This window comes from Clostridium sp. CM038 (assembly GCF_055081105.1).
Genome location: NZ_CM143651.1, coordinates 235,687 through 293,357 on the forward strand (window position 1 = coordinate 235,687; position 57,671 = coordinate 293,357).

General features: G+C 31.7%; 49 protein-coding genes, 2 tRNA genes, 3 pseudogenes and 1 riboswitch (2 of these 55 only partly in view). Of the genes and pseudogenes, 34 read left to right on the forward strand and 20 right to left on the reverse strand.

The features are described from left to right. Both ACWJKS_RS01050 and aroD read left to right on the forward strand, forming a co-directional pair. Positions 1-1,179 carry the 3' portion of a YjiH family protein gene (locus tag ACWJKS_RS01050; RefSeq protein WP_462960266.1) on the forward strand. Its footprint begins 138 nt before the window's first position, so the window shows 1,179 of its 1,317 coding nt (coding positions 139-1,317); the start codon falls outside the window, past its left edge; it ends in the stop codon at positions 1,177-1,179. A gap of 166 nt (positions 1,180-1,345) precedes the next feature. Further along, positions 1,346-2,110: a type I 3-dehydroquinate dehydratase gene (gene aroD / locus ACWJKS_RS01055; protein WP_216303962.1), complete on the forward strand. Its 765-nt coding sequence runs from the start codon at positions 1,346-1,348 to the stop codon at positions 2,108-2,110. Positions 2,111-2,260: 150 nt separating this feature from the next. Here aroD and proS read toward each other — a convergent pair whose 3' ends face one another. Then, positions 2,261-3,697 (reverse strand): proline--tRNA ligase, encoded by a 1,437-nt coding sequence (gene proS, locus ACWJKS_RS01060; RefSeq protein ID WP_462960267.1) that lies wholly within the window; start codon positions 3,695-3,697, stop codon positions 2,261-2,263. Positions 3,698-4,144: 447 nt separating this feature from the next. On the opposite strand from proS, the gene ACWJKS_RS01065 reads away from it, so the two are divergent. Both ACWJKS_RS01065 and ACWJKS_RS01070 read left to right on the forward strand, forming a co-directional pair. Beyond that, positions 4,145-6,313, forward strand: coding sequence for a Tex family protein (locus ACWJKS_RS01065; protein WP_220320445.1), 2,169 nt, complete (start codon positions 4,145-4,147; stop codon positions 6,311-6,313). Between the two features lie 57 nt (positions 6,314-6,370). Then, positions 6,371-6,549, forward strand: a riboswitch (FMN riboswitch). Between the two features lie 93 nt (positions 6,550-6,642). Then, positions 6,643-7,272 (forward strand): ECF transporter S component, encoded by a 630-nt coding sequence (locus tag ACWJKS_RS01070; RefSeq protein ID WP_462960268.1) that lies wholly within the window; start codon positions 6,643-6,645, stop codon positions 7,270-7,272. A gap of 111 nt (positions 7,273-7,383) precedes the next feature. On the opposite strand, the pseudogene ACWJKS_RS01075 reads toward ACWJKS_RS01070, so the two are convergent. From ACWJKS_RS01075 to tsaE, 4 genes and pseudogenes are all read right to left on the reverse strand, one after another. Continuing rightward, positions 7,384-8,301 (reverse strand): annotated as a pseudogene (locus ACWJKS_RS01075) (polysaccharide deacetylase family protein). Positions 8,302-8,432: 131 nt separating this feature from the next. Continuing rightward, complete coding sequence (gene rimI, locus ACWJKS_RS01080; RefSeq protein WP_216303957.1) at positions 8,433-8,882, reverse strand: ribosomal protein S18-alanine N-acetyltransferase; 450 nt, start codon at positions 8,880-8,882, stop codon at positions 8,433-8,435. Next, positions 8,875-9,588, reverse strand: a complete 714-nt coding sequence (gene tsaB, locus ACWJKS_RS01085) for a tRNA (adenosine(37)-N6)-threonylcarbamoyltransferase complex dimerization subunit type 1 TsaB (protein WP_216303956.1) — start codon at positions 9,586-9,588, stop codon at positions 8,875-8,877. The genes rimI and tsaB overlap by 8 nt, the downstream gene beginning before the upstream one ends. Beyond that, entirely contained in the window at positions 9,585-10,043 is a 459-nt protein-coding gene (gene tsaE / locus ACWJKS_RS01090) for a tRNA (adenosine(37)-N6)-threonylcarbamoyltransferase complex ATPase subunit type 1 TsaE (protein WP_216303955.1), read from the reverse strand. The genes tsaB and tsaE overlap by 4 nt, the downstream gene beginning before the upstream one ends. Positions 10,044-10,173: 130 nt before the next feature. Between tsaE and ACWJKS_RS01095 the strand changes: the two genes are divergently transcribed. The 11 genes from ACWJKS_RS01095 (at position 10,174) to nth (ending at position 20,011) form a co-directional block, all read left to right on the forward strand. Further along, positions 10,174-10,249, forward strand: a tRNA-Trp gene (locus ACWJKS_RS01095). 64 nt (positions 10,250-10,313) lie between these two features. Beyond that, positions 10,314-10,389, forward strand: a tRNA-Trp gene (locus ACWJKS_RS01100). Positions 10,390-10,503: 114 nt separating this feature from the next. Further along, positions 10,504-11,484, forward strand: coding sequence for an NAD(P)/FAD-dependent oxidoreductase (locus ACWJKS_RS01105; RefSeq protein ID WP_216303954.1), 981 nt, complete (start codon positions 10,504-10,506; stop codon positions 11,482-11,484). Between the two features lie 222 nt (positions 11,485-11,706). Further along, complete coding sequence (locus tag ACWJKS_RS01110) at positions 11,707-12,768, forward strand: IS30 family transposase (protein ID WP_462959495.1); 1,062 nt, start codon at positions 11,707-11,709, stop codon at positions 12,766-12,768. A 547-nt stretch (positions 12,769-13,315) separates the two neighbouring features. Next, entirely contained in the window at positions 13,316-14,227 is a 912-nt protein-coding gene (cysK, locus tag ACWJKS_RS01115; RefSeq protein WP_216303953.1) for a cysteine synthase A, read from the forward strand. Between the two features lie 283 nt (positions 14,228-14,510). After that, positions 14,511-15,104, forward strand: a complete 594-nt coding sequence (epsC, locus tag ACWJKS_RS01120; protein WP_187351438.1) for a serine O-acetyltransferase EpsC — start codon at positions 14,511-14,513, stop codon at positions 15,102-15,104. 14 nt (positions 15,105-15,118) lie between these two features. Then, a complete protein-coding gene (queG, locus tag ACWJKS_RS01125; protein WP_216303952.1) occupies positions 15,119-16,111 on the forward strand; it encodes a tRNA epoxyqueuosine(34) reductase QueG in 993 nt (330 codons plus the stop codon). Between the two features lie 38 nt (positions 16,112-16,149). Beyond that, complete coding sequence (locus ACWJKS_RS01130) at positions 16,150-16,857, forward strand: lysophospholipid acyltransferase family protein (protein ID WP_165413622.1); 708 nt, start codon at positions 16,150-16,152, stop codon at positions 16,855-16,857. Positions 16,858-17,080: 223 nt separating this feature from the next. Next, positions 17,081-18,274 (forward strand): glycine C-acetyltransferase, encoded by a 1,194-nt coding sequence (locus ACWJKS_RS01135; protein ID WP_165413623.1) that lies wholly within the window; start codon positions 17,081-17,083, stop codon positions 18,272-18,274. 122 nt (positions 18,275-18,396) lie between these two features. Further along, entirely contained in the window at positions 18,397-19,356 is a 960-nt protein-coding gene (locus tag ACWJKS_RS01140) for an L-threonine 3-dehydrogenase (RefSeq protein ID WP_462960269.1), read from the forward strand. Between the two features lie 19 nt (positions 19,357-19,375). Beyond that, positions 19,376-20,011, forward strand: coding sequence for an endonuclease III (nth, locus tag ACWJKS_RS01145; RefSeq protein WP_216303950.1), 636 nt, complete (start codon positions 19,376-19,378; stop codon positions 20,009-20,011). A gap of 126 nt (positions 20,012-20,137) precedes the next feature. On the opposite strand, the gene trhA is transcribed toward nth, so the two are convergent. Further along, complete coding sequence (trhA, locus tag ACWJKS_RS01150) at positions 20,138-20,791, reverse strand: PAQR family membrane homeostasis protein TrhA (protein ID WP_216303949.1); 654 nt, start codon at positions 20,789-20,791, stop codon at positions 20,138-20,140. A 351-nt stretch (positions 20,792-21,142) separates the two neighbouring features. On the opposite strand from trhA, the gene ACWJKS_RS01155 reads away from it, so the two are divergent. The 4 genes from ACWJKS_RS01155 (at position 21,143) to ACWJKS_RS01170 (ending at position 25,070) form a co-directional block, all read left to right on the forward strand. After that, positions 21,143-21,733, forward strand: a complete 591-nt coding sequence (locus ACWJKS_RS01155) for a DUF1836 domain-containing protein (protein WP_165413627.1) — start codon at positions 21,143-21,145, stop codon at positions 21,731-21,733. Positions 21,734-21,911: 178 nt separating this feature from the next. Then, positions 21,912-23,138: a peptidase T gene (gene pepT, locus ACWJKS_RS01160; RefSeq protein WP_216303948.1), complete on the forward strand. Its 1,227-nt coding sequence runs from the start codon at positions 21,912-21,914 to the stop codon at positions 23,136-23,138. A 281-nt stretch (positions 23,139-23,419) separates the two neighbouring features. After that, the gene (locus ACWJKS_RS01165) at positions 23,420-24,706 is read left to right on the forward strand and encodes a S1C family serine protease (RefSeq protein ID WP_216304583.1); all 1,287 of its coding nucleotides are present in this window, start codon (positions 23,420-23,422) and stop codon (positions 24,704-24,706) included. Between the two features lie 172 nt (positions 24,707-24,878). After that, positions 24,879-25,070 (forward strand): hypothetical protein, encoded by a 192-nt coding sequence (locus tag ACWJKS_RS01170; protein ID WP_165413630.1) that lies wholly within the window; start codon positions 24,879-24,881, stop codon positions 25,068-25,070. Between the two features lie 137 nt (positions 25,071-25,207). Here ACWJKS_RS01170 and ACWJKS_RS01175 read toward each other — a convergent pair whose 3' ends face one another. Both ACWJKS_RS01175 and ACWJKS_RS01180 read right to left on the reverse strand, forming a co-directional pair. After that, complete coding sequence (locus ACWJKS_RS01175; RefSeq protein WP_216304582.1) at positions 25,208-27,208, reverse strand: fructose-1,6-bisphosphatase; 2,001 nt, start codon at positions 27,206-27,208, stop codon at positions 25,208-25,210. A gap of 258 nt (positions 27,209-27,466) precedes the next feature. Next, complete coding sequence (locus tag ACWJKS_RS01180) at positions 27,467-29,140, reverse strand: SulP family inorganic anion transporter (protein WP_462960270.1); 1,674 nt, start codon at positions 29,138-29,140, stop codon at positions 27,467-27,469. 409 nt (positions 29,141-29,549) lie between these two features. Here ACWJKS_RS01180 and ACWJKS_RS01185 point away from each other — a divergent pair, with 409 nt between their 5' ends. The 5 genes from ACWJKS_RS01185 (at position 29,550) to ACWJKS_RS01205 (ending at position 33,710) form a co-directional block, all read left to right on the forward strand. Continuing rightward, positions 29,550-30,566, forward strand: a complete 1,017-nt coding sequence (locus tag ACWJKS_RS01185; RefSeq protein ID WP_462960271.1) for a MarR family transcriptional regulator — start codon at positions 29,550-29,552, stop codon at positions 30,564-30,566. Positions 30,567-30,893: 327 nt separating this feature from the next. Continuing rightward, entirely contained in the window at positions 30,894-31,463 is a 570-nt protein-coding gene (locus tag ACWJKS_RS01190) for a LemA family protein (RefSeq protein WP_216304635.1), read from the forward strand. 43 nt (positions 31,464-31,506) lie between these two features. Then, the gene (locus ACWJKS_RS01195; protein WP_462961030.1) at positions 31,507-32,337 is read left to right on the forward strand and encodes a TPM domain-containing protein; all 831 of its coding nucleotides are present in this window, start codon (positions 31,507-31,509) and stop codon (positions 32,335-32,337) included. Positions 32,338-32,710: 373 nt separating this feature from the next. After that, positions 32,711-33,043 (forward strand): PadR family transcriptional regulator, encoded by a 333-nt coding sequence (locus ACWJKS_RS01200; RefSeq protein WP_216302338.1) that lies wholly within the window; start codon positions 32,711-32,713, stop codon positions 33,041-33,043. Then, on the forward strand, positions 33,036-33,710 hold the full coding sequence (locus ACWJKS_RS01205) for a DUF1129 domain-containing protein (protein ID WP_216302337.1): 675 nt from the start codon (positions 33,036-33,038) through the stop codon (positions 33,708-33,710). Before ACWJKS_RS01200 ends, ACWJKS_RS01205 begins: the two co-directional genes overlap by 8 nt. A gap of 342 nt (positions 33,711-34,052) precedes the next feature. Here ACWJKS_RS01205 and ACWJKS_RS01210 read toward each other — a convergent pair whose 3' ends face one another. The 7 genes and pseudogenes from ACWJKS_RS01210 to ACWJKS_RS01240 form a co-directional block, all read right to left on the reverse strand. Further along, the gene (locus ACWJKS_RS01210) at positions 34,053-34,967 is read right to left on the reverse strand and encodes a class I SAM-dependent methyltransferase (RefSeq protein ID WP_462960272.1); all 915 of its coding nucleotides are present in this window, start codon (positions 34,965-34,967) and stop codon (positions 34,053-34,055) included. A 537-nt stretch (positions 34,968-35,504) separates the two neighbouring features. Next, positions 35,505-36,659, reverse strand: a complete 1,155-nt coding sequence (locus tag ACWJKS_RS01215; protein ID WP_216302335.1) for a glycerate kinase — start codon at positions 36,657-36,659, stop codon at positions 35,505-35,507. A gap of 43 nt (positions 36,660-36,702) precedes the next feature. Further along, positions 36,703-38,025: a 6-phospho-alpha-glucosidase gene (locus ACWJKS_RS01220; protein ID WP_220287252.1), complete on the reverse strand. Its 1,323-nt coding sequence runs from the start codon at positions 38,023-38,025 to the stop codon at positions 36,703-36,705. A 20-nt stretch (positions 38,026-38,045) separates the two neighbouring features. Continuing rightward, positions 38,046-38,549, reverse strand: coding sequence for a PTS transporter subunit EIIB (locus ACWJKS_RS01225; RefSeq protein WP_462961031.1), 504 nt, complete (start codon positions 38,547-38,549; stop codon positions 38,046-38,048). A gap of 33 nt (positions 38,550-38,582) precedes the next feature. Further along, positions 38,583-39,668: pseudogene (locus ACWJKS_RS01230) on the reverse strand (PTS transporter subunit EIIC); the annotation flags it as partial. Positions 39,669-39,736: 68 nt separating this feature from the next. Beyond that, a complete protein-coding gene (locus tag ACWJKS_RS01235) occupies positions 39,737-42,301 on the reverse strand; it encodes a glycoside hydrolase family 38 N-terminal domain-containing protein (protein ID WP_462960273.1) in 2,565 nt (854 codons plus the stop codon). Positions 42,302-42,456: 155 nt separating this feature from the next. After that, entirely contained in the window at positions 42,457-43,179 is a 723-nt protein-coding gene (locus ACWJKS_RS01240; RefSeq protein ID WP_165413641.1) for a MurR/RpiR family transcriptional regulator, read from the reverse strand. Positions 43,180-43,575: 396 nt separating this feature from the next. On the opposite strand from ACWJKS_RS01240, the gene ACWJKS_RS01245 reads away from it, so the two are divergent. The 3 genes and pseudogenes from ACWJKS_RS01245 to ACWJKS_RS01255 all read left to right on the forward strand — a co-directional run bounded on the left by ACWJKS_RS01245 (position 43,576) and on the right by ACWJKS_RS01255 (position 45,169). Further along, entirely contained in the window at positions 43,576-44,148 is a 573-nt protein-coding gene (locus tag ACWJKS_RS01245; RefSeq protein WP_462960274.1) for a GNAT family N-acetyltransferase, read from the forward strand. 22 nt (positions 44,149-44,170) lie between these two features. Then, positions 44,171-44,278 carry a LemA family protein gene (locus ACWJKS_RS01250; RefSeq protein ID WP_462960275.1) on the forward strand — a complete coding sequence of 36 codons (108 nt, stop codon included), beginning with the start codon at positions 44,171-44,173 and terminating at the stop codon, positions 44,276-44,278. A 25-nt stretch (positions 44,279-44,303) separates the two neighbouring features. Beyond that, positions 44,304-45,169 (forward strand): annotated as a pseudogene (locus ACWJKS_RS01255) (TPM domain-containing protein). Between the two features lie 135 nt (positions 45,170-45,304). Here the strand turns inward: ACWJKS_RS01255 and ACWJKS_RS01260 are convergent. Next, complete coding sequence (locus tag ACWJKS_RS01260) at positions 45,305-45,826, reverse strand: DUF4230 domain-containing protein (protein ID WP_220287259.1); 522 nt, start codon at positions 45,824-45,826, stop codon at positions 45,305-45,307. 410 nt (positions 45,827-46,236) lie between these two features. On the opposite strand from ACWJKS_RS01260, the gene glgP reads away from it, so the two are divergent. The 4 genes from glgP to ACWJKS_RS01280 all read left to right on the forward strand — a co-directional run bounded on the left by glgP (position 46,237) and on the right by ACWJKS_RS01280 (position 51,199). Continuing rightward, entirely contained in the window at positions 46,237-47,856 is a 1,620-nt protein-coding gene (gene glgP / locus ACWJKS_RS01265; RefSeq protein ID WP_220287261.1) for an alpha-glucan family phosphorylase, read from the forward strand. Between the two features lie 480 nt (positions 47,857-48,336). After that, complete coding sequence (locus ACWJKS_RS01270) at positions 48,337-48,492, forward strand: recombinase family protein (protein ID WP_165412604.1); 156 nt, start codon at positions 48,337-48,339, stop codon at positions 48,490-48,492. A gap of 217 nt (positions 48,493-48,709) precedes the next feature. Then, positions 48,710-49,270: a VanZ family protein gene (locus tag ACWJKS_RS01275; protein ID WP_220287264.1), complete on the forward strand. Its 561-nt coding sequence runs from the start codon at positions 48,710-48,712 to the stop codon at positions 49,268-49,270. Positions 49,271-49,837: 567 nt separating this feature from the next. Next, positions 49,838-51,199 (forward strand): NAD(P)/FAD-dependent oxidoreductase, encoded by a 1,362-nt coding sequence (locus ACWJKS_RS01280; protein ID WP_220287266.1) that lies wholly within the window; start codon positions 49,838-49,840, stop codon positions 51,197-51,199. A 235-nt stretch (positions 51,200-51,434) separates the two neighbouring features. On the opposite strand, the gene ACWJKS_RS01285 is transcribed toward ACWJKS_RS01280, so the two are convergent. The 3 genes from ACWJKS_RS01285 to ACWJKS_RS01295 all read right to left on the reverse strand — a co-directional run bounded on the left by ACWJKS_RS01285 (position 51,435) and on the right by ACWJKS_RS01295 (position 53,642). Next, a complete protein-coding gene (locus ACWJKS_RS01285; RefSeq protein ID WP_216302323.1) occupies positions 51,435-52,463 on the reverse strand; it encodes a branched-chain amino acid aminotransferase in 1,029 nt (342 codons plus the stop codon). 269 nt (positions 52,464-52,732) lie between these two features. Then, entirely contained in the window at positions 52,733-52,876 is a 144-nt protein-coding gene (locus ACWJKS_RS01290) for a hypothetical protein (protein ID WP_216302322.1), read from the reverse strand. Positions 52,877-53,003: 127 nt separating this feature from the next. After that, complete coding sequence (locus ACWJKS_RS01295) at positions 53,004-53,642, reverse strand: RusA family crossover junction endodeoxyribonuclease (RefSeq protein WP_220287268.1); 639 nt, start codon at positions 53,640-53,642, stop codon at positions 53,004-53,006. Positions 53,643-54,077: 435 nt separating this feature from the next. Here ACWJKS_RS01295 and tsaD point away from each other — a divergent pair, with 435 nt between their 5' ends. Beyond that, positions 54,078-55,100 carry a tRNA (adenosine(37)-N6)-threonylcarbamoyltransferase complex transferase subunit TsaD gene (gene tsaD, locus ACWJKS_RS01300; protein ID WP_462960276.1) on the forward strand — a complete coding sequence of 341 codons (1,023 nt, stop codon included), beginning with the start codon at positions 54,078-54,080 and terminating at the stop codon, positions 55,098-55,100. A 105-nt stretch (positions 55,101-55,205) separates the two neighbouring features. Here the strand turns inward: tsaD and ACWJKS_RS01305 are convergent, their stop codons facing one another. Beyond that, a complete protein-coding gene (locus ACWJKS_RS01305; protein WP_258876450.1) occupies positions 55,206-56,318 on the reverse strand; it encodes an AI-2E family transporter in 1,113 nt (370 codons plus the stop codon). 311 nt (positions 56,319-56,629) lie between these two features. Here ACWJKS_RS01305 and ACWJKS_RS01310 point away from each other — a divergent pair, with 311 nt between their 5' ends. Both ACWJKS_RS01310 and ACWJKS_RS01315 read left to right on the forward strand, forming a co-directional pair. Further along, a complete protein-coding gene (locus ACWJKS_RS01310) occupies positions 56,630-57,253 on the forward strand; it encodes a TetR/AcrR family transcriptional regulator (RefSeq protein ID WP_216302318.1) in 624 nt (207 codons plus the stop codon). Positions 57,254-57,277: 24 nt separating this feature from the next. Next, a protein-coding gene (locus ACWJKS_RS01315; RefSeq protein ID WP_216302317.1) for an efflux RND transporter permease subunit crosses the window boundary here: on the forward strand, positions 57,278-57,671 show its beginning. It continues 1,718 nt past the right edge of the window; the window shows 394 of its 2,112 coding nt (coding positions 1-394); the start codon lies at positions 57,278-57,280; its stop codon lies beyond the right edge, outside the window.

The following is a 57,671-nucleotide window of genomic DNA, read 5'->3' on the forward strand; positions in this document are numbered from 1 at the left end:
GTTACAGGACTAAAAGGGTTATCCACGAAAGGTGCTGGAATTTATGGATTAGTAGTTATTGTTTTAGGGGGGGTATATCCTTTCTATAAAAAAACATGGAATAAAGATAAGGTTAAAACAGTATTTTCTTTACTTAAATTATTAGGTATCATAATAGGATTTATGGCATTTTTTAAGATTGGACCAAGTTGGCTATTCGAAGAAGATATGATTCCATTTTTATTTAATTCATTAGTTATTTCAGTAGGGATAATTGTTCCTGTAGGTTCGGTATTTTTAGCATTTTTAGTTGGTTATGGACTTATGGAATTTATAGGTGTTTTAATGAAACCAGTTATGAGACCTATATGGAAAACACCAGGACGTTCTGCTGTTGATGCAGTTGCTTCTTTTGTGGGAAGTTATTCTATTGCATTGTTAATTACGAATAGGGTTTATAAAGAGGGGAAATATACAACAAAAGAAGCCGCAATAATTGCTACAGGATTTTCCACCGTATCTGCTACTTTTATGATTATAGTTGCCAAAACATTAGGAATAATGAATTTATGGTCTGAATATTTTTGGGTAACATTAGTAGTTACATTTATCGTTACAGCCATAACTGCAAGAATAAGACCTTTAAGTAAGAAATCTGATGAATACTATAATAATCAAAATGGTTATCCGGAAATATCTAAAGAAGGGAATAAATTTAAAAACGCATGGGAAGCAGGTCTTAAAGCTGCCCAAAATTCAGTGCCAATAGGAAGAAACATTGTTGAAAATTTAAAAGATGGATTTATTATGGCCATGGGAATATTACCATCAATAATGTCTGTAGGATTAATAGGATTAATTCTTGCAAAATATACACCTGTGTTCAATATAATAGGGTATGTTTTTTACCCAATAGTTTCACTATTTAAACTACCTGAAGCATTACTTGCATCAAAAGCATGTGCAGTGGGGATAGCTGAAATGTTTTTGCCTGCATTGTTAGTTGTTGGGGCCCCGATCGTAACAAGATTTGTAGTTGCTGTAGTATCAATTTCATCCATATTGTTTTTCTCTGCATCAATACCATGCATATTGTCAACCGATATACCAATAAGTATACGTGAAATACTTATCATATGGTTTGAAAGAACAGTATTTACATTAATAATAACTATACCTATTGCGTATCTAATATTATAAATAAGTCGATTTAAGGGGGGGATTTACCTCCCTTTGATTTTTGAGTAATTTATTCATAGTTTATAGGGTGAAGAAAAGATAAGGGAACTTTACTATATTGGTAATGACTGGTATTATATCTAGAAAAGAATTAGTGTCGCAAGTTACTTTGAAGGGGTGGGTGTTAATGAAAAAAGTAGTTACTATTAAAGCTGTTACGATTGGTGAAGGCCTACCTAAAATCTGCGTTCCAATGGTTGGAGAAACTATTCTACAGCTTATAGAAGAAGCTGAAATTTTAAAAAGGATTGATTTAGATGTTGTAGAATGGCGTGTAGATTTCTTCGAGGATGCTACAAATATAGAGAGAGTTAAGAAAGCATTACAAGCAATTAGGAAAGTGCTAGTTGACAAGCCCATTATCTTTACATTCCGTAGTGCTAAAGAGGGTGGACAAAAGGAGATTAGTACTGCATTTTATTTTGAATTAAATAGATTAATTTCTGAAACAAAGCTTGTTGAAGTTATAGATATTGAATTATTTAACGATGAAAAAGATGTAAAAGAATTAGTTGAAGCAGCACATGCAAATGGCGTAGCGGTTATTATATCTAATCATGATTTTCATAATACACCAGAGAAAGAAGAAATTATATCTCGATTACGTAAGGCTCAAGGATTAGGTGCAGATATTCCTAAAATCGCAGTAATGCCTACTTGTGCAGAGGATGTGATTATACTGTTAGATGCAACGCGTATTATGAATGAAAGATATGCGGATGGTCCTATTATTACAATTTCTATGGCGGAAAAAGGGATTATCAGTAGACTATCAGGTGAATTATTTGGCTCCGCATTAACATTTGGCGCAGTCAAGAAGGCTTCTGCACCAGGTCAGATTGCTGTAGTAGAATTACGTAGAACTATTCAATTACTTCATAATAACACGTAAAAAAATTAGACCGCAATAGGATGATTTAATGATTGATATTTATTTATTATGATCAATAAAAAAGCCATAGAGGTATAACGCGATTTATTAAGGTATAAATTTAAAAAATTAAAAGCGATTGGCATAAACCAATCGCTTTTATATTTAAATTTAATAAGCTCTTCCCCAAATAACTGTAGCTTTAGATGGTTTTCCACAACATAAGCAAACGCCTTTTTCTTCTGGCATATTAAATGGCATGCATCTAGAAGACGCACCGGCTACTTCTTTTACTTTTTCTTCGCAAGCGAGTTCTCCACACCATGGAGCGCTAACAAATCCTAAAGTTTTATCAAGAAGTTCTTTTAATTCTTCTACGGTGCTCGCGTTAAAGGTTCGGGTATCTTGTGCATTTTTAGCTTTTTCAAATAAAGATTTTTGAATATCTTTTAAAATCTCGGGTACTAATGCTTCTAGTTCTGACATTGGAACAATTATTTTTTCGCGGCTATCCCGTCTCACAAGTACTACTTGGTTGTTTTCTATATCTTTTGGACCAACTTCTAAACGTAGCGGAACACCTTTCATTTCGTATTCGCTAAATTTCCATCCAGCCATTTTATCGCTAATATCCATTTTTACACGTGAAAGCTTTGATAATATATTTTTAAGTTCTGTAGCTTTTTCAATTACGCCTTCTTTATGAGGTGCAATTGGAACTATGATAAGTTGAATTGGAGCTACTGCTGGTGGCAGTATTAGACCATTATCATCACCGTGAACCATAATTAAAGCGCCGATAAGTCTTGTAGACATTCCCCAAGAAGTTTGGTGAACATAAGCAAGTTTACCTGTTTTATCTGAATACTGTATGTTAAATGCTCTTGCAAAACCATCTCCAAAATTATGAGAAGTACCACATTGAAGTGCTTTTCCATCATGCATTAAACTTTCAATTGTGTAAGTTTCATTTGCTCCTGCAAACTTTTCTTTTTCTGTTTTCTTACCTTTTATAACTGGAATAGCAAGGGTTTCTTCACAAAAGGTTGAATATATATTAAGCATTCTAAGAGTTTCCTCTTTTGCTTCTTCCGCCGTTGCATGAGCGGTATGGCCTTCTTGCCATAAAAATTCTGAACTTCTAAGAAAAGGTCTTGTGGTTTTTTCCCAACGAACAACGGAACACCATTGATTATATAATTTAGGGAGATCATTGTAAGATTGAATTATTTTTGAATAGTGGTCACAAAATAATGTTTCAGAAGTTGGCCTAACGCAAAGCCTCTCTGCTAGTAGCTCGGTGCCTCCGTGTGTTACCCAAGCAACCTCTGGTGCAAAGCCTTTAACATGATCTGCTTCCTTTTGAAGTAAGCTCTCAGGAATGAACATTGGCATATATACATTTTCATGACCTGTATCTTTAAACATTTGATCTAAAGTTTTTTGAATATTTTCCCAAATTGCATAGCCATAAGGTCTTATTACCATGCAACCTCTAACGCTCGCATAATCAGCAAGTTCCGCTTTTTTTACAATATCGGTATACCATTTTGCAAAATCTTCTTCCATAGAGGTAATAGATTCTACAAATTTTTTTCCTTTTGCCATAATTATTTTCCTCCGATTCAATAAAATATTTTAAAATAAATACAAAAAAACCCGTAAAAGGGCACTATAAAATCAATCATAGAATAAAAATAATAATATGTCAAGAAAACAATTCGTAAGGATTATTAATACCGCTTGTAAGGTTAACAAATCATTTTTTTGAATCTATATAGGGTATAATATATGTGTTAACTATAAAAAAGCAATATAAGACAAAGGGTTAAAAGACAAGACCATATTAACCTTTCGAATATTTCTCCTAAAAATTTCTATATAGTGTATAGATATGAGGATAGAATTCGTGGTATGATTAAATATGTTGATTTTAGTCCATTAAATTTAAAATATAAATTATGTGAGGAGGAATAGCTATTTAGGTACATGAAAATAAAGTATCATAGTACTTGTTATTTATTTAAATGTGACTTGCAAAAATAGCTAAAAAACATGGGGAATATAACTAACAGATTAATTAAAGAATTTTCAATAACTAAAGAACAGGCGGAAAGTGTAATTGAATTATTAGATGAAGGGAATACAGTTCCTTTTATAGCTAGATATAGAAAAGAGAGAACTGGGGGACTTGATGATATAATCCTTAGAAACTTTACAGAGAGGCTTATATATCTTAGGAACTTAGAAGAACGAAAAACAGATGTAGTACGTCTTATCGGTGATCAAGAAAAACTAACAGCGGAAATTGAGGAGTCAATAAGAAAAAGCGAGACATTGACAGAAATAGAGGATATATATAGACCCTTTAAGCCTAAGAAAAGAACTAGAGCTATCATTGCGATAGAAAAAGGGCTTAAACCTTTAGCTGAAATTATTGTATGCGGCGAGTTTAAGGGTGATATAAATGAGTATGCAGAGAAATTCTTAAGTGAAGAAAATGCAGTAAATAGTACTTCGGACGCACTTCAAGGTGCTGGGGATATTATTAGTGAAATGATTTCAGATGAAGCTGATTACAGAAAGTGGATTAGAGCATTAGTGCATAATCAAGGAAATGTTGAAACTAAAGGCGGTTCTGATGATACTACTCCATTTGAAATGTATTATGAGTATAAAGAAGGGGTTAAATCTATTCCACCGCATAGAATTCTTGCTATAAATAGAGGCGAAAATAGTAAGATACTTTCTGTGAAAATCAAAGCCGATAATGATAAGATTACTCAGTACTTAAGAGCTAAATGTTTAAAAGGGAATAATGAAACTGATAAGTATATAGAGTTAAGTATAGGTGATTCCGTAAAAAGACTTATATTCCCATCAATTGAGAGAGAAATAAGGTCCGGACTCACAGAAAAGGGTGAAACTAGCGCTATTGAAATATTTAAAGCTAATTTAAAGGCACTCTTAATGCAGTCACCTATAAAAGGAAAGGTAGTGCTTGGATTTGATCCTGGGTTTAGAACAGGGTGCAAAATAGCGGTGCTTGATGATACTGGTAAGCTTTTAGATATAGCTACAGTATACGCTACTGCGGGCAGTAAGGACGGTATTCAAAAATCTATAGATATTATTAAAAAATTGGTAATTAAGCATAATGTAGAAGTAGTGTCACTCGGTAATGGGACTGCTAGTCGTGAATCTGAAGAAATTTTAGCGCAGATAATTAAAGAACTTAAGGATGAATGCTCAAAAGATTTGTACTATGTTATAGTCTCAGAAGCGGGAGCCTCAGTATATTCAGCGTCAGAGCTTGCATCTAAAGAATATCCAGATATAGATGTATCTATTAGAGGAGCTATTTCTATAGGGCGAAGACTTCAAGATCCATTAGTGGAGCTTGTGAAAATTGACCCGAAAGCTATTGGAGTTGGACAATACCAACATGATGTAGCAGCTAAAAAACTCGATGAATCCTTAAAAGGAGTAGTTGAAGATTGTGTTAATGCTGTTGGCGTAGATCTTAACATTGCAACACCCTCTTTATTAGCTTATATATCAGGGATAAATGCTGCTATAGCTCAAAATATTGTAGCGTATAGAGAAGAAAATGGTAAGTTCAAAACTAGAAAAGAATTATTAAAAGTGAAAAGATTAGGAGCAAAAGCATATGAGCAATGTGCAGGATTTTTAAGGGTTATGGAGAGTAATGAATTTTTAGATAACACCTCAATTCATCCAGAAACGTATAATGCTACTAAAAAATTATTGGATTTTTTAAGGTACACAAAAGAAGATCTTAAATCTTTAAACTTTAAAGATTTGGATGATAGACTAAAAGATATTAATATTAATATGGATGAGCTTGCACAAATATTGGAGATAGGTGTTCCAACTCTTAGAGACATTATTAAAGAAATTAAAAAGCCTGGTAGAGATCCAAGAGAAGAACTACCGAAGCCGATATTAAAAACGGGTGTAGTTCAAATGTCCCATCTTAAACCGGGAATGAAACTTATGGGTACTGTTAGAAATGTGTCTGACTTTGGAGCTTTTGTTGATATTGGAGTTCATCAGGATGGGTTAGTGCATATAAGCCAGTTATCAGATAAATTTGTAAAGCATCCATTGGATGTGGTTAAGGTTGGCGATATAGTAGAAGTTAGTGTGATAGAAGTTGATGAGAAAAGAAAAAGAATATCATTATCAATGAAAAATAATTAATTAATATGTTGCTTATTTTACTGTATTTATATATAATTAAATTATAAAATAAAATTTAATAATCTTCAGGGCGGGGCTAATTTCCCCACCGGCGGTAAAGCCCGCGAGCCGTAAGGCTGATTCGGTTTAACGACATTTTGGAAGAGAGTTTTCCTTCCGAAGTCGTTAAGACAGCACCCTTGGGTGATGATTTGATTCCGAAGCCGACAGTATAGTCTGGATAAAAGAAGATGTGATATATATATATAAATTTGCCCTGGCATAGTACTATGTCAGGGCTTGTATTATATCCATCCCTAGGAGATATAGTTAATTAGGGGGCACTAAAAATGAGAGACGAAAAACTTGTTAAACTAATCAAAATATCACTTTTATCTGTTATGGCTTTTCTTTTGATGTACATTGAGTTACCAATACCGATTTTCCCTGATTTCTTAAAAATTGACATCAGCGACCTGCCAGCACTTTTAGGGGCCTTTGCATTAGGACCAATAGCGGGAGTAGTTATTGAACTCTTTAAAAATATATTACATGGAATGCTAGCTACTAAAACAGCCTTCGTTGGAGAAGTAGCAAATTTTCTAGTGGGTTCATGTTTAGTATTAGTATCGGGATATATTTACAAGGCCCGCAAAAGCAAAGGTGGGGCTATTGCTGGATTATTAATAGGAGCAATTTGTATGTCGATTTTTGCAGGGATATTAAACTATTTTGTTGTTTTACCTTTATATGAAAAAGTATTAGGATTCCCAGTAGCTAGCGTTATAGAAATGGGATCAAAAATAAATCATAACATTGTCGATTTGAATTCTTTCATTATTTGGTCAATTATTCCTTTTAATTTACTTAAAGGAATGGTATTATCAGCAATGACCTTAGCTTTATATAAGAGTGTTTCGCCTATACTTCATAAAGAGAATATGGAGAGAGAATACAAAAGTAGAGAACAAAAAATATAAAAAATACTGGTATATAAATAGGGACTTATTTCAAAGATTTTAAAAAAAGGGTATTAACAAACTAAAGGATGACTTCTGCACAATGCAGAAGCCATCCTTTAGTTTTATTGTTCACCATTCACAATTAACCATGCTTTTAAATGTAGATATGGATGTTTTAGGATATATTCCATATCTATTTAGCTCTAGTAAAGAATCTCCTCTCTTTACGCTTCCATTATTAACAGTAACAGCCATTCGTATTCCTATTGTAGGCAGAAGGGTTAATACATCATCGTTATGGTGTCCATAAGGATAAGAAAGATAATGGCTGCCGGTTAGTTCCGTATTTTTTATTAAATCTTTTTTTACATAATCTAAAGGTTTTGTAATTAAATAACCCTTGTCATTCTCTGTTTTATGTAAATTATGGGTATGGTTTGAATATTCAAATACATCAGTAGTTTCAGAAATATTTTTCCAACTTAAGAATTGTTGTGTTTTAGGATTAAATTCAACACTATTATCCTTGACATAAGATGTAATTAAAAATTATGCAGCTTTAAAATTATATTTCTTCAAAATAGGATAGGCATAAATGTAGCTACTTAAATATCCATCATCAAATGTTATACATACTGATTTTTTAGGTAGTTCCAAATTCCCTAAAAGCCACTGTTCTAATTCAGCTAGATTTATTGTAGTGTATTTATTAGTGTATAAGTAGTCCATTTGTTGCTGAAAATTTTCAAGATTTAATACTACACCATTATTTGTAAATGTGTTTTCTTTTTTCTTTAGTAGATGATGATACATCAATATTGGTATTTTTTTTGACACACCTTCAGTCTGATCAAATGTTCTAACAATCGGATCTTTAAGCGTTGTTGATAAGCGTGGGATGTTAGATGAATTATCTACTGGTTTTGGTGATTTACTCTGAGAATCATCTGAAACTATTGTGCTTTTACTGGAAGTTGGACTAGCTAAGGAATTACATCCAACCAATAGTAATGCAAAAAATAGTGCTAATATAATTTTTTTGGTCATAAATATTACCCCTTACTCTAATATATTTTAAACAGTTCACCCACATTATACCATTTTATTCTCATGCTTGCTAAATTTTTAGTAGAGAATAAAAAAAAGACTGGCAAGAGCTAGTCTTTTTACGCTATCTGCTATAGGTGTCGATTCCACATAATTACTGCATCTTCGCCGTTATCTTCATAATAATGACGTCTAATGCCTTCATTTTCAAAGCCATACTTTTGATATAAGTTTATAGCAGCGAAATTTGAACTTCTAACCTCTAAGGTTATTGCTGTAACTTTTAGTTTCCTGCAAATTTTAAATAAGGCTTCCACGATGAGGTCGCCGCCGCCATGACCACGAGCATCAGGGTGAATTGCAACATTAGTAACATGGGCTTCATCTATAATTAGCCACATTCCTCCATAACCTACTATAGAATTGCCCTTTTTTAATACAACATATTTAGCAAATTTATTATCTAGTTCACTTTGGAGTGATTCGTAGCTCCATGAAATAGGAAAGCTTAACTCGCTAATATTGAGTATGGATTTAATAGATGATGCGTCCATTGGGCAAATTTTAAAATCGCTATTCATTTTTTATTTGCCTCATCTTTTCTTCGTACTCCCTCTCAGCTTGCGGCTGCCTAAGGTAAATAGGCACTGACGAGTATATATCATCGAATGTTCCATTAGATAAAAGGTTGAGCCCTAATTCGCCTAGGGATGAAGCCTTAGCTAAGTTTAAATGCGCTGGAGCAAAATTGGCTTTAGGTAAATTTGCTATAAGTTTTTCTTTGAATTTGAAAGTTCCATCTCCTACAAAGGAAATATTGCAATTTTTCTCTTTAAGCATATTTATTAATTCATCTAAGGAAATATTAATATAGTCACTGATGCGGGTGAGCTCGTAATTATTAAAAGTATATAAGGCAGTATAAACATTATCTCTTAAAGCATCTAGCAAAGGACAAATAATTCCATCTGTATATGCTAAGTTATATGCTAAAGAATCTAAGGTAGATACAGTTACAAAAGGCTTTTTTGAGCCTTGGCTTAACCCCTTAATGGTAGCCATCCCTATTCTAAGGCCTGTAAAGGAACCGGGCCCCTTTGATGCTACAAAGGCATCAATATCACTTATGGTTATTCCTGTATTTTTTAATAATTCATCAATTATAGGCATAAGTATTTGAGAATGTTGTTTTTTATAATTAAAAGTTATTTCACCAAGAACTTTGTTATCGTCAAGGATAGCACAAGTTGCTGATTGTGTAGCAGAATCCAGACTTAAAATCTTCATAGTTTTATCTCCTTTATATAATCATATCTTTTATCAGAATATCGGATGTTGATCTTTCTGAAATCATCTCCCAATCTAGGAAGTTTTTCTATGGTAATGGATAAATTATTGGGTGGAATCAGTTCTTCAATATAATTAGCCCACTCAATAATACTAACGCCATCACTAAATATATATTCATCAAAGCCTATAGCTGCTATTTCGTCAGGGTCATTTACCCTGTAGACATCAAAATGATATAATTTCAAGCGACCTGTATATTCATTTACAATTGTAAATGTAGGGCTTGTGATATGATCTTTTATATCTAAGCCTTTTGCAATTCCTTTTGTTAAATGAGTTTTGCCAGTGCCTAAGTCACCAATTAAGCAAACTATGTCCCCTGAATTTACATGTGAACCTATTAATTCGCCTATTTTATAAGTTTCGTCTACTGTAGTTACTATGTATTCCATAAGTTTCACCTCACTAAATATTTTATCCTAAAACATAGAAAAAGAAAAGGCCTCAGTGTTTCCTAAGAGATTAAAATATAAAAAAATCTTGCATTTATTTATAACACGTGATATAATTCAGATGTATTTTAGGGGTATGGCTCAATTGGTAGAGTAGTGGTCTCCAAAACCATTGGTTGTAGGTTCGAGTCCTACTACCCCTGCCATTTTTACATTTTTACATTTTTACATTTTTACATTTTTACATTTTTGCATTTTAAAAGTTAATAAAGGGGTATGGCTCAATTGGTAGAGTAGTGGTCTCCAAAACCATTGGTTGTAGGTTCGAGTCCTACTACCCCTGCCAAATAAAACCTGTGAAATTATTTTCACGGGTTTTTACGTTACTTATTTAAATATGCATTATAATGAATCATTAAATTTTAATGTTAGGCATCTGAAAAAAACTGGAGGGTATGTAATGCAACTATATGACATAGTAGTAATTGGGGGAGGTACAGCAGGCCTTGCAGCAGCTATTTCAGCTAAAGAGCACTATAAATGTAGAATTTTGATTTTAGAAAGAGAAAATCAATTAGGCGGAACAATAAATCAGTGTATTCATAATGGATTTGGCAAGAATATTTTTAGTGAAGAATTGACAGGACCGGAGTTTGTGCAGAAATTTATAGATAAAGTTAATAAACTGGGTATTTCATATAAATTAAATACTACTGTTTTAGATTTAAGTAATACTAAAGAAATTAATGCAGTCAATGCGTGTGATGGGATTTTTAAAATTGGAGCGAAAGCTATAATAATTGCGACCGGGTGTAGAGAAAGGCCAAGAGGATTTTTGAATCTGCCAGGTAGTAGATGTGCAGGTATATACACGGTGGGGTGTGCACAGAAATTTATAAATATAGAAGGATATATGCCAGGAAAAGAAATAGTTATATTGGGTACAGGAGATATTGCATTAACAGTAGCAAGTAGGCTAGCAATTGAAGGAGCTAATGTTAAAGCTGTAGTTGAAAGTAAAGATTTTATTGAGGCAACTGACAAAAAACTTATTGATTCCCTGAATGATTTTAATATACCTTTAAAAATAAAACAGAAGGTGGCGGATATCAAAGGCAAAACAAGGCTTGAGGGGATAACTTTAGTAAAAATTAATAAAAATAATGAAGTTATTAAAGATAGTGAGGAATATATTTCTTGTGATGCGTTACTATTATCTGTAAACTTATATCCAGACAATGAATTAGCAAAACAAGTAGAAATACTAATTAATGAATCAACAGGGAAAATTGAATTAAATGAAAGTTCACAAACTAATATAGCCGGCGTCTTTGCCTGCGGAAGCGTAGCTATTGGTTATGATTCTTCTGAAAATGTGGTAAAGCAAAGTTATAACATAGGTATTAGCACTTCGCAATACATAAAGAATTCTAACATCTAGTACGTAAACTTTTATGGTTTACCAATATAAGTGAATTTAAAACTGTTAGCTTATTTTAATGGTTTTTTTTATTTGTGTAAATATAAACGTGAAAAATAATGACATAAAAACAAGGTAAGTTGTATAATGAAATGACCGAAGAGTAACAAAAAATAAAGACTCAAGAGAAATACTCTTGTATAATGTTAAGTGACTAAACCAACATATACGGGAGGATTTCAAATGAGTCAATTAGATTTTATCACACAGAGCAGAAAAGGTAAACACATAACATACGAGGAACGCATAAAGTTAGAAGCTTTACACAAAATGGGACTTAATTCAACTCGTATTGCGGAGCAAATAGGTGGGCGTTCAGAACGTACAATAAGGCGTGAAATTGCTAAAGGAATTGTAGAACTATTGAATAGTGACTTAACCACTCGAATGGAATATAGCGCAGAAATTGGGCAGTCAGAGCATGACAAACAAGGTGCCGCTAAAGGTCCTGCATTAAAAATAGGAAAAGATCACAAATTGGTGAGGTACTTAGAAAAAGCTATTGGTATAGATGGCGAATCTCCGTATGCAGCTATTCAAAATATCACAAATAAAGATCTACAATTTGAAACAACTATTTGCTTCAAAACTGTGTATAACTATTTGGATAATAATTTGTTTTTAAATATAAGTAACAAAGATCTGCCTGTTAAAAAGAATGCTAAAAAGAGAAACTATAAAAAAATAAGATCAGCGTATAACAATACCAAAGGAACTAGCATATCGGAGAGACCTGCAGCGGTAGCTGCACGTGATGAGATAGGCCATTGGGAAATGGACACTGTAGTTGGCAAACAGGGTACAAAAACTGTCTTAATGGTGTTAAGTGAAAGAGTAACTCGTAAGGAGTTAGTCTTTAAAATACCATCTAAATCACAGGCGGCTGTCGTGAAAGAATTGGACAAATTGGAGCGTAAAATGGGAATGTTATTCTCAAAAACATTTAAAACAATCACCTGTGATAACGGCTGTGAGAACCTTGATTTCGAGGGTATTGAGAACTCAGTAAGAAATAAACGAAAGAGAACTAAAGTGTATTATGCTCACCCATATAGTTCATGGGAGCGAGGCACAAACGAAAATATCAATAAAATGATACGACGATTTATCCCAAAAGGTGTGGATATTTCAGCATTCTCTAAAAAACAAATTATGCAAATACAGCACTGGATCAACAATTATCCAAGAAGGATTTTCAACGGTTTATCTGCCAATATGATGGAACAGAAAACCATTACAACTTAACATTATATTTTTCTTCAAAATTTCGGACATTTTATATTGCAATCTACAATGACATAAAAACAAAAAAATAGTATTGACATATTTTGATGTTAAGAATATAATAAAGAAAAGTAATTCATACTGAAATACTAGGAAATACTTAGAAGAAGGAAAGTAATATAAGAAGAATTTACAGAGAGAGAGTCTAAAGCTGAGAGGATTCTTATGGTCGACTTATATGAAGTGCCCTTTGGAGTTATGCACCGAAAAAGTCACATGAATGTGTCTTTGGTAGGCTGCATCGGGATTCACCCGTTATAGTGATAGAGCATAGCGCTGTGCTTGAAAAAGTGGCTTTATAATCAATTTAGTGGTTATAACTTAGAGTGGACCACGAAGTAAAACTTCGTCTCTAAATTAGAGGGAGTTTTTTTTGTACCCAAAAACTTTTGAAATATTAAAAATATAATTATATACGTGATAATTTTTATTTAAAATACTAAGGATGCAGGAATATAGATAGCTTTTGAAGGTAGATTACTTATTTTAAAATTGGAGGGATATTATTATGATGTATAACAATGTTTTAGATATGATAGGAGCAACACCGGTTCTAAAATTAAATAAATTAGTTGAGGGTGATATGGCTGATATTTTTGTGAAATTAGAAAAATACAATCCAGCTGGAAGTATAAAAGATAGAGCTGCCCTTGGAATGATAGAGAAAGCTGAAAAACTAGGAATATTAAAAGAAGGATTTACTATAGTTGAACCAACCAGTGGAAATATGGGAATAGCTTTGGCTATGATTGGAAGAATTAAAGGGTATGAAGTAATTATTGTTATGCCAGATAGCATGAGTGTTGAAAGACGCAATTTGATTAAGTCTTATGGAGCACAACTTGTACTTACAGATGGGATAAAAGGGATGAAGGGTGCTATAAATAAGGCAAAAGAAATAGCGGAGGGGAATTCTAGCTTTTTTATGCCACAACAATTTATTAATTTAGCAAATCCAGAAAAACATTATGATACTACTGCAGAAGAAATTATTAGAGATGTAGAGGACGTAGATATTTTTGTAGCTGGAGTAGGAACTGGAGGAACAATTGCTGGGATAGGAAGAAGATTAAAAGAAGCTAAACTTGGAATTAAAGTAGTTGCGGTTGAACCAGAAAACTCTCCCGTATTATCAGGAGGGGAACCTGGACCTCATAAAATACAAGGAATAGGAGCAGGTTTTGTGCCAGATATCTATGATAGTAGTGTAGTTGATGAAATAATAAAAATTTCTGATGAAGAGGCTTTTGAAATAGCAAAAAGAATAGCTAAAGAAGAAGGCATATTAGTAGGGATTTCAGCAGGGGCTAATATCGCAGCAGCTATGAAAATTGCGAGTAAAGTAGGCAAGGGTAGAAAGATTGTAACTGTTGCACCTGACGGAGGAGAAAAATATATTTCAATGGGAATCTATGATTAAATTTTTAACGACATTTCAAAAGGAAAGTCTCCCACTTCTATAAGTGGGAGTTACTACCCTAACAAATAGAAAACTTCAGTGGGGGCATAAATCTCCTTTTGAAGTCGTTAATTTATCTTCTACTAAGATGGTGCAGCTCCGCAGGAGATGATTTAACAAGGTGAAAATATTTATTTCTACTCTATAGATAAGTAGTCTGTGGGTTAACATATATGGAAATTTATATCTAAGAATATGAATTTCGATATTCACAAAATATAATTCTATAGGAGGGAATTATCATATGTTTAAAATGTTTAAATTGCTAGGATACGAAATTAATAATGTATTAGAAAAGGATCCAGCAGCTAAGAATTGGGTAGAAGTAATATTATTATATCCGTCTATCCATGCTATAATAATATATAGAATAGCTCATTTATTATATAATCATAAAATCTATTTTATATCTAGATCTATATCTCAATTAGCTAGGTTTTTTACTGGAATAGAAATTCATCCAGGGGCTAAAATAGGAAAAGGATTATTTATAGATCATGGGACGGGAGTAGTAATTGGAGAAACTACAGAAATTGGGGACAATGTGACCTTGTATCAAGGAGTTACACTAGGTGGAACAGGTAAGGATACAGGAAAAAGGCATCCTACTTTAGGCAGTGATGTGGTGGTGGGTGCTGGTGCAAAGATTTTGGGACCAATTAAAATAGGAACTGGTAGTAAGATTGGTGCCAATGCTGTAGTTTTAAAAGATGTATTAGCTAAGGCCACTGCTGTAGGTATTCCTGCTAGAATAATTTTTGTAAAGAATTCAACTATAATAGAAATTAAGGATTATGCAGGTGAAACTAAAAGAATGTACAACGATATGGTAATATAAAAGGGAAAGACAATATGGATATTAAAGAAGAAATAATAAAGTTTTGTAAAAAAAATGGCTTAGATGTAATAGGATTTAGCAAATGTAGAATTTTCTATGAGCTAAGTCCTTATTTTGAGAAAAGAAAAGAACTAGGGCTAGAAAATGAGTTTGAGGAGCAAATTGTAGATAATAGAATAAATCCATTTATATATATGCCCAGTGGGAAAACTATAATTTCTATTGCGTTTCCATATCTATATGATTTAGATTTTAATCAGAGAACGCATTTTTCAAAATATACCATGGGTAGAGATTATCATGTTGTTACAACTGAGTATATGGAAAAAATTTGCAAATTCATTGAAGGCATGGGTGCAAAAGCTATGTGCTTTGTGGATAGCAATGCGCTTCCGGAAAGATACATTGCGTGCAGTAGTGGAGTGGGATTCATAGGAAAAAACAATACTTTGATAACTGAAAAGTACGGCTCATATGTTTTTTTAGGAGAAATAATAACAGATTTAGTAATAGAGCCAGACAAGCCACTTAAGCAAAAATGTGGTGATTGTGAGATGTGTTTAGCAGCCTGTCCTACAAATTCTATAGTCAAAGGGAGAGTAGGAATAAATAATGATGCAAATATATGTCTATCCTACATAACACAGAAAAAAGATATAGAGGATTCTTGGTTCGGAAAATTAAATGGTAGACTATTTGGTTGTGATACCTGTCAGAGAGTATGTCACTTTAATAAAGAAATTGAATTTAGCTCTATTGAAGAATTTAAACCTTATGAACATATGAAGAGAATCGACGTGCAAGCATTAATGAATATTGATAATCAGTTATTTAAAGATAAGTACAAAATAACTTCTTGTGGATGGAGAGGTAAAAATATACTTAAGAGGAATGCAATGATTAATGAGGTTATTACAGAAAAATGTAAAATTATAACTATAGAGAAGGATACATCGCCTTATATAAGAGATTATTATTATAGACTTTTAAAGCTTTTAAAATTATAATAATGTTATAATTATTTATTATGAAAGGTGGAATTGTGATGGTTTCTAAAGCGGTGTTAAGAATAATAGACATTTTGCCAGATAAAGTTGTATCCTTTATAGCAAATAAACTAATTGATTCATATATTAATAAATACGCAAACATTAAAACTCACGGAATAGAGAAAATTAATGATATAAAATCTCCTATAATTTTCATATGCAATCATTTAAGCAATGCAGATGGTATAGTTATGAATAAGTTATTAAAGGACCACAATGTAACTTTTGTTGCCGGCGTAAAGCTAACAGATAATAAGCTTACAAAATTAGGTTTTCACGTTGCTAAGACAATAAAGTTAAAACCTAATTCAGCAGATAAGGAAGCTATATCTAAAATTGTTAGTACGCTAAAACAAGGCAATAACATTATGATTTTTCCAGAGGGTACTAGAAGTAGAAATGGAAAAATGATAGAGGGTAAGAAGGGTCTTATATTAATGGCTAAATTATCAAAGGCAACAATTGTTCCAATAGGTATTTGGGGAACGGAAAAGTTACTATCAATTAATGACAATGACATGGCGTCAGAAAGATTTAATTATGCAGATGTAAACATTAATATTGGTGGGCCTGTTTTACTCCCAAGTAAAAACCAAGATGAGGATAAAAACGAGTATTATGATAGGGTTATGCATGAAATAATGTCAAGTATAGCTGTGATGCTACCAGAGCAGTATAGGGGAGTATATTCCGATTGTAAATGAAAGAAAAGTTTCATTAGTATAAAAAAATGAAGAAAAAAACTTTATGATGGATTTTATTTGATCGAAAAGTATATAAAAAACATTTTTTACATTAAATTGGAATAAATTTTATAAATTAAAGGCATTTTACTATTAAATGATATATAATAGAGTTATGATTAAATATGAAATTCTCATGGATTATAATGAGAATTTCAAAAATAAAAAGCTGGAGGTATGTTACATGGGAAGTAAAGTACTTGGGAAATTTTTAAAAGAAAATTTAGAAGATTTGAAAAGTAAAGGTTTATATAATGTGATAAATACCCTAAAGAGTTCAAATGGGCCTGTTATTACAATTGGAGATAAAAAATTAATTAACTTATCTTCAAATAATTATTTAGGTCTTGCTACTAATCCTAGAATGATTGAGGCTACTATTGAAGCAACTAAAAAATATGGTGCGGGAGCAGGTGCTGTTAGAACAATAAATGGTACTTTAGAAATTCATATCGAATTAGAGCAAAAACTTGCTAAATTTAAACATACAGAAGCAGCTATTGCTTTTCAGTCAGGGTTTAATTGTAATATGGGCGCAATTTCAGCAGTAATGAATAAAAAAGATGCAATTCTTTCAGATTCATTGAATCATGCATCAATAATAGATGGATGTAGATTATCTGGTGCGAAAATCATAAGAGTAGAACACTCTGATATGGTAGATTTAAGAAATAAGGCAAAAGAGGCAGTAGAATCGGGTTTATATGAAAAAATAATGGTTATTACCGATGGCGTATTCTCTATGGATGGGGACATTGCGAAACTTCCGGAAATTGTCAAGATAGCAGAAGAGTTTGACTTAATAACATATGTTGATGATGCTCACGGTTCAGGAGTCCTTGGAAAAGGGACAGGCACCGTACATCACTTTGGATTGTCAGATAAAATAGATTTCCAAATTGGGACTTTATCAAAGGCTATTGGAGTTGTAGGTGGATATGTAGCTGGATCGCAGAATCTAATTGATTGGCTCATGGTTCGTGCTAGACCATTCCTATTCTCAACATCACTAACTCCAGGAGCTGCAGGTGCGGCTATTGAAGCTATTAATATTCTTACAGAAAGCACTGAGTTACATGATAGGCTTTGGGAAAATGCAAATTATTTAAAGAATGGTTTAAAAGAACTTGGCTTTAATATTGGAAATAGTGAAACTCCTATTACTCCATGTATAATAGGAGACGAAGTTAAAACTCAAGAATTTAGTAAGAAACTATTTTCCGAAGGCGTTTACGCAAAATCGATAGTATTTCCAACTGTTAGAAAGGGAACTGGGAGAGTAAGAAATATGCCCACGGCAGCTCATACAAAAGAAATGTTAGATGAAGCTTTAGCTACTTATGCAAAAGTTGGCAGAGAAATGAACATAATAAAATAAGGAATATGCAGCTCCGCAGGAGCTGATTTAATTTAGGTATAACACATAATTACTAGGTGTTATACCTAAATTAATATTAAATATTAGGAATATTTATTTAATGTAGAGAGGAAGGGTGTAAAATGAAAAAAATATTAGTAACAGGGGCATTAGGACAAATAGGTTCTGAACTCGTAATGAAAATGAGAGAAATTTATGGCAGTAATAATGTAATAGCTACAGATTTAAGGAAATCTGAGGATAGTCAAGTAGTTACTTCAGGACCTTTTGAAATACTGGATGTAACTGACCATAAAGCTATGCTTGAGCTTTGCAAAAAATATGAAATAGATTCATTAATTCATTTAGCAGCCTTATTATCAGCAACAGCTGAAGCAAAACCACTACTCGCTTGGAATATAAATATGGGTGGACTTGTAAATGCTTTAGAGGTTGCTAGAGAACTTAAATGCAAGTTCTTTACACCTAGCTCTATAGGGGCGTTTGGACCATCTACACCTAAAGATAATACTCCTCAGGATACAATCCAAAGACCAACAACTATGTATGGTGTAAATAAAGTTTCAGGAGAATTATTATGTGATTATTACTATAAGAAATTTGGGGTTGATACAAGAGGAGTACGTTTCCCAGGTTTAATTTCTTATGAAGTTCTTCCAGGTGGAGGGACAACAGATTATGCTGTTGATATATATTATGAAGCATTAAGGTCAGGTAAATACACTTCATTCATTGGAAGCGGGACAAAAATGGATATGATGTATATGCCAGATGCAATAAATGCAATAATTAAGTTAATGGAAGCTGATGAATCAAAATTAATACACAGAAATGCATTTAATATTGCAGCTATGAGTTTTGAACCAGAAGAAATAGCTAATGAAATTAAAAAACATATTCCAGGGTTTATTATGGATTATAATGTAGATCCAGTAAGACAAGGAATAGCTAATTCATGGCCAAATTCAATGGATTCAACCTGCGCTAAAAATGAATGGGGATTTACTGCTGAATATAATTTGCCTAAAATGACTATTGATATGCTCGAAAAATTAAGAGCTAAAGGAATCGGCGCTGAGTAATGTAAAGTAGGTGACGTATATGAATAAAAAAACAATAAAAGCAGTGCTTGAAATTCTTAACGAAACGTATGCGGGGACAAAGTGTGGCTTGGATTTTACAACGCATTATGAACTTTTAGTATCAACCATACTATCAGCACAGTGCACAGATGATCGAGTAAATATTGTTACAAAGAAGTTGTATAAGAAATATAATACACCAGAATCCATGATCGCTTTATCAGACTTAGAACTAGGTGAAAAAATTAAAAGCTGTGGATTTTATAATAATAAGAGTAAAAATATTTTGGGAGCTACAAAATTAATATTAGAAAAATATAATGGAGAAGTGCCAAGCACGATGGAAGAATTAATAGATCTTCCAGGAGTTGGGAGAAAAACTGCTAATGTGGTTTTATCTAATGCATTTGGTATTCCGGCAATTGCTGTAGATACTCACGTTTTTAGAGTATCAAACAGAATAGGGCTTGCCCCAGGAAAGAACGTTTACGAGGTAGAGCAGAAGCTTATGAAAAATATTCCTAAAAAAATGTGGAGTGATGCTCATCATTACATTATATGGCATGGCAGAAAAATATGTAAAGCTAGGAAACCTAATTGCGAGGTGTGTCCAATAGCTCCTTATTGTGAATTTCTAAATGGAAAAGGAAAATAGGTAGCAAACTTTAGCTAGCTGAAAATCGAAAAATAAAAGCCCTTTATATTTTGAAAATATTAAAGAGCTTTTATTTTTTGAATATACTAATGGAATTATATTTTTAAAATTTTTACTATATTAAATTTAGTTAATGTACATTATGTACTTAAACATAAGTATAAAATGACAAAGGCTTCCAAGCATAATAAAAATATGAAATATCTCGTGAAATCCAAAAAGCTTTAGGTTTATTTTGGGACGTTTAGTAGCGTATATAACAGCTCCTACAGTATAAAAGAGCCCACCGGCTAGTAGCCAGATAAATCCACCTAAGGATATAGCCTTTATAATAGGGACAATAGCAATGACAGAAATCCAACCCATTAAAATATAGAATCCAGTGTATAGCGATCTAGGGGCATCAAACCAAACTATCTTCAAAACAATTCCTATAAGAGCTAAAATCCAAATACCAAAAAAAAGGAGGGTTCCAATGGTGCCTTTTAAAGCGATTAAGCATATAGGAGTATATGTCCCTGCTATTAGAACATATATCATAGAATGATCTACTCTTCTAAGTATTTTTATAACCTTTTGTGAAGATAAGGACTGGTGATATGTTGAACTCGCACAATAAAGGAGTATTGAACTTACCCCAAATACTGCAAGTATAATAGTGTTATACATATTTGAAATGATTAAGGAATATTTAATTAGAAGAATTAAACCTATTAGGGATAAAAAAGCGCCAGCTAAGTGTGTAAGGCTGCTTACAGGTTCTCTAAATTTTGATAACAAATCACTCACTCCTTTAAAATTAAAATTTATTATTTAAATCTAATGATTTTAAAAAATAAGGATAAACTTTTTGTAACATTTACTAGTTAAATATAGGTTTCAGTTATAGTAAGTCGATATATAGTTTTTGAAACTATATTAGCTATGTATTAATACTACATTATAAAGTGATAAAAATCAATAGTAATAATATTAAATTTATAGTTAATATTGTAACATCTAAGATGATGATTTAATTATTACAAACACCATCAAACAAAAGTCATAAGTTAGAGTGCTTATAATTGTAGATTATTCATAATTGTGGATTATGAGTAATCTATGCTATATAATGAAGGCGAGGTGGAATAAATGGATTATAACAAGGAAAGTCTAAATGAATTAGTTGAAGAGATTATAGGAACAAAAGATATCAATTTAATGGAAATACCATGCGTAGATTTATATATGGATCAGGTTACAACTTTTTTTAATGAAAAGCTTGGAAGTCTTAGAAGAAATGAAGAAGATAAAATTCTTACAAAAACTATGATTAATAATTATACTAAAGGTAAGGTTTTGATGCCAGCAAAAAATAAAAAATATACTAATGAACATATGATTCTGCTGACACTTATCTATAATTTGAAGCAGACTATATCAATTAATGATATTAATACAATATTTGATCCTATTATTGATATAAAAGCTCCTCAAAGTATGAGTATTCCATTAAAAGATTTATATAATAATTTTTTAGCAATTAAAGAAGTTCAAAATCAAGAGTTTGCAGAAGATATAGATAAAGATACCGAATTTATAAAAGAGAGAATTAAAGAAATGGGAAAAAAAGATGGGGAGTTAATAGAATTAATATTAATGATATTACTACTTATTAATAAAGCTAATATGCAAAAGAGAATGGCGGAAAAATTAATTGATAACTTTTTGAAAAAAAAATAATAAATTTTGTACATATTTCATTTATGGAGTTCTGATATAAAACTTAGTAATGAAAAATAAACTATTAACAGTTATTTTATTTAAATATGCTTATAAAAAGTGTTTAAAATTCGAGCTAATTGTAATATAATGGTATATATCTAGTGAATTAGTTTATGAATGATAAGGAGATGAGCATATGTCAAAAGTTGTAGAAAAATTTTTAAAGTATGTTAGTTACGATACTAAATCTGATGAGGAATCAACTACGGTTCCAAGCACAACTGGCCAAATGAGACTTGCGACAGAATTAGTTAAGGAATTAAAGGCAATGGGGCTAAAACAGGCAAGTGTAGATGATAATGGATATATAATGGCGACTGTCCCCGCAAATGTACAAAAAAACATACCAACTATAGGATTTATAGCACATATGGATACCGCTCCAGATATATCAGGAAAAAATGTTAACCCTAAATTTGTGTACAACTATGATGGCGAAGACATAATATTAAATAAAGAAAATAATATAGTACTGTCTCCAAAAGATTTTCCGGAACTAAAGAATTACGTAGGGAAAACCCTTATAACCACCGATGGAACTACGTTACTGGGGGCTGATGATAAAGCAGGAATTTCAGAAATAATGTCTGCTGTAGAATACTTAATAGAAAACCCCCATATCCCACATGGTACTATTCGTATTGGATTTACACCAGACGAAGAAATAGGCCGTGGTGCAGATATTTTTGACGTGAAAAAATTTGATGCAGATTTTGCATACACTATGGATGGAGGAACTATCGGAGAACTAGAATATGAAAATTTCAACGCCGCAGGAGCAAAAATTTGTATTCATGGAAGAAATGTTCACCCGGGTTCGGCGAAAGGAAAGATGATTCACTCTACACTTATAGCAAACGAATTTGTAAATTCAATGCCACAAAATGAGACACCCTCAAATACAGAAGGTTATGAAGGATTCTATCATTTGATTAGTCTTAATGGTGAAGTTGAGGAATCAAAACTTCAATATATTATAAGGGATTTTAATAGTGAAAGATTTGAAAATAGGAAGGTATTTATCAAGGATGTAGCATATAAACTAAATAAAAAATATGGTAATGGTACAGTTGAAATAGATGTTAAGGACCAATATTTTAATATGAAAGAAAAGATAGAGCCGGTTAAACATATTGTAGATACAGCATTCTTGGCTATGAAAGAAGTAGGGATAAATCCTATAACGCAACCTATTAGAGGCGGTACGGATGGTGCAAGGCTTTCCTTTATGGGACTTCCAACGCCCAATATATTCGCAGGTGGACATAATTTCCATGGTAAATATGAATTCATTCCAACATTTGCTATGGAAAAAGCTGTTGAAGTGATACTTAAAATAGTTGAGTTATATGCTGGTAAATAATACGGTGAATCTTTACAATAAAGAAAACCATTATATTTTTATATAATGGTTTTCTTTATTATTTCATCATCTCAAGCGATGATGAAATGTCGTTAAACAAATAATATTAATTAAAAGTTTGTTAACAAGTTTGTCACTAAATTGTAACATAAAGGTCTTAGAATGTAATTAAAGATAAAATAAAAAAAAGTATATATAAATCAAATTTTATTATAATGTTTGAGGGAATAATAGTTAATGACTAATATCTATACACCGGGGTAAATGAGGAGGAAAATAATATGAGCGACGATACAAATAACAATGAAACGAACGAAAACATAATCCATAGTGAAGGGGTTAACGAAAAACTTACGGTAAATGCAGATAATGATGGGTATAACGAAAAAGAAAGTGAAAACACTAATCTTAAGCTAGAAAATATTAATTATACGGAAGTAAACAATAAAAAGGTGAAAAAAAATAAATGTGGGATGGGTAAGAGAATATTATCTTACATAATAGTAGGTATAGTATGTTCTGCGCTTGGAGGTGTAGGTTCTGCTGTTGTAACAATGAATATGATTAAGGACACAAGAACGACTGGTACACCTGCAACTAATACACCGGCGTCTAGTAATTCAAATGTAAAGCTTACTACTGCTAATAGTACAGAGGAGTTAACTACACCTGAAATTGTAAAAAAGGTAGGGCCCGCTGTAGTTGCAATTTCTACAAATACATCTAGTGTAAGTAAGGATGTTAGGAGGCAAGATCAACAGCAAGAAGGTGTTGGAACTGGAATAATATTTAGTAAAGACGGATATATTTTAACTAACTATCATGTCGTAAGCGGGGCTCAGAATATTAAAGTTATGCTTAGTGATGGAAAGGAAGTTTCTGCAAAAATAATCAACTATGATGCTACAGCTGATGTAGCTGTAATTAAATTAGCTGATAATACTAATGTTCCAGGTGTGGCTGAATTTGGAGATTCAGATACGCTTCAGGTAGGGGAATCTGTGGTAGCAATAGGTAACCCTTTAGGGAAAGAATTACTGGGGTCTGTTACTAAAGGAGTTGTTAGTGCAGTTAATAGGCAAATAAGTATTGAAAATAAAGATTTAAAGTTTATTCAAACGGATGCAGCAATTAATCCAGGTAATAGTGGTGGCCCGCTTGTGAATTCTAAGGGACAAGTTATAGGGATAAATACTGCTAAAATAGGTCAAGAAGGAGTAGAAGGATTGGGGTTTTCAATACCGATTAATACAATAAATCCTAAAATTGAGAGTTTGCTTAAACCGGTTCTTAACATAGGAATTTCTTGCAGAGACATCACTGAAGATATTTCAAAGGAATACAATATTCCAGTGGGAGTATACATTGCACAAATTAAAGAGTTTAGTGCCGCAGAGAAATCTGGAATGCGAGTAGAGGACACAATTATTAAATTTGATGGTAAAAAGATTAAAACTGTGGAAGAAATAAATAAGATTAAAGGTACACATAAAGCAGGTGACATAATTAAAATAGAATTGGTTAGAGAAGGAAAGACGATAAAAGTAAATTTAACACTTTCTGAGTAAATTTAACGACATCAATTCGCGGCTCCACAGGAGATGATTTAATGTATAGGATAAATAAAAGAAGCAGGGAATCATACGATTCTCTGCTTCTTTTATTTATTAACAAATTTTTAAATTTAAAACACATAAAAAATATCTTTTGTGGGAAAATAGCAGTGAAGGAGTGATGAAAATGGAAATGAACACCAGAGACACTATTATGAAAAAATTATTAGATGCACAAGAAAATACTAGAGATTATCAATCATTTGCAAGAGAAGTATCGGAAGAAACAGTAAGTAATACATTTAGGGAATTTGCAGAACAATCTGCAATGCAAGCTCAAAAATTGCAAGAATTATTAAATGTGCATGACGGAAAGTAGAAATATTAGCTATTTAAATTAAGTTACTTATAACTCATATTATATTGCAGCCCTAAAAGTGATAATTAACAAGGGTAAAGCCACTTGGCTCATTGAGCATCAGGTGGCTTTAAATTCTAAGTTTTATAAAACTCTTTTTATAAGTTTACTCGTTGTTCTTTAATAAGTCCTTTTCTGTATGCTGTAAGAAGCGACTCTAAATCTTTAATTTGATCCTGAATGTCGAGACCTACATCCGTATCTATTACACGTATACGATACGTAGATTTTTCTAGAACTATAGTAGAAGAAAGAATATCCTTACCTTCATCGATAGCCTTTTGCGTAGATTCAAAAGGTGCATGGGATGCTAAAAGCAATCCATAGGAATTATAAATAAGTGTATAGCCTGCGATGCCTGTTTCTGGTTGGTAAGCCTTAGAAAAACCACCATCAATAACTAAAAGTTTACCATTAGCTTTTATAGGACTCTCTCCTTGTATAGTTCTTACAGGAACATGACCATTTATAATATGTGAATCATGGGGGTTTAACTCAAATTCAGCCAATATATTATTGCATATTGTTTCATCATCCCTATATTTATAGTATGGATTTTTAACTTCTGTATGAGCGCTTTTGTCATTTATAAAATATCGCTCAAAGGTAGTCATTCTATCCTTTCCAAATAAAGGCGAATTACAACCACACCACAAATACCATATGGTGTCCAAAGCATAAAGCTTAGATTCTGAATTTGCTTTCCCAAAATAGGCTTCTCTTGCGACACGTTCAGTTCTATCTATATAGGATTTTCCACTATAAGTGATGTTATCTATTTTCATTTTCTTAAAACTACCATCATCAGTCAGTGCAACGCATCCATGATAAAGCAAATTGGAGTTATATCTTAAGTACATACTACCTTTAGAATATAAGAAACGTATATGCTTTTGGAGCTTTTCACTATTTGAGAAAGAGGATTTAAGTTTGTCAATAAGTTCCCTTTCCTCTTCAGATAATTTATAAGGGTTACTTGGATCTATAGTTGGGAAATTAGTATCGTTTAGCGTATATTCTTTTCCCTCAATTTTAATGATACCCTTTTCATAATCTATCTCATCAAGAAGTAGCCTGTCCTGCATTTCATAATTAGGACGCCTTTTTATTATCGCACCTTCAAGCTTAAATTGAATTATAGAAATGGCTTTATGCATTTGAGACATTAGGTTAAGGTCTTTTTCTCCATAATTATCTTCAGAAAGAACTTTAGGCTTAAAGGATTTACATGGGTCATCCTTATAAAAATGTAGAGCGAAGGTTGCCAGGGGCAATAAGTTAATGCCGTAACCTTCTTCTATAGTATCTAAATTTGCATACCTCGTTGAAATACGAAGAACAGTAGCAATACAACTTTCAGAGCCGGAGGCTGCTCCCATCCAAAGTATATCGTGGTTACCCCATTGTATATCAATAGAGTGGTAACGCATAAGGGTATCTAAGATTATATGAGCTCCAGGTCCTCTATCATAAATATCGCCTAAAATATGAAGCCTATCTACAGTAAGCCTTTGAATTAGGTTTGAAATAGCAATTATAAATTCTTTAGCTCTCCCAATTTTAATTATGGTTTGAATAATTCCATTGTAATACTCCTGTTTATTAAAAGTGCTTTGTTGTTCGTGAAGTAATTCTTCAATAATGTACGAAAAATCTACAGGCAGTGCTTTCCTGACTTTAGATCTAGTATATTTTGAGGAGATGGTTCTACAAATTTTAATAAGTTTATGAAGAGTGATTTTGTACCAATCGTCTATATCATCCTCTTCTTTAAGCGCTAGGTCTAACTTTTGTTCAGGGTAATATATAAGGGTTGCTAGTTCTTTTTTTTCACTATCTCTCAGTGAATTACCAAAAATATCATTAATCTTTCTTTTGATTACGCCAGAGGCATTCCTAAGAACATGGTTGAAGGATTCATATTCGCCATGAATATCTGTAAGAAAATGCTCAGTTCCTTTAGGTAGGTTTAAGATAGCTTGTAGATTTATTATTTCGGTACAAGCATCTGGAATTGTGGGATACTTGCTAGCCAACAACTTAACATATCTCAAATCTTCCTCTATAGCATCAATTGGTGTCTCACTAGAAAATATCATTTTTGACTCTCCTTTATAATGGAAATAATTCTATTGGGGTAGCCCATTTAATATAAAGGCTACAGTTAATAGTATAATACATTTATATAGATTATTGTAATATTAAAGCAAAATATTTTTTATTTTAAATATAGGTTAATTACAAAAATATGATTTTGGAGAGTACTTGTATTTGAAACAGGTAGGGCTTAAACAATAAAAAGTACACTGACTTATGCCAATGTACTTTTTAGTATAGGTAAGATATCTCTTACTATTTTATAAAATTTGATGTTTTAATGAGACTTTAGGAGTTTTCAGTAGTAAATTAGCCCTAGCAATAGCTTCTTCAACATTACTGCAGAAATTTTCTTTTCCTAGAATATCTATAAACCCATATTTTTCAAGAACATTAGTAGGCTGTTCTTGAAGATTTAATATTATTAACTGAGTGTGATGTTTTGTGCAAAGGGAGTGAAGCATTTTTAAAGCGTGGTATCCCGTAGCATCTATAGCAGGTACATTGGGCATTTTTACAATTAAAATTTTAGTAGGAATACCTATTTCTCTAATAGCATGTACAAATTTATCTGCTGCACCGAAAAAGAAAGGTCCATTAATTTCATATAGAGATACATTTTCTGGAGTCTTTATGCTATCTATAAGCTCTACTTGGTCTTCGTCTTTATGTTCATCTAGAACAAATCGTACGTCTGTAACATCTGCCATTCTTCTCATAAATAGCAATGATGCAAGAAGTAAGCCTACTCCTATAGCGATTACTAGATCGAGGAAGAGTGTCAAAAAAAAGGTAACTAAGAGCACTAAAGCATCACTTTTAGGAGCTTTAAATATTTGCTTAAAGGATTCCCATTCTCCCATATTGTACGACACTATAATTAATATTGCTGCCAAAGACGACATAGGTACAAGTTTTACATATGGCATAAATAATAAAAGTATTACGAGCAGTGCTAAAGCATGAACAATACCCGCAACAGGAGTTCTGCCACCGTTTTTTACATTAGCGGCAGTTCGTGCTATTGCACCAGTTACAGGAATGCCTCCCACAAGACCAGAACAAATATTAGCAAACCCTTGAGCTACAAGTTCCATATTAGATCGGTGTGAACCACCAATCATACCATCAGCGACTACTGCAGATAGTAAGGACTCTATACCACCTAAAATTGCAATTGTTAGAGCTGGAAGCATGAGTTCTTTTATCATACTAAAAGAAGTATGAGGAGGAGAAATACTGGGCAATGAACTTGAAATCTCACCAAACCGGCTTCCGATAGTTTCTATATTTAAATTAAATAAAAGGGTTAATATAGTGGCTATCACTATCGAGACAAGCGTCCCTGGAATTTTTTTATTTACTTTAGGCCAAAATATAATTATTAAAAGTGAAAGAATACCAATAATCATACTTTGCATGTTTAAAGTGTTTAAATTATTAAAGTAAGCAATCCATTTAGGAACAAAGTCTGAAGGCACGGTTTGCATGGTTAGCCCAAAGAAGTCTTTAATCTGAGTGGAGAAAATAATAATAGCGATACCGCTTGTAAATCCGGTGGTAATAGGGTAGGGAATAAATTTTAACATACCACCAAATTTAAGAAGTCCCATTATTATAAGAAAGATGCCTGCGAGTATTGTCGATACAATTAGGCCATCGATGCCATATTTTTCAACAATACCAAATACAATAACTACAAAAGCACCAGTAGGACCACCAATTTGAACCCTGCTTCCTCCAAGCAAAGAGATTACAAATCCGCCGACGATTGCTGTATAAATCCCTTTTTCGGGAGAGGCACCAGAAGCTATGGCAAGAGCGATAGATAAGGGGAGAGCAATAATAGCAACAATAATTCCAGCAACAAAATCTTTGATAAACTGCTCTTTAGAATAATTTTTTAAACAGGTAAATAGTTTTGGGACGAACATAATTTTCACTCCTCTATTTTAATTAGCATTCGAATATTAAAAATAACTATAAAAGAGTATTATTTTAATTAGCATTCGAATATTAAAAATAGATACATATGAGTACTACTTTACTCCAAATATAATTATTTTTAATATTATTATACTTGAATATTACTTTACTCCAAATATATTAGTTTTTGATATTAAAATTCTATAAACAACAAAACTGTATTTAGGTATACGTGATATTAAATACTGTATAACATATTTATTATATCATATTTTACACAAAAAAAATATATTTTGTTATAAGAGAAAATCCTTTTATTGATTTGGTATAACATTTTTGATACAATATTGAATGTTAGATAGGCGTGTGAAATAATAAATCCTATTAATGCTAAACTAACATATAAGGGGACATATTATGGAACAAAATGAGCATTTGTTTAATATACATTCGTTATATAATCTAGCGAGATATGCTTTTTTAAAAATTGAATCTAATTACGCAAGGATGGTAGAAACTTCAGGTATAACTTTGCCACAACTTAGAATTCTTTGGATTATCAAAGTGTTTCCAGGAATTTCACTTAGTAGCGTCGCAAGGATTGGATGCTGGACTTCGCCTACTGTTAGTAATATGATTAAAATTTTGATGAGCAAAAATTTGATATTTAAAGAAGAAGCTAATAATAAAAAGGCATATAAATTTCAATTAACAGAAAAGGGTAATTGGTTTATTTATATAAATAAACAGGATAAGAAAAAAAAGATCTATCTTTTTGACTTAATAGGATTATTTTCACATAAGGAATTAGATTTTATTATAGAAATTTTTACTGGAATTATAATAAAAGAAAACAAAGAGTTTATTTTTGATTATATTGAGAAGCTTAATGAAATGAATTTAAAGATTGATTTAACAGATTTTGATACAAATGAAGTTAGTATTATAAAAAAGACTATTAGTGTATATAATCTTTTAAGAACATTCATATTAACTATTAAAAGCAATCATAGTGAACCACTTAAGGAATTTAATGTAACTTATGCTCAGCTTAGAGCCTTGTGGATAATTGCTGCATTCCCAGGTATTACATCAAGTGAATTAAGTGAAATTAGCTTTTGGTCACCTTCTACAGTTCATGTAATAGTAAAGAATTTAAATAGTAAGCATTTTATTCATAAAGAAAAAGCTCTAATAAAAAATGCCTATTACTTAGATATATCTCAGCAAGGCGAAGTGTTAATAATAGAAGATTATAACAAGAATCAAAAAACTTTACTGATCTTTGAAGAATTGAAAGAGATTAGTTCGCAGGAAATTTTAAAGTTAAATTCTCTTTTAGTGAGAATGAATGTTAGATTAGGAAATTACAAAACAGAAGAATACATAAAAAAAACCTTCGCGTTTATTGAAAGTAGTGCATTGGGAGAGTGAAAATTTAGGGTCTGTTTAAGAATGCTAGATAATTTAGTAAAATAAAGGAAGCCATAATGGGTTCCTTTATTTTATATTCCAATCAGATTTTACAATTATTTAAAATTTAATAAAAGGTTGTTAACCAAAGGATAAATTTAAATAATATATTTTTGAAATAATACATAATTTTAAAGAATAAATAGCAAATTAGTATAGTACGCTTAATGAATTCATAAATTATTATATAAGGATAAATTTGCTTTAATAATTATATCTATTATAATTAGATACATGAAATAGTTAATAACTATTATATATTCTATAAAACAAAAAGGTGGTATAGAAATGAATAAAACATTAAGAACGATTGCAATTGTTGCAGCAATATTTCTAGTAATAACAATGCCTATTATTGGAGGTTACAATAAGATTGTAAGTTTAGAACAAAAGGTAAAAGTTACAGAAGGAAACATAGATACACAATTGCAAAGAAGGTCTGATTTAATTCCTAATTTGGTAGAAACGGTGAAAGGCTATGCATCTCAGGAAAAAGATATATTTATAAAAATAGCAGATGCCAGGGCTAAACTTGCAGGAGCAAAAACGGTGCCAGATAAAGCGCAAGCGGATAGCGAACTTGGAAGTGCGGTTTCAAGGCTATTAGTAGTTGTAGAGAATTATCCGGATTTAAAATCTAGTCAGAATTTTAGGGACTTAACGGTAGCTCTTGAAGGTACAGAAAATAGAATAGGAACAGCGAGGCAGGATTATAACACAAATGTTTCAAGTTACAACAGCACAATTAAAAAATTCCCGACGAACATTATTGCAGGGATTTTTAGATTTGATGAAAAGGCATATTATAAGGCTAGTGAATCAGCTAAAGTAGTACCAAAAGTTGACTTTACTAAGTAGGAGATAGAATATGAAGACTTATTTAATGAAATTAATTAGGAACATTCATAATTTTTCATCAAGCATGATTACGAAAGCAAAAATCAGCACAAAAGTTATTTTTGCAGTTATGATAAGCGTATTTTTACTGAGTCAAGTAACAGTTATAAATATAGTGAATGCAGAGACCAAATATCCTAAAGCTACAGAATTAAAATATGTTAATGATTACGCTGGAGTGATAGATAGTAAATCTACAGAATATATTTTGTCAGTAGGTAAGGAATTAGAAGCCAAAACAGGTGCACAGGCTACTGTTTTGGTTATAGATTCGCTGCAAGGAGAGCCTATAGAAGCGTATACTACTGGGATTTTTAGAAGTTTTGGTATTGGACAAAAGGGTAAAAATAATGGGCTATTAATTTTATTATCAATGAAAGAAAAAAAGTGGAGAGTTGAGGTAGGTACAGGTCTAGAAGGGGCTGTTACGGATATATACTCCTCAAGGGTTATGAATGATTTTGCAGTGCCAAGATTTAAGCAAAATCAATATGGAGAGGGTCTTAGGGCAGCATATTCAGCTTTAGCAGATAATATAGCTAAAGAATATAATGTAAAACTAGATAAGAATGTTAATGTTCCACAATATGTTGAAAGTTCAAACGTCTCTAAAAAGGGAAGTGGAATTCTAGCAATAGGATTTATCGTATTAGTTTTTCTTGACTTTGTTCTTAATAGAGGAAGAATAACCAGATTTATTATTACATTGCTATTTTGGAGTTCAATCGGTAGACGTGGTGGCGGAAATGGTGGTGGCTTCGGAGGTTCCGGAGGTGGCTCTGGAGGCTTTGGAGGAGGATCATCAAGTGGCGGAGGATCTTCTGGAGGTTGGTAATAAAATAATTTGGTGGAATTAAATATTAAAAAGCAGAAAACAATGTGTTTTCTGCTTTTTAATATTTATAAATAATCACTATGAAAGCTTATGAGTGGTATTGGTATCGAAGGGATAATTATCAGGTTCTCAAGTGCTATTCGCAACCTCTGCATCCATAAAGGAGAATAAGCAAACGAATTCCTATGCTTTAATTTTACCTTATCTGCTATATAAGATTAGAAGTTAATGAGCATATTATTTATAGTGTAGTCCAGTTTGTTACTCCTGTAATTACTAAAGGTGTATCAAGTATTCATGTACTTGACATAGCAACATAGTTGCAATACAATATAGTGACTATGTTGTTAAATTACATGGTAGGTGATATAATATGGCAAATTATTCTCAATTATTAAAAGGAATTTTAGAAGGTTGTATATTAAAAATAATTTTAAAAAAAGAAACCTATGGATATGAATTATATAGTTCATTAAAAATTAGTGGTTTTGAGGACTTATCTGAAGGAACTTTATATCCTTTGCTAATCAGGTTGGAAAAAAATGGGTTATTGTCCTCGGTAAGCAGGGACTCACCGCTGGGACCAAAACGAAAATACTATTCTCTTACTAAATTAGGGGAACAGGAATTTTTAGACTTTTGTAGCTCCTGGGGTAAAATTTCAAAATCAGTTAATAAGATATTGGGGGACGACCTAAATGATTAAAACAAAGGCATTAATAATGCAATTAAATAAAGCATCTGAAAAATTATCTTTAGAAAGCAAAGATGTATTTGATGACATTGTAGTCTATGTAAGAACATCCAATATAAAAACAAGGGACGCTGAAGAATTTCTACAACAGATACTAGACAGCTTTTTAAATGCAGAGCAGCAAGGTGTAAGCATTGAAAATGTACTAGGAACAACAGATATTAAGCATTACTGTGAAGAAATAGTAAATACCTATAAATCAAACTATCATTACTCATCACTATGTAGCGAATATGTTATGTACACAGGTATGATCATAACAATATTATCAATTATTAATTATATTACACAAAATTTCGAAGCAATTATAAAATATGGTATTAATGATTTTACTCTCATTCTAAATTTTAATTTAGGAATTATTTTGCAATTTTTGATTATAGGTATTACGATCTTTGCTATTATCATTTTTCTCAAAAAAAACTGCTTTAAGAAAACTTTCAAAGTTAGCAAAACAAAAGAGTTTTTTAAAGTTTGGGTAATAGGATGTCTATGGTTTTGTATTATGTTTGCTTGCACATTTTTAAGGGAAATATTAGAATTTAAATTAAATATAATTTTAGTTCTTATTATTGGAATCGCGTTATATTTTGTAGGGAAATATGCATCAGAAAAATAAAGACAGACTTTGCATTTGTCACTTTAAAATATTTAAATGCAACTTTATTGGAATCTAGGGCTTGCACCTTCAATTGCATGAACAAAGTTAAAATTGAAATTAACCAATTTTACTGGTTTTCAAAAAAACAATACAAATTATGTGAAACGTAAATTTTCTGTCATAAGCAGTTATTTTCATATAAAACCCATTTAATTGGAATGAGAAAATAACAATGACGTGAAAAGAGACTTTAACGACATCCTTAATATATTAAACCCCATATCTAATGATATGGGGTTACTTGAGACGATATTTGTTGTACATAAGTTCAACCTATTATTAGGTTTTCTCATTTTGGTTTTAGTTTCTCACTGCCAAGCAATAATTTACATTATCAAAGGCTGTTATAGGATGCTCTGGATTTAATTTATTATATTTTTTGAAATACTGCTCTGTTATTTCATTCGGTGTCAAATGCTCATAAATCAAGAAATTACTATCAGCTAATAAATTTTTAAGCTCTGAATAGGAATAGCTTGCAAGCATTTTCTCATTAGCCCCACCAGCCAGTGCTACTTGTTTTTTTGTTCGTTCTCCTGCTTTTGGGGTATATGAATCCTCATCTGGATAATCAAAAATAATAACACTGCCTTTTGGTACAATACATGAAATAGTGTTGAGTGTTTCAGCAAAAGTCCGCTTAGACAAATAGTAGCTTATCCCAAGCAAACTGCAAAAACTGATTTTACTTTGATCAAATTCAAAGCAGTCAATTAAATTGCTTTCCCAGTTGTTTTCTGTAAAATCAATTGATACGTAGTGCAGATTGGTAGGTTTTTCTGATAATACTGATTGAATACGATTTTGTTTGTCAGAACCAGTGGCCGGATGGTCAAGTTCAAAAATTTGAATGTTTGATGCCCAATCAGGCTGACGATATGCAAATGTATCATAACCGGCAGCGAAAATTACATATTGTTTTGCGCCAACTCTCACAGCATTTTCAAGTGCTTTCTCCGCAAATGCTGATCTACCAAGTGGAGTTGGAGATAACTGATTATCTACAATCCAATGTAATGCTTCTTTCTGTGTACCGTCAAATAATGGATTGAAAAAATTGATTCCTTTTGACATGTTACTTGAAATTTGTTCGTATTCATTCTCAGTTAAAATGTCTTTTGCCAAGTAATCATCAAATACTTTTTCTGTATTTTGTACTGAATGATATGCCCTTGAAAATGCGCTTATCAATGCGGTCATGCTTTTTTGATCCATAAAATTATCACCTCTAATAATTAATACCATTTCATTATCAACAGTACAAGACTTGAAATTTTCCTTATTTTGTGGTATAATATAGGATGAAAATATAAAAGTTTACAAAATAGTAACATTTATAACGATGGCTTTTAGAATTCAGTAGAATAACAAAAGCCATCGCATCTATGAAAGAGTATATAAAAAACAAAATTAATAAATAACCATGAAAAGAGACAAATGACGTGAAATAAAAATTGAACTAAACCGCTAACAGCGGTGGCAGACGAGTGCTAATACGTTAATTTAATTTTTACTTAAATAGAATATAAAGAATTATCTTAAGTAACTAAGATAATTCTTTATTAGAAGGTGCACTTCCTACATACTTTTATTGTCGAAATATTAATAAGGGGAACCGAGATACGCGTAAAACCGGTAATTTAATGTAAAAGTTTTCCATCAATTTACCGGTTCAATTATTTCTTCATCAAGACTTCCCCATTCTATTACACTCGAAATTTTCCCCACAACAACTGTTGGTTCTGCTATAATTTACTCTTTTCCGTTAAAATACAATACTTTTATCAATCTAGCAATATTTTCAGATGCTTTTTTAATGCTATTATATCCATCTTTCAGCGCTTCCTCTAAGTTTTTAGGCTTATCTACTATACCAAAAACTGAAGTTACTCCCATTGAGTATAATTCGTCTATATCATCTCCAACTTTGCCAGCGAGCACAATGGTTGGTATATTATACTTTTTAGCAATGTGTGCAACTCCAGCTATGGTTTTTCCATACTTTGTTTGGCCATCTATACTTCCTTCACCAGTTATAATAAAATCTGCATCTTTAATTCTCTCCTCAAATTTAGTGTGCTTTATAACTAAATCTACACCTCTTAATAAACTACCATTTAATAAAAGGAAAGCCCCACCTAATCCGCCTGCAGCACCGGTCTTTGGTATATTAGAAATATCAAAGTCAAAGGTTTCTACTAATGCCTTGGCAAAATTAATCATTCCAAGTTCGAGTTCATCTGCAATTTCGCCTTTGGCACCCTTTTGAGGTCCAAAAACTTTAGTTGCCCCATTTTCCCCAACAAAAGGATTTTGGACATCACAGGCTACTTCTATACTTATTTTTTTTAGTCTAGTATCCATCTTAGAAATATCTAATTTATGAATTTTAATTAACTCTTTTCCACCAAGTCCTAATTCATTACCCTCCGTATCTAGAGCTATCACTCCTAATGCTTGTAACATCCCTAGACCTCCATCGTTTGTAGAAGATCCTCCAAGTCCAATTATTAAGTGATCTGCTCCTTTATTCAAAGCATCAAGAATCATTTCTCCAACTCCAAAAGTTGTTGTAAACATTGGATTTCGTTTAGAGTGTTCCACTAAATACAGCCCACAAGCTTCTGCCACTTCAATTACTGCCTTTTTTTCTTCTACTAACCATCCATATCTAGCCTCTGTCTTTTCACCTAAAGGACCTGTAACTATTACGTTTCTAAATTCTCCTTTTTGAGCATTTACTATAACCTCAGAGGTCCCTTCCCCACCATCCGCCATAGGAATAATATCAAATTCTGCATCTTTAAAGATACTCTTTATGCCACTTTTCATAGCATGGGATGCTTCAAATCCACTTACACTTTCCTTAAAAGAATCAGGTGCAATCACAAATTTAAGTTTTTTCATTATATCCCCTCTTTATAAATCGCTTATAAATCAATTGCAAAGTTTATTTAAGTTCTGGCCAATATCCTTTATTTGCTAAAATTAACGCATCAAGTACTTTACGTGCTTTTTCAGCAGATACTACTGTTCTATTTAAAGTTAGAGCTTGCAAAGCTTTTTGGTATGAACCTTCCATATATGCATCGACAGTTAGCTTTTCATAAGCTAATTGACCCTCCATTAATCCTTTATAGAAAGTAGATATATTTCCTACAGCGAGGGGTCTTGGTCCATTAGATGTCATTACAGCTGCTACTTCTACCATTGCATCATCTTGAATATTTGAAATCACACCATTATTTTCAGTTATTACTATATATATACGTTGTTTATTATAAGCAATAGACTGGGCAACTTCTATCATGAATTCACTATGTGCATCATTGTGTACAAGTACCGAACCTCTTGAAGTACCCACTTGTGTAACTCGTATGCATTCTTCAAACACTTTTCTTTCTCTACCATCCATTACTTCATTAGCACGAGTATAATTTGGATCTGAGTGTGCTACTTTTTCGCTTGGATATAAATAATATTGTAAGTAGGTATTTGGAAGATACTCTGGGAAGTCTTTAAGCATCTTTGAAACATTCTCATAAGTTGCAAGCCAAGATTTGTCGCGTTGCTCTGCATCAACAGGCTTAAACCCATTTTCACATATTAATTCTCTTAACTTTGGAGCTAAGTCTGTTCCATCTTTATCAAATAAATGTGTAAACCAACCAAAATGATTTAATCCAAAGTAAACTGGTTCAAACTCACTAGAATCCATTCCTAAAATTTTACCGTAAGATCTTAATAAATTTACAGGTTGATCACACATGTTCAATATTTTTTTATCATCCGGAAATACTCTTCTAACTGCCTCTGCCACTATAGCTGCTGGATTTGTATAGTTTAAAATCCATGCATCTTTTGAGTATTTACGGATATCATTAATAGTGTTTATCATATCACCTATAGAACGTAATCCATAAGCAAATCCACCTGCACCACAAGTTTCTTGTCCTACAAGCCCCATACTTAATGGTATTTTTTCATCTTTTTCACGCATTTTAAATCCGCCAGTTCTCATCTGCATAAACACAAAATCCACGTCTTTATAAGCCTCTTCTACATCTGTTGTATAATAAAATTCTAATTCTGGATAGTTTTCTGAAAATAACACCTTTGCAAATTCACCAATAATTGATTGTCTTTGCGCATCAATGTCAAACAGGACTAACCTATTCATTGGGAATGTTTCTTTCATTTTACATAGGCTTTGTAATAGTCCTGGAGTCCATGTACTTCCTCCCCCAACTAGCGTTACGTTAAACTTTTTCAATTGAATCACTCCTATTTATATTATTTTACTGATTTTAAATTGTAAATATAATCATCTACCATGTTTCGTATTTTTGTAACTCTTCCCCCATAAACAATATGAATTGTATTTGGATCAGGAATAATTATACCATTTGGTTTTGTCTTTTTTATTAAATCCTTATTTATTTTTGAACCATCTTTTAACTCAACACGCAAACGTGAAATGCAGTTATCTACATCCACAATATTGTCAAGACCGCCTAGGCCTTCAACGATATTACGTGCTGAAATTTTATCATCACCAGTTAAAGCTTCTCCAGTTCCCGTTTCTTCTTCAGAATCTTCAAAGTCAGATTTACTTCTTCCAATTGTCATTACGTTGAATTTAGAAATAATAAAGCTAAATGAGAAATAATACATTGCAAAGAAAATCGGGCCTAAAAACAAGTAAATAACCCATTTCGTTTGTGCACCTTGTAATACTCCGAAAACAAACCAGTCAATAATTCCACCTTGAATATTTCCAATAGCAGCATGAAACATAGCAGGTACTAAAAATGAAAGACCTGCAAAAACAGAATTCACAATCCATAAGAGAGGAGAAATAAATATGAATGTAAATTCAATCGGTTCTGTAATTCCTGTTAGAATAGCCGCAGTTAAACCAGCTAAAAAGAATTTAATCACTTTGTCTCGTTTCTCTGGAAGAGCTTTACGGTAAATAGCATATACTACAGCTGGCATTCCAAATGCCATGTGTAAGATTTTACCTTGTGCTAAATACTGTGTTGCATTTGTTGAAAACTGTAAATTGTTATCTAGTTGATAAAGATAAATCTGCATTGCACCAACTAAATTATTCCCATCGATAGTCTCTATCCCACCTAATGCCGTAAAACGGAATGTTTGGTTTAAAATATGATGTAATCCTGTAGGATTGATGATCTTTTCTGTAAACCCATAAAGGAAAACTCCAAATAGTCCTGCTTCACTGATAAGTTTTCCTGTGGAAATAATTGCTGCATTAATCGCTGGCCAAACAAATGCTAGTATCATACCCACAATTACCATGATAAGTGCTGAGATAATTGGAACAAATCGCTTACCACTATAAAATGATAAGGCTGGATGTAATTCCGTTTTTCTGAATTTATTATGGATTAGAACTCCCATAAGACCTGCTATAATACCGCCAATCACATTCATGTTATAGACAAATATTCCAAGCATATTTGTCTATAATGAATTCTTCAAGATTGCATCCACTTGACTCATTGATTTATTTGCCGTTAAATATTCAACAGTTGTTGTTAATGGTGTAAGTCCTTGCACGCTTAAAATATAACTTATACCAACAAGCATTGCAATATAGCCAACAACTGCAGAAAACACTGCAACTTCTTTATCACGTTTTACCATTCCAAGTGGGATTGCCATAGCAAACAATAAAGGAAGTTGTGCAAATGGCAGTCCGGATACTTTACGGATAAGTCCTAAAAAGATTTGTAATGGCTCATTTCCTAAAAAAGGTATCGCTTTAATAATGTTTGGATTCTGAAGCGCTGCAGCCAGCCCCAAAAATATTGCCATAAAGGACAATAAAGAAATTGGAAATAATAATGACTTCCCAAAGCTTTGAAAATTCTTCTTAAAATTTGACATTTAATAGCCCCCTAATATTTAGGTTAATTTTAAATTTATGTTATTAATTAGTTATAACTAAAAGAATTCTATTTTTTAATTATAATGTTTAAAATTTCTTGTGGTTTAATAGTGTAGGCTGTTATTTTCTCTAATTTGTTTTCGGTTGGAGTTGCTAAGTAAGTTTCTTCTGTGAAAACAAGTGAAACATTCTCATCCTTAGGGTTAAACATCCGTATAAAAAGATCATTTGTTTGTTCTGTAAGTTTTAATGCAGATACAACGCATCCATTTAAATCCAAATTTAAACTTGTATTAATATTGGTTGTAAACCTAGGTATATTAACATTAAAACGATTAAATTCCTTTAATTGATACCCCATAATAGGAGTTAAAAATTCTTTTCCTTCAAAGGCTTTATTAACCTTTGGCTTATGGAAAGTAAATGCTAAGTTAAATGTAAATTTCTGATTTTGGAGTTGATTATCAGGTGTTTCAATTTCAATGCCTGAAGGTCTTCCTGGCCGATTTATAAGTTCACGTTTTCCAAGGTGGGAAAAGCATCTAAAGAGTGTAATATAAATGTTTTTATCGTAAACCTCATATTCTTTTAATCCATAAGCAAAAATAGTTCCTTGCTTATCTTCATTTTCTAAAGAAATATAGGATTGAAAAGTTTCAATAGAGACAGGTTTTTCCACCCATTTTTCTTCTTTCCAAACTGAAAGTTCTTTATGGTTATACACAGGCTTTTTAACAACAGATAAATGAGAATCTACCTGGACTGTATCGGAAACAATCTCTGTATTAAATACCAATCGATATCTGGCATCCATGGCCATATTGGTATGCCTTATTTGCACATAACCTTTTGCATCTCCCTTATATAAGGTTATGTTAACTTCAAAACATACCTCTGTGCTAAGCTTGCCTTCTGCTCTTTCATTAAGGTCATTTGGTACAATATAATTAAGCTTACATTTTAGTACTTCTAAATTACTACCTTTGATGGTGGTAATATTTGTAATGTTAACATTTTGATGATTTATAAGTATATCTTTGTGTGGCGGTGAATAATCATAACTATCACCTGCATCACCACTATTCTCAATGGAAATTACATTTTGTACAACTTCACCGGTAGATTTATTTTTCAATGATATTGTATTTTCCTGAACTAGCAGTTCATAAAATTCATTTTCAATGGACTCATCATTGTTTATATTTACCTGCTTATTCCCCTCAAGGTCTTTATAACTTAAATAGCGAATACTAAGCCCATCTATTTCATTTATTTTTGCTTTTACTTTACTTTTATAGACTTTTATATCCAATAAGCGAGCAGCCACTTGACGATCAATAAGTCCCGCATCAACCAATTCTTGTTCTAATAACACATATTCAATATGATTACTTTCTTCATCTAGGATCTCGAAATTACTTGAACGGGTAATCAATTCAATTTCTACAAATTGATCTTTTCTTAAATGCGGTAAAAAGTTGTAAATTGTAATAGTTTTTTCATCTTGATTCTTATTTCCTAAAGAAATTAACCTCATATACAACTCAGTTTGTGTATCCACGGCCTCTTTCACATTTAGTAATCTTTTCTTAATATCTTGATTTACATAATCTGAATTACAACCGCCTATACTATCATGAGCATGAGCGCCAAACATCTGTTTATAACATTTAGCGAATAGTGCATGAGGGTAGTCTAATTTTAAATGCGATGCTAAAACTGCTAAAGGTTCTAAAATATTGTACATTTTATATTCAATTTCAGTATTAAGTAGCTTAATATCCATTCTTGTAGAATTGATGGTTCGATGAATTCGTGCATGCTTGCTATGGATAAGCTCTCCTTCTACAACTTCAAGCTTACAATCCCTTAAAGAATCTACGTAACTCTCAAAATCACTAACGCTTATATTATCGTCGGGATATATTTTTTTTAAGTGTTTTATAATAAGATGTATATCTTTTTGGATAGGCATCTGATCGTGACCGTTCATAACAAGCCTGGCATTACCTGCACTGTAGTTATCTAGTACCTCTAGAATTTTCCCCGTACGCTGCTTCAAAGCATCATAATCAGACTCTAAATATTTGGCTCCTTGATAACCAGTGGCAAGATTAATTCCATAAATTCTACTTCCATCAATTCCTTCCCAAATAAAGTCTGATTTTGGGGCCATTAATTCACTGAACCCTCGCCAAAAGACTGTACTTTCAATACCAAACTGTTTGTAAATCTGTGGCATCTGACTGGAATGCCCAAAAGTGTCTGGCGCATACCCAACTTTCATCGCGTCTCCATATTTAAGTGCGGTTTTAATCCCATAATATAAATTACGAATTATTGATTCTCCATGGACAATCAGTAAGTCTGTTTGGGTGTACCATGGTCCAGTGCGAAGCTGATTTGACTGTACTACCGCCCTTAACCGATCCTCCCATTCTGGTGCCACCTCCAAAAAATCATCTATCATGACACTTTGACCGTCTAATATATATATAATATCTTCATGTTCCTCTAAAAACTGAATTACTTCCTGGAAATGGTTTCTGAGCAGCACCTGTGTTTCATCTTTTGTAAAATACCATTCACGATCCCAATGCGTATGCATAAGTATCTTTATATCTCTTTTCATTGTGACCCTCCTACTGCGATGTAATTCTTTACATTTTCATTATACGACGTTTTATTACCTTGTTATCTCCAAGTTTACGGATAATTATACATAAAATTGTGCAAAAAAAAACATAGTAGTGGTTCTACTATGTGAAAAGACTACAATTCATTTTTTTATAATACCTTGGCTATTTGATCAATAAGCTCATTTACCATAATAATCATATGAATTTGTTGTTCCCTAGAAATACCATCTAGTTTATCCATATTAACTTCATGGTAAAAAACACCATCACTAATTTGAGCAAGGCTACTATCTTTTTTAGTAATTGATACCAGCTGCATATTGTAACTCTTAGCTTTCCTTGCTATTTGATTTATCCTAAGAGTTTCCCCAGAGCTTGAAAAAATAACAATTACATAATCCTTAAATTGATCAAGCATTTTTATTTCGCTAACAAATACTGTAGGAATTCCGAGGTATAATAGCTGTCTTTGAAAATATTTAGCTGAAATTTCTGATCCTCCAAGACCATAAATCAATAATTTCACATAACTCCCTTTGAAATATTTAATAATATCTTTTGCACTTTCGAAATTTATTTTTTCTAGAAAAAATTCTGTTTTATTAATACGCTCTTGACTGTGAGTTTCGATAAATGATAGATCTTCTTTAATTGCATACTTCAGTTCACTATAACCATTAAACCCTAAAGTTTTGCATGCACGATTAATGGTTGCTTGCGATGTAAAACTTTTCTCACTTAGTTCTATAACTGACAACCGAGGGATAGAATTAAAATGCTTTTCTAAATAGTCAAATACTGCCTCTTCACTTTTAGAAATTTTATTAATAAACCTACGCTCTTTCAATTTATGAATCACTTTATACTGCAAAGCTCTCCTCCTCTAATCTTCCACCCACCTGGTTCGTGTTCTTTCTTATTAAAATGGAAGCTCGTCATCATTATTTCATTATTTTTAACTAACCCATTTTCAAAAGCCTGCTCACATGTTATACCAAAAGGAAACCCAATAAAAGTATATCATACTATACTCAAACATCGCACATGTAAAAATTTGATAATTATCTTTAAATACTGTCGCAAAATATAAAATTCATAGTTTTGTGACGTCAAATAATGCCAACAAAAAAGGTCTACTTTTGTGACATTTATAGGTTTGTAAAAACAGTATATAATGGTATAATATTCTTAGAAGCTATGTCTGATTGGTATTATATTATTACATAATGGTAGAAAAACACAAATTATATATAATGAGGTGCAGAACATGATTGATTATAGTGAAATTATAAAAGAGAACTCTATATTAGAATCAAACAGATTAATTTTAAGACCATTTTCTATAGAGGATGTAGATGATGTATTCTTATATACCAGTGATGATATTGTAACAAAATATTTAACATGGCCGTCGTATAAGGATATATCACAAACTGAGGACGTAGTAAAAAAAATTTATATAGGTAAAATTGGAGCTTTTGCAATTGAATTAAAATCAGAGCATAAATGTATTGGATGCATTGATTTAAGACTATGTATTCAACATAATAAAGCAAGTTTTGGGTATGTATTGAATAGGGAATATTGGAACAATAATTACATGTCAGAGGTGTTAAGTTTAATATTAGACCTTTCATTTTCAAAATTGGAATTAAATCGCATTGAAGCTACACATTATGTAGGAAATGAAGGTTCGGGTTGTGTTATGCAGAAATGTGGAATGAAATATGAAGGAACAGGTCTACAGGAAGTAAAGGTTAAAGGTACTTTTTATGACGTTGTTCATTATGCAATTTTAAGAGAACATTGGATTAATCCGACACAAGTTCAAAACTTATAAATAGAAATTACAAACTAAGAAGTTGTTTCCCAACTCCATTATTGCAGGGGTTTTTAGATTTGATGAAAAGACATATTATAAGGCTAGTGAATCAGCTAAAGAATTACCAAAAGTTGATTTTACTAAATAGGAGTTACAATATGAAGAATTATTTAATGAAATTAATTAGGAAGATTTATGATATTCCATGGAGAATACTTAACAAAGAAAAGATTAAGATGAGAATTATCTTTGTAGGTATGATAAGTATATTTTTACTGAGTCAAATAACAGCGATGAAGCTAGTGAATGCAGAGACCGAATATCCTAAAGCTACAGAATTGAAATATGTTAATGATTACGGTAAAGTGATAGATAGTAAATCAGCAGAATATATTTTGTCCATAGGTAAAGAATTAGAAGCTAAAACAGGTGCGCAGGCTACTGTTGTAGTTATAGATTCACTGCAGGGAGAAACTATAGAATCTTATGCTACTGGCATTTTTAGAAGCTTTGGTATTGGACAAAAATATAAAAATAATGGATTATTAATTCTATTATCAATGGAAGAAAAAAAGTGGAGAGTGGAGGTAGGCACAGGTCTAGAAGGGGCGGTTACGGATATATATATTCCTCAAGTGTTATGAATGATTTTGCAGTTCCCAAATTCAAGGAAAATCAATATGGAGAAGGTCTTCGTGCAGCATATTCAGCTCTAGCAGATAATATAGCTAAAGAATACAATGTAAAACTAGATAAGGACGTTAATGTTCCACAATATGTTGGAGACTCAAATGTCTTTGAAGACTCACATGTACTTGAAAGCTCAGATCTTGTTGAAAGGGGTAAGAAAAGCCTGATAATAGGATTTTTTGCATTATGGCTTTTTCAATTTGTTCGTAATATAGGGAACGGTGATGGCTTCGGAGGAGGTTCATCAAGTGATGGAGGATCTTTTGGAGACTTCGGAGGTTCTGGAGATGACTCCGGAGGCTTTGGAGGCGGTTCATCTAGTGGGGGAGGATCTTCTGGAGGATGGTAATATAATGATTTTGTAAAATTAAACATTAAAAAGCAGAAAAACAATGTGTTTTCTGCTTTTTTATAATTAGAAATAATTACTATTAAATTTTAGGAGTCTCATATGCGCCTCATATGGATGTATCCTTTTTATTTTTCATTTGAAAATTATTGTTACATTTTTAAAACCCATATTTGATAGCATGCCTTGTAAAAGTAATTTAGTATTAGCATTAGCGCTATCTAAAAATCCTGTTTTTATTAAATCAGCTTCAACCTTAACTTTTTCATTACTGATTTCGTTTATCATATCTTGCATACTAAGCTTGTTAAACATTGAGGATTTTTCATCATAAATGAATAAGTCTTTACTATTTATTACATGATCTAAGATTTTAGCTTTTTTTAAAGTTATAGTAACGCTATCATTAGTGACAAGAACATCTAAATCTTTTAAATCTACTCCAGCTTTAATATAGCCATTGTATTTTATTAAAAATGATTTTTCAGTAAATGGAATAGAGTAATCTTTTAATTTTTTATTATCTCTTAGAGATATTATGTTTGAATAATTATACCTTAATGTAGAAAGTTCTGAAATTTTGGACAATCTTTCCGAAATAAGGGTAGAAGTTATAGAATTATCATTATTAAATTTGATTATAATCGAATTAATCATTATTACCCCGATTATTAATATTAAAAAAATAAATTTATTTTTACGATTTAGGGGGTTAAAGGCGGATTTTAAATTCATACTAACACAACTCCTTATAATATGTGGCGATAACGATTAAAGGGAATTTTACAATTAAATAATAAGTACAGTTATTGTATTATATGGTACTAAAGCATAGTTTTAAAACTAGAAATTCAAAAAAAACGATAATTTTTAAACAAGTGAGGAACCTTAATAAAGTATTTTTAGGAAAATATGTTTTTTTGTGCAAACGCGTGCATTAAACTAAAAAATTATGTATAATGATTATAAAAGATACAATTACAACAAATACAAAAGAAAACAACCAATTAAAAATTAAATTTAATTTTTAATTGGTTAGTGCTAAAAAAGTATAGGAGGGAAAATTAATGGATATTAACAATCTTCCAAGAGTTGCTTATTTTTGTATGGAGTATGGACTACAATCAGACTTTAAAACTTATGCAGGTGGACTAGGAATACTTGCAGGTGACCATTTAAAAGGAGCTAAAGATTTAAATCTACCACTAGTGGGAATAGGTCTCAAGTGGAAACAAGGATATACTGAGCAACTTGTAGATGAAAATGGAAAAGTATACGATACATATCATAATTATAATTATGATTTTTTAAAGGATACAGGGGTAAAAGTAACTGTTAAAATCAGAAATTTGGATGTAGTGTGTAAGGTTTGGAAATTAGAGGAATTTGGGAATAACCCAATATACCTTTTAGATACTGATATACCGGAAAATGGTGACAATTGGATAACTGGACAGTTGTATGGATGGTTTGGAGAAGAAAGAATTGCTCAAGAAATGGTGCTAGGTATTGGTGGAGTAAAAGCTTTGAGGGCATTGGAAATTCCTATAAATGTATACCATTTCAATGAAGGGCATGCGGCACTCGCGGCTACAGAGCTTATTAAAGAAAAAATGCAATCAGGATATAGTTTTGAGGAGTCTTGGAGTAAAACACGTGAGGAAGTAGTATTTACAACTCACACTCCAATAGTTGAAGGTAATGAATCTCATGATGTTTCCAAATTAGAGTACATGGGAGCATTTAATGGATTAACTAGGCAGCAAATGATTAGATTTGGTGGAGAACCATTTAATATGACAATAGCAGGACTTAGGCTTTCAAGAAAGGCTAATGCCGTAGCTCAACTCCACATGGAAACTGCAAATAAAATGTGGAAAACAGTTGCTGGAAGGCCATCTATTATTGGGATAACTAATGGAATTCATAAACCTACTTGGGTAGATAATCGAATCACTAAGGCATATGAAAATAATGGAGACCTATGGGGTACCCATATAACTGTTAAAAAGGAATTAATAGCGTTTATTAAAGAAAGAACGGCCATAACGCTTGATCCGGATAAGTTACTTATCGGATTTGCAAGAAGAGCTGCACCGTATAAGAGAAGCGATTTGATATTTACTGATGAAGAAATTATTTCTCCATTACTCCAAAGTGGAAAAGTTCAAATCGTATTCTCAGGAAAAGCTCATCCACTTGATGATACAGGAAAAGAAATAGTAGCAAAGCTTGTAAGGATGATGAAGAAGTATCCAAATAGCGTAGTGTTTTTAGAAAATTATGACATGAATATAGGAAGGATGCTAACTAGGGGCTCGGATGTTTGGTTGAATAATCCAAGGAGACCTTTAGAAGCTAGCGGAACTTCGGGAATGAAGGCTGCGATGAATGGTGTACTTAACTGCTCTATTCTAGATGGGTGGTGGCCGGAAGCTTGCAAGGATGGTGTAAATGGATGGCAGTTTGGAGATGCAGTGGGTCTTGATGATTTATCAGAAGTAGAATTAGATAAACATGATACAGAAGCTCTTTATGATACTTTAATAAATAGGGTTATGACTACCTATTATGAAAATAGAGAAAAGTGGATAGAGATGATGAAAGAAAGTATTAAAACTACAAGCTATGAATTTTCAGTAGAGAGAATGTTAGACGAATACTATAACAAGATGTATATAAAATAAAATATAAAAACAACTTCAAAACTATTTACAGTCTCTTCAAAATGAAATTTTTAAGGATTGGGAAATAGACTCAATGTGAAAGTAACACAATTAGTATTGTGTTACTTTCAGTTTGAATGTTACTTAATACTAATATTTGATATTATTATGTAATATATTACTTTTAAGTACACAGGGATGCCGTACTGCCTCATATTAACAGGCTAATATACCTTTTCGGGGGGGGCGGGTACAGCCAACATACGGGTAAAAATAGGCCACATGATGGAAGTAATATCCAACATGTGGCTATATATTGTTTTATAAGTGTTGCAACAAGCCTATTTCTATTTGAAACATTTCATATGTCCTTTTTATAACCCCAGTGAAACATATTTTAATAGTGTCATTAGGTACGCCCTATTGGTATAATTGATTAGTAATGGTAAAATAAGTATTTGGACTGTCCCATAAGACTTGTATCAGAATGGAGGCGGACATTTGAGAAAAATAGGATATGTTCGTGTAAGCTCACAGGACCAAAATGAAGAAATGCAAATTAAACAATTAAATGAAATTGGAGTAGATATTATTTATCAAGAAAAAATATCTGGAGCAACTTTGGATAGAGAGAAACTTAAGAATATTACTATATAATTCTATTTTAATCCATTTTTAATGATTTTTTATAGTATATAAAAATCATTACTACCGTAATATATCCTTCAACTATTGCAAAATGCATTTCTCTGTTGTAATATATACACTATCAGAAAAATAATAGCGTTTAAATAATAAATAAAATTTTTGTTATTCCTAATTTAAGGATATATAAATATAACAAGAATTGTTTAGATAATAGATAGGAGTAACTATGATAGAAATATATTACTATACGATTGTTATGATTGTTATAGCAACCTGGATAATAAGTAGAATTATAATTAATTCTAAAAATAAGCAAATTAATTGGAAATATGAACTTAAAAGAGCGTTTATATTCTTTTGTGTAGCTGTAATACTAAGATTTACTTTCTTTCCTTTTGATTTAGTCAATGGTCATATACAGCCACTTACTTTGGAAATGAATAAAATTTATCCATTCAGAATAAATTTTATTCCATTAGTTAATCTTTTTGATTATGAAGGCTCTATCCGAGATACACTGATTAATGTAATTGGAAATACTGCTATGTTTATCCCTATCGGTATCATAATACCTCTTACATTTTCAAAATTAGATAGTTTTTCAAAAGTGATTACAATAGGCTTTATTACTTCCTTAATCATTGAAATAATGCAACTTCCATTTATTAGTAGGGTATCTGATATTGATGATCTTATTTTAAATACAGTTGGATGTGGTATCGGATTTGCTTTCTATTATTTAGCTCATAGAGTTAAACAATATTATACTAAGAAACTAAGACTGTAAGTTCATTAGTATTGTAGAAAATATTAGTATATGTCCTAAAACCCCTCTTATTTTACAATTTAGGGAATAGTTAAAACGAAAAAGAGTGTATCCATTGAAATTAATTACTTTCATGAGGTACACTCTTTTTTTGTTCTCTCGTTTTCCATGAAACTTTATTTTTTAAACTTTTCCAAATTCTACTGGAACCAAAACGGCAATAGAATTACCATATTAGCCTATATTTATTACAACTACCATCTCCTTCGGTAAAACAGTTCTTTGCATCAGCTTCATTTCTATAATCCTTTGAAAATATTACTTTATAAATCAAATCATGTTAATATAAATAAGGGATTTATAAATTAACATGATTTTTAATTTGCATTGGGGGGCCTCTATGAAACGATACATACTATATATGTATAGTCTCAGTCTACTTAGTTTACACTCATATATCTAAAAAACAAAGAAAAGTTAGATGCCGTGAAACCAAAATTTAACTGCATAATTGGTGCCTAATTGACAATATCGGGTACAGCCCCCTAATATTAAAATATTTTTAAGAGATATGAAAGGAATAAATATATGTATGATATTACTATAGTAGGGTCAGGAGTTAGTGGGATGTTCCTCGCATATACTCTGGTACAGACAAAATCAAAATTAAAAATACTGATGATAGAAAAGGGAAGAAAATTTATAGACAGGGTATGTCCAATGGAAAACGGATTAAGCAAAAGATGTATCCATTGTAAACCATGTAATAAATTTCAAGGTTTTGGTGGTATGGGTAGGTCTGAGGGAAAATTTAATTACACTAATGATTTTGGTGGTTATTTAGGTGAAAAAATAGGAAACAGAACTGCACTAGAATTAATGGAATGTATTGATAATATCTTATGTCTATTTGGTGCAGACACAGTTAAATTATATAGTACAGAGAATGAAGAACTTAGTAGAAGAGTAAAAGAGAAAAATTATAATATACTAACTACAAAAGTAAGACATTTAGGAACAGCATTGTCTTATGGAATTTTAAATAAAATGTATTCACATCTTAAGGATAAGGTAGATATTAAGTTTGAGTTAGATATAACTTCTATAGATAAAATGAATAATGTATTTAACTTGAATAGTAAAGAAAATGTTTTCCAGTCTAAGATAGTTATATTAGCTACAGGTATAAGTGGAGGAGCGGAATTTCTGAAATATTGTCAAGCTTTTAATATTGAGCCCTATAGAAAAAGGCTGGATTTAGGGGTAAGGGTTGAAATGAAGGGTGATCAGTTAGACTCTATTCTTAAAGATTCTTTTGAAATTAAGATTAATTACAAAGGTGATGGATTTGAAGCTACAACTTATTGTATGAATCCTAAAGGAAAAGTAATCAAAAAGTTTCAAAAAGGCATCGTAATGGCTGATGGTCAAAATTATCTTGAAACAGACAGTCCGAGTTGTAACTTAAATTTTTCTATTCTTGTACCAAAATATTTTTCTTGTTTTATTGAGGCGAACGAATATGCCACAAGTATAATAAAATCTATAAATAAAGATAGAGAAAGAATAGTACTTCAAAGATTTGAGGATTTAATAAATAATAGGGCAACTACAAAAGAACAACTTACTAAAAATAGTATTCAGCCGTCGATTGAAGGTGAGGGTGGAAATCTATATAATGAAATTCCGAAGATTTATATAGATGCACTATTAAAAATTATTAAATCAATAGAAGATATAATAGGAAAAGAGATTTCTGAAGACACTTTATTATATGGAATTGATGCAAAATTTTATGAACCTGAAATTAGTACTAATGAATATTTTGAGACCAAACAAGAGGGACTTTATGTTTTAGGAGATTGTTCAGGAACAACCTATTCTTTATCACAGGCGGCTGCAAGCGCAGTATATCTCGGTAGGTATTTGTTAAACAATAATAATAAATAATAAGATACAAAAGGGTTTGTAATAACATTTTATATAGTTTAAAACGTATCTATAGGATTATGAATAAATATGACCTCTTTAAAATATCTTTCGAAATATTTGACATAAAAATACTCCTCCTTGCAATTTTTGATAATTAGCTTATCTCAATTATTGGCAAGAAAGAGTACTTTTTATTCTGTTTACACAAAATTACTTACAGGCCCTTTTGAAGTTGTTTTTTGTTATAAAATGATTATTTTACTTCCACAATCCAGCCTTCAGGAGATTTTATTTCTCCAAATTGGATTCCGTAAAGAGTATCATAAAGCTTTGTAGTAACTGGGCCCACTTCTGTCTCGCTGTGGAAAACATGAAGTTTACCGTTATATTCTATACCACCAATAGGCGTTATTACAGCAGCAGTTCCACAAGCACCTGCTTCTTTAAATTCACTAAGAGTACTTATTGCGACATCTCTTTCTTGTACTTCCATTTTTAAATATTCTTTTGCAAGATAAAGTAATGAGCGCTTAGTTATGCTAGGAAGTATTGATGGTGATTTTGGGGTTACAAATATATTATCATTTGTAATTCCAAAGAAGTTTGCAGAACCAACTTCTTCGATGGTGGTATGAGTTGCTGGATCAAGGTAGACACAGTCAGCAAATCCTTTTTCTTTAGCTTTTTCATAGGCAAGAAGGCTTGCAGCATAGTTTCCTCCAACTTTTACATTGCCTGTTCCATAAGGGGCGGCTCTATCATAGTCATCAGATGTCATAAAGTTTACTGGGGCTAGTCCTCCTTTGAAGTAAGCGCCTACAGGGCAACAGAATATTCCAAATAAAAATTCAGGAGCTGTACTTACGCCAAGGTTATCCCCAATACCTATCATATAAGGTCTAAGATAAAGTGTTGCTCCGGTTCCATATGGTGGAACAAATTTTTCGTTTGCTTTAACAACTTGGATACATGCATCAACAAATTTTTCAACGGGGATCTCAGGCATGAGAACGCGTGAACAACTGTTCATCAAACGCTTGGCGTTTTCGTAAGGTCTAAACAATTGGATATTGCCTTTTTTTGTACGATAAGCTTTTAATCCTTCAAAACATTGTTGGCCATAATGAAGAGCGGTTGAAGCTTCACTTATACAAAGTTTGTTATCTTCAACTAGTTTTCCGTCATCCCATTTGCCATTATTCCATATTGAAATATAACGTAAGTCTGTCTTGCTATAAGTAAAACCTAATTTATTCCAATCGATGTTAACATTTGCGGTCATATTAATCCCCCTATTTTGTAATTGGTTTTTATTTAAACGATGGTTTATACAACAGTATAAATATAATATTAAATTCTAAATGTTGTAAAAATTCGTATAAGATAGAATATGAGTATTATTGTAACATAAAATATGTACGGCTATAGCTTTTTCAGTATTTTCAGTATTTTAATAAGCTAAATTTAAAACATTTAAAGAATGAATAAAAAGTTGCATTAATGCAACTTTTTATTCATTCTTTAAATGTTTATTTTGAGATGATTAAGTTATTAATTTGACACTTCGGGAATATTATTTTTATCTTTACTCTTACTGCTATTAATATCATTTATAGATTGAAAACTTGTGCTGTTTTCCATATTAGCTATTGCGTCATTAACTTTTTTGTTTTTAGTCTTTTTATTTCTGTTCATGAGTTATATCTCCCTTCATATTTTTGTAGTAGGTATATTAATAGCATAGCCAGATTTTTTTGTAATATGTATGTGTAAATAGTAAAAGCTCAAACCATTTTACAAGTTAGAATGGTTTGAGCCTTTACTAAAATAATTTTTTGAAGCAGTTTTTGCATATAGTAGTTTTACCCTTATTGGCTGAAATGCATTCATCCTTTGACACCGGCTTTCTACATATTTCACATATTAGTGTTGACGTAGAGCTGTTAAGAGCCACAGATTTTGGCTTATTTACTTTAGCACCTATGGTGTTTTTTTTATTTGAGGGTGGATCGTAATTTATAGGTTGCTGTTTTTCTTTTTTTTCAACTATTGCGTAATTCATAGCATATGTACTTTCAGCAAAAAGTTCTAATTCAAATCTAGGATTTTCTTTATCATAAAACTCCTCAATAATAAGTCTTGTAACTTGGGCATCATTTACTATAAGACCACTTTTCTCTATACCATCGAAAATGCTTTTAGTTATGTTGTTTGTATCAGGATGCCTTTTTATACTTTTATAATATACTTTTAGAACAGCAATAAGGGATTCTGTTAAAAAAATATTACAGTTTTGGATTCTGCATTGATAAGCAATCTCTTCCTCATACAGAGCGTATCTATCATGGTACTTCCCGGAATTATAAGGTAAAATAGCTCTGCCATTCATGTTGAAAAGTTTAAAATTAGATTTTGAAATAGGTGAGCCTTTTATTATGACCTTTGCGTAGGTGTTACTCATATGTCCCTCCTAGGATCTATCTTAAATAGATAATAACTAATAGCCATATTCAAAAAAGTTTGAATATTTGATTTGTTATTTTTTGATGACTTAATTGAACTTTCTATAATATAATCATATATGCAATTATATCATAGAAAGATAGATACTTAGTTTAAATCTATTTATGTACACTTAAGTAAGTAAGTGAGTACACTTAAGTAAGTAAGTGAGTACACTTAAGTAAGTAAGTGAGTACACTTAAGTAAGTAAGTGAGTACACGTAAGTGAGTACACTTGGAAATGCATATAAAAATTTGATATGCTAAAGTTAATAAAGTATAATTAATTTATGTTATTAACAGATGTAAACATTCATTGAACATAAAGTTCTTAGGATGTTTTTATGAATATAGAGAAAAAATTATATAAACTATATTAAAGGTGGTAAAAACAATGGAAAAGGATATTAAAATACTTGCAATTGAATCGAGTTGTGATGAGACAGCGGCGTCAGTAGTCGTGAATGGTCGTGAGATTCTATCAAATATAATTGCATCACAAATTGATATACATGAAAAGTTTGGGGGTGTTGTTCCTGAGGTGGCATCTAGAAAGCATATAGAAGCAATAAGTGCTGTAGTTCAAGAGGCGTTGGACGAGGCTAAAGTTACATTAGACAATATAGATGCAATAGGAGTAACTTATGGCCCAGGGCTAGTAGGGGCACTACTGGTAGGAGTTCAATATGCTAAGGGGCTCGCATATGCAACGAATAAACCTTTAATTGGAGTTAATCATATAGAAGGTCATATAAGTGCCAATTTTATTCAATATAAAGAACTTGAACCACCATTTATGTGTTTGGTAGTTTCGGGTGGACATACATTTATTGTATATATGAAGGACCACGGTGAATTTGAGGTTATGGCTCAAACTAGAGATGATGCAGCAGGAGAAGCCTTTGATAAGGTGGCTCGGGCAATTGGGCTAGGATACCCTGGTGGTCCTAAAATAGATAAAATAGCAAAAGAAGGCAATGCAGGTGCTATAAAATTTCCAAAAGCTAAATTTCATGAAGATACTTTAGACTTTTCTTTTAGTGGGGTTAAATCTTCGGTGCTAAATTATCTGAATAAAATGAATATGAAAAATGAAACAATTAATGTACCAGATGTGGCCGCATCTTTTCAAAAGGCAGTGGTTGATGTTTTGGTTCATAATGCTCTAGAGGCATGTGAAATTAAAGGCGTAGATAAAATAACAATAGCGGGTGGTGTGGCATCAAATTCTTGCCTTAGAGAGACAATGATAAAAGAAGGGCAAAAGAAGAACATAAAAGTTTTGTTTCCAGAAATGATACTTTGCACTGATAACGCAGCTATGATTGGAAGTGCAGCTTACTTTGAATTAATTAAAGGAAGAATTTCACCGCTAACGCTAAATGCGATACCGAACTTAAAACTTGGAGAAAGATAGGATAATATAAATATAGAGTTACTAAAGAACGAACATAGTGAATTTTATATAAAAAAGGAATGCGGATATATTACAATATATCTGCATTCCTTTTTGAAAATATTCTTATAATTCAATATCCTTTTCCGCAAGCTTCCTGTTAATGAATCTTTCAACTATCAGTAAAATAATCGCCATTGTGGGTACTGCAAGGAACATTCCAAGAACCCCAAAGGTTCCGCCACCTATGAGTATTGCAAGGATAATAAGTAAAGGGCTTAAACCAACAGATTTCCCAAGGATCTTTGGCCCTAAATATAATCCATCAAATTGCTGAAGAATAATAATGAATATAAGCACCCAAAAAGCCTTTATAGGGCTAAAGAATAGGGTAATGAAAAAAGCAGGAACCATTCCAATTAATGGTCCGAAATAAGGAATCATATTTGTAATTCCAACTATTAAGCTTATAAGTATAGTATTAGGTATTCTAAAAATACTAAGTCCTACAAAGCATATAATACCAATGATAACAGAGTCAATAAATTTTCCGATAACAAAACCTGAAAAGATATAATTGGCTTCTTTGCTAAATTTTATAAAACCATCTGCATTTTCTTTTTTTAAGATAGCATAAATCAGTCTCTTTATATTTAATATTAAGGATTCTTTATCCTTTAAAAGATACAAAGATACAACAAATCCAAGCAGAAATTTCATAAAAGAAGAGGTGAAACCTACGGCTGTTAGCAAGGCAACACTGATACCGGTATTTAGATATTTACTTAAGTTAGACATAAGTGTTAAGGTAGTTTCGTCTAAATATTTAGTTACACCATATTTATCAAGCAATTGAACCTTATCCATATTTTCATAAAACCAAATTCGAGTTTTAGATATATATTCGGGAGTTGAAACTGTTAGTTCGCGAATACTTTCACCTATACTAGGCGTTAGTATAGTGATACTAAAAACTATTATGCCTAAAACACATATATACATAATAAGTAGAGTTAGATTACGCTTTGTATGGAACTTTTTTTCAATATTGACCATAACGGGGTTTAATAAGTAGGCTATACCGAATGCCCATATAAATGAACTTATGTATGATATAAAAATACTAAGGGCATTGGTAACTAATTCTATGTGGTATACTATTCGAAATAAAATAAGCGATAATAAGATTATAGGGATTAAATTTAAATAAGGGATTTTTTTATCTTTGAACAAGCTCAATTCACTTCCTTAATTAATAATTATTTTAAAAATAATACGATGATGTAAGTATATCATAAATATAAAAATTAAAGAATATTTATAACATATTTCAGGTCACTATAAGGTTTATAGTGAATATTTTTGTTTTTTGCGGGACGGTTAGTAAGTATTTAAGTTAGCAATTAACAAATAACAATATTATGGATATTTACAATATATTTACAATATTATTATTGACTAATGGTAATAAAAGTATATAATAAATAAGTATGGTGAACAAATGACCGATGGTCATAAATTAAAATTAAAACCTAGGTGGTAAATGCATTATGAAAAAAGTTGAAATTATTAAAGAAAAACAAAGTAAATCGGAAATGAACAAATTAAAGAAGAAAAAGAGATTATACGACTCAGCTTATGAACTTTTTACAACTAAAGGGATTAATGACACTGCTATAAACGATATTGTAAAAGGAGCAGGAGTTGCCAAAGGAACTTTTTACCTTTATTTTAAAGACAAATATCACATTATTGATTTGATAGTCTTAAGAAAGAGTTCAAAAGTTTTAAAAGAAGCTATTGAGGTATCTATGAATAAGGAGTTTGAAGAATTTAATGATAAAGTAATATTCTTTGTAGATTATATAATTGAATATTTAAGGGAAGATAAAAAGCTTCTAAGGCTTATATATAAAAATCTTTCTTGGGGTATTTATAGAAAGGTGATAGCAGAACCTTTGGAGTACAACGAAATGAAGGAAATCGCAAAAGTATTTATGGATAATATAGTGAGCGAAACGATGTGTATATCGCAAGCTGAAAAGATATTATTTATGATTATTGAACTAACAGGTTCGGTTTGCTATAGCTCAATTATTTTAGAGGAACCAGATACTATAGATAATATGAAACCTGTGTTATTTAAAACTATTAAGAAAATATTGCAAAATTAATTTTCTAAGGGAGGGATGACCTAATTGAAAAAGTTCGGACATTTTATAGCTAAAAATAGGATAATAATTTTAATTATTTCTACATTGCTACTGGTTCCATCCGTAATTGGAATGGTAAACACAAAAATAAATTATGATCTTCTTACCTATCTACCGCAAGAACTTGATTCCATGAAGGGACAAAATATTTTAGACAAAACATTCTCAAACGCAGCCACTTCAATGCTTATTGTTGATAATATGGAAGGCAAGGATGTTTTAAAAATAAAAGAAAAGGTTTCAAAGGTTAAAGGTGTAGAAAAAATTATTTGGGTAGATGATATTTTAGATACTACTATACCTAAGGAGATTTTGCCAGATGAAATTAAAAGCTCTTTTTATAGTGGCAATTCTACTATGTTAATAATTAAATTTAAAG

Bases quoted from the DNA above. Each gene is read 5' to 3' on its own strand.
- ACWJKS_RS01260 (WP_220287259.1), bottom strand. From the start codon at position 45,826: ATGATTAATTCGATTATAATCAAATTTAATAATGATAATTCTATAACT.
- ACWJKS_RS01205 (WP_216302337.1), top strand. From the start codon at position 33,036: ATGATTAAAACAAAGGCATTAATAATGCAATTAAATAAAGCATCTGAA.
- ACWJKS_RS01175 (WP_216304582.1), bottom strand. From the start codon at position 27,208: ATGATATTTTCTAGTGAGACACCAATTGATGCTATAGAGGAAGATTTG.
- ACWJKS_RS01185 (WP_462960271.1), top strand. From the start codon at position 29,550: ATGGAACAAAATGAGCATTTGTTTAATATACATTCGTTATATAATCTA.
- ACWJKS_RS01105 (WP_216303954.1), top strand. From the start codon at position 10,504: ATGCAACTATATGACATAGTAGTAATTGGGGGAGGTACAGCAGGCCTT.
- ACWJKS_RS01295 (WP_220287268.1), bottom strand. From the start codon at position 53,642: ATGAGTAACACCTACGCAAAGGTCATAATAAAAGGCTCACCTATTTCA.
- ACWJKS_RS01200 (WP_216302338.1), top strand. From the start codon at position 32,711: ATGGCAAATTATTCTCAATTATTAAAAGGAATTTTAGAAGGTTGTATA.
- ACWJKS_RS01110 (WP_462959495.1), top strand. From the start codon at position 11,707: ATGAGTCAATTAGATTTTATCACACAGAGCAGAAAAGGTAAACACATA.
- ACWJKS_RS01285 (WP_216302323.1), bottom strand. From the start codon at position 52,463: ATGACCGCAAATGTTAACATCGATTGGAATAAATTAGGTTTTACTTAT.
- ACWJKS_RS01275 (WP_220287264.1), top strand. From the start codon at position 48,710: ATGATAGAAATATATTACTATACGATTGTTATGATTGTTATAGCAACC.
- ACWJKS_RS01180 (WP_462960270.1), bottom strand. From the start codon at position 29,140: ATGTTCGTCCCAAAACTATTTACCTGTTTAAAAAATTATTCTAAAGAG.
- glgP (WP_220287261.1), top strand. From the start codon at position 46,237: ATGGATATTAACAATCTTCCAAGAGTTGCTTATTTTTGTATGGAGTAT.
- cysK (WP_216303953.1), top strand. From the start codon at position 13,316: ATGATGTATAACAATGTTTTAGATATGATAGGAGCAACACCGGTTCTA.
- ACWJKS_RS01280 (WP_220287266.1), top strand. From the start codon at position 49,838: ATGTATGATATTACTATAGTAGGGTCAGGAGTTAGTGGGATGTTCCTC.
- ACWJKS_RS01190 (WP_216304635.1), top strand. From the start codon at position 30,894: ATGAATAAAACATTAAGAACGATTGCAATTGTTGCAGCAATATTTCTA.
- ACWJKS_RS01155 (WP_165413627.1), top strand. From the start codon at position 21,143: ATGGATTATAACAAGGAAAGTCTAAATGAATTAGTTGAAGAGATTATA.
- ACWJKS_RS01065 (WP_220320445.1), top strand. From the start codon at position 4,145: ATGGGGAATATAACTAACAGATTAATTAAAGAATTTTCAATAACTAAA.
- proS (WP_462960267.1), bottom strand. From the start codon at position 3,697: ATGGCAAAAGGAAAAAAATTTGTAGAATCTATTACCTCTATGGAAGAA.
- ACWJKS_RS01130 (WP_165413622.1), top strand. From the start codon at position 16,150: ATGGTTTCTAAAGCGGTGTTAAGAATAATAGACATTTTGCCAGATAAA.
- nth (WP_216303950.1), top strand. From the start codon at position 19,376: ATGAATAAAAAAACAATAAAAGCAGTGCTTGAAATTCTTAACGAAACG.
- ACWJKS_RS01170 (WP_165413630.1), top strand. From the start codon at position 24,879: ATGGAAATGAACACCAGAGACACTATTATGAAAAAATTATTAGATGCA.
- aroD (WP_216303962.1), top strand. From the start codon at position 1,346: ATGAAAAAAGTAGTTACTATTAAAGCTGTTACGATTGGTGAAGGCCTA.
- ACWJKS_RS01210 (WP_462960272.1), bottom strand. From the start codon at position 34,967: ATGGATCAAAAAAGCATGACCGCATTGATAAGCGCATTTTCAAGGGCA.
- ACWJKS_RS01245 (WP_462960274.1), top strand. From the start codon at position 43,576: ATGATTGATTATAGTGAAATTATAAAAGAGAACTCTATATTAGAATCA.
- ACWJKS_RS01310 (WP_216302318.1), top strand. From the start codon at position 56,630: ATGAAAAAAGTTGAAATTATTAAAGAAAAACAAAGTAAATCGGAAATG.
- pepT (WP_216303948.1), top strand. From the start codon at position 21,912: ATGTCAAAAGTTGTAGAAAAATTTTTAAAGTATGTTAGTTACGATACT.
- ACWJKS_RS01290 (WP_216302322.1), bottom strand. From the start codon at position 52,876: ATGAACAGAAATAAAAAGACTAAAAACAAAAAAGTTAATGACGCAATA.
- tsaE (WP_216303955.1), bottom strand. From the start codon at position 10,043: ATGGAATACATAGTAACTACAGTAGACGAAACTTATAAAATAGGCGAA.
- ACWJKS_RS01215 (WP_216302335.1), bottom strand. From the start codon at position 36,659: ATGAAAAAACTTAAATTTGTGATTGCACCTGATTCTTTTAAGGAAAGT.
- epsC (WP_187351438.1), top strand. From the start codon at position 14,511: ATGTTTAAAATGTTTAAATTGCTAGGATACGAAATTAATAATGTATTA.
- ACWJKS_RS01070 (WP_462960268.1), top strand. From the start codon at position 6,643: ATGAGAGACGAAAAACTTGTTAAACTAATCAAAATATCACTTTTATCT.
- queG (WP_216303952.1), top strand. From the start codon at position 15,119: ATGGATATTAAAGAAGAAATAATAAAGTTTTGTAAAAAAAATGGCTTA.
- ACWJKS_RS01235 (WP_462960273.1), bottom strand. From the start codon at position 42,301: ATGAAAAGAGATATAAAGATACTTATGCATACGCATTGGGATCGTGAA.
- ACWJKS_RS01165 (WP_216304583.1), top strand. From the start codon at position 23,420: ATGAGCGACGATACAAATAACAATGAAACGAACGAAAACATAATCCAT.
- ACWJKS_RS01135 (WP_165413623.1), top strand. From the start codon at position 17,081: ATGGGAAGTAAAGTACTTGGGAAATTTTTAAAAGAAAATTTAGAAGAT.
- rimI (WP_216303957.1), bottom strand. From the start codon at position 8,882: ATGAATAGCGATTTTAAAATTTGCCCAATGGACGCATCATCTATTAAA.
- ACWJKS_RS01140 (WP_462960269.1), top strand. From the start codon at position 18,397: ATGAAAAAAATATTAGTAACAGGGGCATTAGGACAAATAGGTTCTGAA.
- tsaB (WP_216303956.1), bottom strand. From the start codon at position 9,588: ATGAAGATTTTAAGTCTGGATTCTGCTACACAATCAGCAACTTGTGCT.
- tsaD (WP_462960276.1), top strand. From the start codon at position 54,078: ATGGAAAAGGATATTAAAATACTTGCAATTGAATCGAGTTGTGATGAG.
- ACWJKS_RS01225 (WP_462961031.1), bottom strand. From the start codon at position 38,549: ATGTTTCATGCTGCTATTGGAAATATTCAAGGTGGAATTATTGACTGG.